General features: G+C 62.4%; 53 protein-coding genes, 4 tRNA genes and 1 pseudogene (2 of these 58 only partly in view). 38 read left to right on the top strand and 20 right to left on the bottom strand.

All coding sequences use genetic code 11. The features are described from left to right. Positions 1–87, top strand: the final stretch of a protein-coding gene (locus tag NY023_RS21095; RefSeq protein WP_041505644.1) for a DUF5666 domain-containing protein. Its footprint begins 1,605 nt before the window's first position; the window shows 87 of its 1,692 coding nt (coding positions 1,606–1,692); its start codon lies beyond the left edge, outside the window; its stop codon occupies positions 85–87. A gap of 55 nt (positions 88–142) precedes the next feature. Then, positions 143–892, top strand: a complete 750-nt coding sequence (locus NY023_RS21090; protein ID WP_024087593.1) for a hypothetical protein — start codon at positions 143–145, stop codon at positions 890–892. A gap of 71 nt (positions 893–963) precedes the next feature. Here the strand turns inward: NY023_RS21090 and rimO are convergent, their stop codons facing one another. Beyond that, entirely contained in the window at positions 964–2,295 is a 1,332-nt protein-coding gene (gene rimO, locus NY023_RS21085; RefSeq protein WP_013973825.1) for a 30S ribosomal protein S12 methylthiotransferase RimO, read from the bottom strand. Between the two features lie 235 nt (positions 2,296–2,530). On the opposite strand from rimO, the gene NY023_RS21080 reads away from it, so the two are divergent. Beyond that, entirely contained in the window at positions 2,531–4,441 is a 1,911-nt protein-coding gene (locus NY023_RS21080; protein ID WP_023661805.1) for a potassium transporter Kup, read from the top strand. Positions 4,442–4,553: 112 nt separating this feature from the next. Here NY023_RS21080 and NY023_RS21075 read toward each other — a convergent pair whose 3' ends face one another. The 4 genes from NY023_RS21075 to NY023_RS21060 all read right to left on the bottom strand — a co-directional run bounded on the left by NY023_RS21075 (position 4,554) and on the right by NY023_RS21060 (position 9,034). Then, a complete protein-coding gene (locus NY023_RS21075) occupies positions 4,554–5,846 on the bottom strand; it encodes a virulence factor family protein (RefSeq protein ID WP_013973823.1) in 1,293 nt (430 codons plus the stop codon). After that, on the bottom strand, positions 5,846–8,488 hold the full coding sequence (gene mprF / locus NY023_RS21070) for a bifunctional lysylphosphatidylglycerol flippase/synthetase MprF (RefSeq protein ID WP_024087592.1): 2,643 nt from the start codon (positions 8,486–8,488) through the stop codon (positions 5,846–5,848). Before mprF ends, NY023_RS21075 begins: the two co-directional genes overlap by 1 nt. A 258-nt stretch (positions 8,489–8,746) precedes the next feature. Continuing rightward, a tRNA-Met gene (locus tag NY023_RS21065) sits at positions 8,747–8,823 on the bottom strand. A 134-nt stretch (positions 8,824–8,957) separates the two neighbouring features. Beyond that, positions 8,958–9,034, bottom strand: a tRNA-Met gene (locus NY023_RS21060). Positions 9,035–9,253: 219 nt separating this feature from the next. Between NY023_RS21060 and dinB the strand changes: the two genes are divergently transcribed. Then, positions 9,254–10,312, top strand: coding sequence for a DNA polymerase IV (dinB, locus tag NY023_RS21055; RefSeq protein WP_162097116.1), 1,059 nt, complete (start codon positions 9,254–9,256; stop codon positions 10,310–10,312). Positions 10,313–10,338: 26 nt separating this feature from the next. Here dinB and NY023_RS21050 read toward each other — a convergent pair whose 3' ends face one another. From NY023_RS21050 to NY023_RS21040, 3 genes are all read right to left on the bottom strand, one after another. After that, positions 10,339–11,292 (bottom strand): hypothetical protein, encoded by a 954-nt coding sequence (locus NY023_RS21050; RefSeq protein ID WP_023661807.1) that lies wholly within the window; start codon positions 11,290–11,292, stop codon positions 10,339–10,341. Between the two features lie 20 nt (positions 11,293–11,312). After that, positions 11,313–13,028, bottom strand: a complete 1,716-nt coding sequence (locus NY023_RS21045) for a proline--tRNA ligase (protein ID WP_013973819.1) — start codon at positions 13,026–13,028, stop codon at positions 11,313–11,315. 159 nt (positions 13,029–13,187) lie between these two features. Next, positions 13,188–14,456, bottom strand: coding sequence for an OprD family porin (locus tag NY023_RS21040; protein ID WP_013973818.1), 1,269 nt, complete (start codon positions 14,454–14,456; stop codon positions 13,188–13,190). 689 nt (positions 14,457–15,145) lie between these two features. On the opposite strand from NY023_RS21040, the gene NY023_RS21035 reads away from it, so the two are divergent. Both NY023_RS21035 and NY023_RS21030 read left to right on the top strand, forming a co-directional pair. Continuing rightward, the gene (locus NY023_RS21035; RefSeq protein WP_013973817.1) at positions 15,146–15,565 is read left to right on the top strand and encodes an HIT family protein; all 420 of its coding nucleotides are present in this window, start codon (positions 15,146–15,148) and stop codon (positions 15,563–15,565) included. A gap of 1 nt (position 15,566) precedes the next feature. Continuing rightward, positions 15,567–15,773 (top strand): SlyX family protein, encoded by a 207-nt coding sequence (locus NY023_RS21030; protein ID WP_023661808.1) that lies wholly within the window; start codon positions 15,567–15,569, stop codon positions 15,771–15,773. Positions 15,774–15,836: 63 nt separating this feature from the next. On the opposite strand, the gene NY023_RS21025 is transcribed toward NY023_RS21030, so the two are convergent. After that, a complete protein-coding gene (locus NY023_RS21025; protein ID WP_013973815.1) occupies positions 15,837–16,430 on the bottom strand; it encodes a cold-shock protein in 594 nt (197 codons plus the stop codon). Between the two features lie 280 nt (positions 16,431–16,710). Between NY023_RS21025 and NY023_RS21020 the strand changes: the two genes are divergently transcribed. The 18 genes from NY023_RS21020 (at position 16,711) to NY023_RS20935 (ending at position 30,425) form a co-directional block, all read left to right on the top strand. Then, on the top strand, positions 16,711–17,184 hold the full coding sequence (locus NY023_RS21020) for a Dps family protein (RefSeq protein WP_013973814.1): 474 nt from the start codon (positions 16,711–16,713) through the stop codon (positions 17,182–17,184). A gap of 238 nt (positions 17,185–17,422) precedes the next feature. Beyond that, a complete protein-coding gene (locus NY023_RS21015) occupies positions 17,423–17,752 on the top strand; it encodes a ribbon-helix-helix domain-containing protein (RefSeq protein ID WP_024087590.1) in 330 nt (109 codons plus the stop codon). Positions 17,753–17,844: 92 nt separating this feature from the next. Then, positions 17,845–18,066, top strand: a complete 222-nt coding sequence (locus tag NY023_RS21010; RefSeq protein ID WP_003254776.1) for an FmdB family zinc ribbon protein — start codon at positions 17,845–17,847, stop codon at positions 18,064–18,066. 95 nt (positions 18,067–18,161) lie between these two features. Next, positions 18,162–19,937 carry an aspartate--tRNA ligase gene (gene aspS / locus NY023_RS21005; RefSeq protein WP_013973811.1) on the top strand — a complete coding sequence of 592 codons (1,776 nt, stop codon included), beginning with the start codon at positions 18,162–18,164 and terminating at the stop codon, positions 19,935–19,937. 114 nt (positions 19,938–20,051) lie between these two features. Next, positions 20,052–20,798 (top strand): YebC/PmpR family DNA-binding transcriptional regulator, encoded by a 747-nt coding sequence (locus tag NY023_RS21000; protein ID WP_013973810.1) that lies wholly within the window; start codon positions 20,052–20,054, stop codon positions 20,796–20,798. A gap of 185 nt (positions 20,799–20,983) precedes the next feature. Beyond that, the gene (gene ruvC / locus NY023_RS20995; protein ID WP_004375291.1) at positions 20,984–21,508 is read left to right on the top strand and encodes a crossover junction endodeoxyribonuclease RuvC; all 525 of its coding nucleotides are present in this window, start codon (positions 20,984–20,986) and stop codon (positions 21,506–21,508) included. Positions 21,509–21,617: 109 nt separating this feature from the next. Continuing rightward, on the top strand, positions 21,618–22,235 hold the full coding sequence (gene ruvA / locus NY023_RS20990) for a Holliday junction branch migration protein RuvA (RefSeq protein ID WP_015271473.1): 618 nt from the start codon (positions 21,618–21,620) through the stop codon (positions 22,233–22,235). Beyond that, positions 22,232–23,278 (top strand): Holliday junction branch migration DNA helicase RuvB, encoded by a 1,047-nt coding sequence (gene ruvB / locus NY023_RS20985; RefSeq protein WP_004375289.1) that lies wholly within the window; start codon positions 22,232–22,234, stop codon positions 23,276–23,278. Before ruvA ends, ruvB begins: the two co-directional genes overlap by 4 nt. 125 nt (positions 23,279–23,403) lie before the next feature. Next, the gene (gene ybgC, locus NY023_RS20980; protein ID WP_023662944.1) at positions 23,404–23,856 is read left to right on the top strand and encodes a tol-pal system-associated acyl-CoA thioesterase; all 453 of its coding nucleotides are present in this window, start codon (positions 23,404–23,406) and stop codon (positions 23,854–23,856) included. 2 nt (positions 23,857–23,858) lie between these two features. Then, positions 23,859–24,554 carry a protein TolQ gene (tolQ, locus tag NY023_RS20975; protein WP_015271471.1) on the top strand — a complete coding sequence of 232 codons (696 nt, stop codon included), beginning with the start codon at positions 23,859–23,861 and terminating at the stop codon, positions 24,552–24,554. A 14-nt stretch (positions 24,555–24,568) separates the two neighbouring features. Beyond that, the gene (gene tolR / locus NY023_RS20970) at positions 24,569–25,021 is read left to right on the top strand and encodes a protein TolR (RefSeq protein ID WP_003254760.1); all 453 of its coding nucleotides are present in this window, start codon (positions 24,569–24,571) and stop codon (positions 25,019–25,021) included. Then, positions 25,021–26,127 carry a cell envelope integrity protein TolA gene (gene tolA / locus NY023_RS20965; RefSeq protein WP_013973804.1) on the top strand — a complete coding sequence of 369 codons (1,107 nt, stop codon included), beginning with the start codon at positions 25,021–25,023 and terminating at the stop codon, positions 26,125–26,127. The genes tolR and tolA overlap by 1 nt, the downstream gene beginning before the upstream one ends. 26 nt (positions 26,128–26,153) lie before the next feature. After that, positions 26,154–27,425: a Tol-Pal system beta propeller repeat protein TolB gene (gene tolB, locus NY023_RS20960; protein WP_013973803.1), complete on the top strand. Its 1,272-nt coding sequence runs from the start codon at positions 26,154–26,156 to the stop codon at positions 27,423–27,425. Between the two features lie 53 nt (positions 27,426–27,478). After that, positions 27,479–27,979 carry a peptidoglycan-associated lipoprotein Pal gene (gene pal, locus NY023_RS20955; RefSeq protein WP_003254755.1) on the top strand — a complete coding sequence of 167 codons (501 nt, stop codon included), beginning with the start codon at positions 27,479–27,481 and terminating at the stop codon, positions 27,977–27,979. Positions 27,980–27,985: 6 nt separating this feature from the next. Further along, positions 27,986–28,789, top strand: coding sequence for a tol-pal system protein YbgF (gene ybgF / locus NY023_RS20950; protein ID WP_038410104.1), 804 nt, complete (start codon positions 27,986–27,988; stop codon positions 28,787–28,789). A gap of 160 nt (positions 28,790–28,949) precedes the next feature. Then, on the top strand, positions 28,950–29,597 hold the full coding sequence (gene queE / locus NY023_RS20945; RefSeq protein ID WP_015271468.1) for a 7-carboxy-7-deazaguanine synthase QueE: 648 nt from the start codon (positions 28,950–28,952) through the stop codon (positions 29,595–29,597). Positions 29,598–29,614: 17 nt separating this feature from the next. Further along, complete coding sequence (gene queC, locus NY023_RS20940) at positions 29,615–30,289, top strand: 7-cyano-7-deazaguanine synthase QueC (RefSeq protein WP_013973801.1); 675 nt, start codon at positions 29,615–29,617, stop codon at positions 30,287–30,289. A gap of 60 nt (positions 30,290–30,349) precedes the next feature. Continuing rightward, positions 30,350–30,425, top strand: a tRNA-Lys gene (locus NY023_RS20935). Positions 30,426–30,602: 177 nt separating this feature from the next. On the opposite strand, the gene NY023_RS20930 is transcribed toward NY023_RS20935, so the two are convergent. From NY023_RS20930 to NY023_RS20920, 3 genes are all read right to left on the bottom strand, one after another. Further along, entirely contained in the window at positions 30,603–31,562 is a 960-nt protein-coding gene (locus tag NY023_RS20930; protein ID WP_013973800.1) for a cation diffusion facilitator family transporter, read from the bottom strand. A gap of 155 nt (positions 31,563–31,717) precedes the next feature. Then, positions 31,718–33,781 carry a methyl-accepting chemotaxis protein gene (locus NY023_RS20925; RefSeq protein WP_013973799.1) on the bottom strand — a complete coding sequence of 688 codons (2,064 nt, stop codon included), beginning with the start codon at positions 33,779–33,781 and terminating at the stop codon, positions 31,718–31,720. A 66-nt stretch (positions 33,782–33,847) separates the two neighbouring features. Beyond that, complete coding sequence (locus tag NY023_RS20920) at positions 33,848–35,200, bottom strand: APC family permease (RefSeq protein ID WP_013973798.1); 1,353 nt, start codon at positions 35,198–35,200, stop codon at positions 33,848–33,850. Positions 35,201–35,646: 446 nt separating this feature from the next. Between NY023_RS20920 and NY023_RS20915 the strand changes: the two genes are divergently transcribed. Together NY023_RS20915 and nadA are read left to right on the top strand one after the other, a co-directional pair. Further along, positions 35,647–37,155 (top strand): YdgA family protein, encoded by a 1,509-nt coding sequence (locus tag NY023_RS20915; protein ID WP_013973797.1) that lies wholly within the window; start codon positions 35,647–35,649, stop codon positions 37,153–37,155. Positions 37,156–37,432: 277 nt separating this feature from the next. Further along, positions 37,433–38,491 carry a quinolinate synthase NadA gene (nadA, locus tag NY023_RS20910; RefSeq protein WP_003254747.1) on the top strand — a complete coding sequence of 353 codons (1,059 nt, stop codon included), beginning with the start codon at positions 37,433–37,435 and terminating at the stop codon, positions 38,489–38,491. 109 nt (positions 38,492–38,600) lie between these two features. On the opposite strand, the gene NY023_RS20905 is transcribed toward nadA, so the two are convergent. Next, the gene (locus NY023_RS20905; protein ID WP_013973796.1) at positions 38,601–40,037 is read right to left on the bottom strand and encodes a M48 family metalloprotease; all 1,437 of its coding nucleotides are present in this window, start codon (positions 40,035–40,037) and stop codon (positions 38,601–38,603) included. Between the two features lie 122 nt (positions 40,038–40,159). On the opposite strand from NY023_RS20905, the gene NY023_RS20900 reads away from it, so the two are divergent. Together NY023_RS20900 and NY023_RS20895 are read left to right on the top strand one after the other, a co-directional pair. Then, positions 40,160–40,399 (top strand): sulfurtransferase TusA family protein, encoded by a 240-nt coding sequence (locus NY023_RS20900; protein WP_004375233.1) that lies wholly within the window; start codon positions 40,160–40,162, stop codon positions 40,397–40,399. Between the two features lie 19 nt (positions 40,400–40,418). After that, positions 40,419–41,489, top strand: coding sequence for an AI-2E family transporter (locus tag NY023_RS20895; protein ID WP_013973795.1), 1,071 nt, complete (start codon positions 40,419–40,421; stop codon positions 41,487–41,489). A 114-nt stretch (positions 41,490–41,603) separates the two neighbouring features. Here NY023_RS20895 and NY023_RS20890 read toward each other — a convergent pair whose 3' ends face one another. Both NY023_RS20890 and NY023_RS20885 read right to left on the bottom strand, forming a co-directional pair. Next, positions 41,604–42,077 (bottom strand): peroxiredoxin, encoded by a 474-nt coding sequence (locus NY023_RS20890; RefSeq protein ID WP_013973794.1) that lies wholly within the window; start codon positions 42,075–42,077, stop codon positions 41,604–41,606. A gap of 11 nt (positions 42,078–42,088) precedes the next feature. Further along, positions 42,089–42,649: a glycine cleavage system protein R gene (locus NY023_RS20885; protein WP_013973793.1), complete on the bottom strand. Its 561-nt coding sequence runs from the start codon at positions 42,647–42,649 to the stop codon at positions 42,089–42,091. A gap of 259 nt (positions 42,650–42,908) precedes the next feature. Here NY023_RS20885 and dapA point away from each other — a divergent pair, with 259 nt between their 5' ends. The 5 genes from dapA to NY023_RS20860 all read left to right on the top strand — a co-directional run bounded on the left by dapA (position 42,909) and on the right by NY023_RS20860 (position 46,614). Continuing rightward, positions 42,909–43,796, top strand: a complete 888-nt coding sequence (gene dapA / locus NY023_RS20880) for a 4-hydroxy-tetrahydrodipicolinate synthase (protein WP_023660687.1) — start codon at positions 42,909–42,911, stop codon at positions 43,794–43,796. A 15-nt stretch (positions 43,797–43,811) separates the two neighbouring features. Next, a complete protein-coding gene (gene bamC / locus NY023_RS20875; protein ID WP_004375223.1) occupies positions 43,812–44,933 on the top strand; it encodes an outer membrane protein assembly factor BamC in 1,122 nt (373 codons plus the stop codon). Further along, a complete protein-coding gene (locus NY023_RS20870; RefSeq protein ID WP_013973791.1) occupies positions 44,934–45,692 on the top strand; it encodes an MBL fold metallo-hydrolase in 759 nt (252 codons plus the stop codon). Positions 45,693–45,722: 30 nt separating this feature from the next. Continuing rightward, positions 45,723–46,433 (top strand): phosphoribosylaminoimidazolesuccinocarboxamide synthase, encoded by a 711-nt coding sequence (purC, locus tag NY023_RS20865; RefSeq protein ID WP_004375217.1) that lies wholly within the window; start codon positions 45,723–45,725, stop codon positions 46,431–46,433. Between the two features lie 91 nt (positions 46,434–46,524). Beyond that, positions 46,525–46,614: transfer RNA gene (locus NY023_RS20860), tRNA-Ser, on the top strand. Positions 46,615–46,781: 167 nt separating this feature from the next. Here NY023_RS20860 and NY023_RS20855 read toward each other — a convergent pair. From NY023_RS20855 to NY023_RS20845, 3 genes and pseudogenes are all read right to left on the bottom strand, one after another. Further along, positions 46,782–46,862, bottom strand: a pseudogene (locus NY023_RS20855) (chloride channel protein); the annotation flags it as partial. A gap of 38 nt (positions 46,863–46,900) precedes the next feature. Beyond that, positions 46,901–48,262, bottom strand: coding sequence for a Na+/H+ antiporter NhaA (nhaA, locus tag NY023_RS20850; protein WP_013973790.1), 1,362 nt, complete (start codon positions 48,260–48,262; stop codon positions 46,901–46,903). A gap of 161 nt (positions 48,263–48,423) precedes the next feature. Continuing rightward, entirely contained in the window at positions 48,424–49,878 is a 1,455-nt protein-coding gene (locus tag NY023_RS20845) for a TrkH family potassium uptake protein (RefSeq protein ID WP_023660685.1), read from the bottom strand. A 220-nt stretch (positions 49,879–50,098) separates the two neighbouring features. On the opposite strand from NY023_RS20845, the gene NY023_RS20840 reads away from it, so the two are divergent. After that, positions 50,099–50,290, top strand: a complete 192-nt coding sequence (locus NY023_RS20840; protein WP_003254720.1) for a YhfL family protein — start codon at positions 50,099–50,101, stop codon at positions 50,288–50,290. A 152-nt stretch (positions 50,291–50,442) separates the two neighbouring features. Here NY023_RS20840 and NY023_RS20835 read toward each other — a convergent pair whose 3' ends face one another. Continuing rightward, positions 50,443–51,495, bottom strand: coding sequence for a proline racemase family protein (locus NY023_RS20835; RefSeq protein WP_013973788.1), 1,053 nt, complete (start codon positions 51,493–51,495; stop codon positions 50,443–50,445). A gap of 405 nt (positions 51,496–51,900) precedes the next feature. Between NY023_RS20835 and mqo the strand changes: the two genes are divergently transcribed. From mqo to NY023_RS20820, 3 genes are all read left to right on the top strand, one after another. Further along, positions 51,901–53,538: a malate dehydrogenase (quinone) gene (gene mqo / locus NY023_RS20830; RefSeq protein ID WP_013973787.1), complete on the top strand. Its 1,638-nt coding sequence runs from the start codon at positions 51,901–51,903 to the stop codon at positions 53,536–53,538. A 260-nt stretch (positions 53,539–53,798) separates the two neighbouring features. Next, positions 53,799–54,443, top strand: a complete 645-nt coding sequence (locus NY023_RS20825) for a hypothetical protein (RefSeq protein WP_013973786.1) — start codon at positions 53,799–53,801, stop codon at positions 54,441–54,443. Next, complete coding sequence (locus tag NY023_RS20820; RefSeq protein ID WP_013973785.1) at positions 54,443–55,060, top strand: helix-turn-helix transcriptional regulator; 618 nt, start codon at positions 54,443–54,445, stop codon at positions 55,058–55,060. Before NY023_RS20825 ends, NY023_RS20820 begins: the two co-directional genes overlap by 1 nt. 119 nt (positions 55,061–55,179) lie before the next feature. Here the strand turns inward: NY023_RS20820 and NY023_RS20815 are convergent, their stop codons facing one another. Further along, positions 55,180–55,515: an ArsR/SmtB family transcription factor gene (locus NY023_RS20815; RefSeq protein WP_003259528.1), complete on the bottom strand. Its 336-nt coding sequence runs from the start codon at positions 55,513–55,515 to the stop codon at positions 55,180–55,182. Positions 55,516–55,565: 50 nt separating this feature from the next. Here NY023_RS20815 and xenA point away from each other — a divergent pair, with 50 nt between their 5' ends. Next, on the top strand, positions 55,566–56,143 hold the 5' portion of the coding sequence (xenA, locus tag NY023_RS20810; protein ID WP_024087583.1) for a xenobiotic reductase XenA. 514 nt of this gene lie beyond the right edge of the window; 578 of the gene's 1,092 nt are visible here — the first part of the coding sequence; it begins with the start codon at positions 55,566–55,568; its stop codon lies off the right edge, out of view.

Below are 56,143 nucleotides of genomic sequence, written 5' to 3'. Positions count from 1 at the left end.
AAAGTAGAGAAGGTCGAAAAGGTCGAAAGACCCGAGACAGTAGAGAAAGCCGAAAAAGTGGAGCATCCAGAGCGATCCGGGCATTAGGCAACTAGGCTGGGTAAGTGCGATCACCTTTCCCGTCCGGGATACCGAGGTGCAGATGAGACCCACGCTCCCTCTTTTCGCCTGCTTGCTGTCATGCGCCAGCGCGTCGGTCCTGGGCGATACCTTCAGCGCCGCCATAGGCATGGACTATTCAAGTGGCGACTATGGCACGGGTACAACCTCGGAAATCTGGTACGTCCCCGTGGTCGGTAAGTATGAAACCGGCCCAATGACCTACAAGGTCACTGTGCCCTGGCTGCGCATCACCAACCCTGAAGTGGGCCCGAATGGTGACCCCTTGCCCGGTGGCTGCCGGGATGTGGAAAGCGGGCTGGGAGACACGGTTGCCAGCGCCGGTTACGCCCTGCTCGACGGCAGTGACGGTGGCCTGATGCTGGACCTGATCGGCAAGGTCAAATTCCCCACTGCCGATGAAGACCAGTGCCTGGGCACCGGTGAATACGACTACACCGGCCAGGTCGATATCGCCAAGGCCTTTGGCCCGGTGACCGGTTTCGCGACCTTGGGCTGGAAGAAGTTCGGCGACCCGCCCGACAGTGATTTCGACGACCCGATATTTGCCAGTCTCGGCTTCGCCATGCCCGTGGCTGCAGGCACTTCGGCGGGTGCCTCCTACGACTGGCGGCAGAAAGTCGTCTCGACGGGCGCGCAGATCAAGGAACTTACCCTGTTCCTGACACACAAGCTCAACCAGCAGTGGAAAGTGCAACTCTATGCAGTCAAAGGCTTCTCGGATGCCAGCCCGGATGCAGAGGGCGGCCTGATGCTTTTTCACGCGTTCTGACGAAAAAGCCCCTGGCCCGGGAGTTCCTTGTGGGGAATGGCGGGGCAGGGGCTTTTCAGTTTGCTGCTGCGTTAGATGGGTTCAGCCCACATGTCGTATTCGTCGGCATCCACCACGCGGCAACGTACCTTGTCACCCGGCTTGAAGCCGTGGTCGCCATCGATGAACACGCTGCCGTCGATTTCCGGGGCATCGAAGAAGCTGCGGCCAACCGAACCTTGCTCTTCCACTTCATCGATCAGCACGTCGATTTCCTTGCCGATGCGCAGTTGCAGGCGGGCGGCGCTGATGGCCTGCTGGTGGGCCATGAAGCGGTCCCAGCGGTCCTGCTTGACGTCGTCCGGCACTTCTTCCAGGCCCAGGTCGTTGGCCGGGGCGCCTTCTACCGGCGAGTACTGGAAGCAGCCCACGCGGTCCAGCTGGGCTTCGGTCAACCAGTCCAGCAGGTACTGGAAGTCTTCCTCGGTCTCGCCCGGGAAGCCGACGATGAAGGTGGAGCGAATCACCAGCTCCGGGCACTGCTCGCGCCAGTTCTTGATACGTGCCAGGGTGCGGTCTTCGAAGGCCGGGCGCTTCATGGCCTTGAGCACTTTCGGGCTGGCGTGCTGGAACGGGATATCCAGGTACGGCAGGATCTTGCCGGCGGCCATCAGCGGGATCACGTCGTCGACGTTCGGGTACGGGTACACGTAGTGCAGACGTACCCAGGCACCCAGGCTGCTCAGGGCTTCGCACAGCTCGAGCATGCGGGTCTTGACCGGGCGGCCGTTCCAGAAGTCGGTCTTGTACTTGACGTCGACGCCGTAGGCGCTGGTGTCCTGGGAAATCACCAGGATCTCCTTGACCCCGGCCTTGACCAGGCGCTCGGCCTCGCTCAGCACTTCGCCGACCGGGCGGCTGACCAGTTTGCCGCGCATCGACGGGATGATGCAGAAACTGCAGCTGTGGTTGCAGCCTTCGGAAATCTTCAGGTACGCATAATGGCGCGGGGTCAGCTTGACGCCCTGCGGCGGCACCAGGTCGATCAGCGGGTTGTGGTCCTGGCGTGGTGGCACCACTTCGTGCACGGCGTTGACCACCTGCTCGTACTGCTGCGGGCCGGTGACCGACAGCACGCTCGGGTGTACGTCGCGGATGCTGCCTTCCTCGACACCCATGCAGCCGGTGACGATGACCTTGCCGTTTTCCTTGATCGCTTCGCCGATCACTTCCAACGACTCGGCCTTGGCGCTGTCGATGAAGCCGCAGGTGTTGACCACCACTACGTCGGCGTCCTCGTAGGTGGGCACGACTTCATAGCCTTCCATGCGCAACTGGGTCAGGATGCGCTCGGAATCGACCAGGGCTTTTGGGCAACCCAGGCTTACGAAACCTACCTTGGGGGTGGCGGGCGTGGTGGACATGACTAACCTCGGTATTGAATGCAGGTCGCCCGGCCGGAATCGGGGGCGATCTTGACGGGCGCTTTTGGCGCCTCTGATCAAAAAGTGCGCAATTCTAGCGAGCGCAGGGTCGCTTGACCAGCAGAAATGCGACGAACGCTGCGCTATGCTTCGCGCCATTGCGCCGGGAGTATCAGTATCACCTGGCGCATCGGGAATTCTACTGGCCTTGCAAGGCCGTCTGCGGGAGTGGTCGATGGTTCAGGCAAGCAGTCACGCCGAGGGCGGGCACGAGGGGAAGCAGGGTGCGACGCGGTCGTTGAGCCTGCTCGTGGCGGCGGTCGGGGTGGTTTATGGCGATATCGGCACCAGCCCGTTGTATACCCTCAAGGAGGTCTTCAGCGGCGGGTACGGAGTGCCGGTCAACCATGACGGCGTGCTGGGGATCCTGTCGCTGATCCTGTGGTCGCTGCTATGGGTAGTGTCGTTCAAGTACGTGATGTTCATCCTGCGCGCCGACAACCAGGGCGAGGGCGGCACCATGGCGCTGACCGCGCTGGCGCGGCGGGCCACGTCGGCCTACCCGAGGTTGCGTACGTTGATGGTGGTGTGCGGGTTGATCGGCGCTTCGCTGTTCTATGGCGACAGCATGATCACGCCGGCGGTGTCGGTGCTGTCGGCGGTGGAAGGCATGGGCCTGGCGTTTGATGGTATCGATCACTGGGTTGTACCGATTTCGCTGGTGATCCTGGTGGCGCTGTTCCTGGTGCAGAAGCACGGCACCGAGAAGATCGGCAAGCTGTTCGGCCCGATCATGGTCACCTGGTTCCTGGCGCTGGGCTCGCTGGGCGTGTACGGCATATCGCAGAGCCCGGAAGTGCTCAAGGCTTTCAACCCGGCCTGGGCGGTCAACTTCTTCGTGGTTCACCCCGGCATGGGCGTTGCCATTCTAGGCGCGGTGGTCCTGGCGCTGACCGGTGCCGAGGCGCTGTACGCCGACATGGGCCACTTTGGCCGCAAGCCGATCGCTCGGGCCTGGTTTGCCCTGGTGCTGCCGGCGCTGGTGCTCAACTACTTTGGCCAAGGCGCGTTGCTGCTGCAGGAGCCGGATGCAGCACGTAACCCGTTCTACCTGCTGGCGCCGGGCTGGGCACTGCTGCCGATGGTCGGCCTGGCTACCATGGCCACGGTGATCGCTTCGCAGGCGGTAATCTCGGGGGCGTTCTCCCTGACCCGCCAGGCCATCCAGCTGGGCTACATCCCACGCATGCAGATCCAGCACACTTCCAGCGATGAACAAGGGCAGATCTATATCGGTGCGATCAACTGGACACTGATGGTCGGCGTGGTACTGCTGGTGCTCGGTTTCGAGTCATCCGGTGCCCTGGCGGCGGCATACGGCGTGGCTGTGACTGGTACCATGCTGATGACCACCATCCTGGTTGCGGCGGTGATGCTGCTGCTATGGAAGTGGCCGCCGGTGCTGGCGGTGCCGATCCTGATGGGTTTCCTGTTGGTGGATGGGCTGTTCTTTGCCGCCAACGTGCCGAAGATCATCCAGGGCGGGGCCTTCCCGGTCCTGGCCGGCGCTGTGCTGTTCCTGTTGATGAGCACCTGGAAGCGCGGCAAGCAGATCCTGATGGAGCGCATCGACGAAGGCGCGCTGCCGCTGCAGCTGTTCATCAGCAGTATCCGCATTCAGCCTCCGCACCGGGTCGAAGGCACGGCGGTGTTCCTCACGGCACGCTCCGATGCGGTGCCCCATGCGCTGTTGCACAACATGCTGCATAACCAGGTGCTGCACAGCCAGGTGGTGCTGTTGACGGTGGTCAGCGAGGACCGGCCACGCGTGCCGGAACAGGAGCGCTTTGAAGTGGAGGCTTATGGCGATGGGTTCTTCCGCGTGTTGCTGCACTTCGGCTTCATGGACGAACCGGACGTGCCGGCGGCGTTGAAGCTGTGCCACCTGGAAGACCTGGACTTCAGCCCGATGCGCACCACCTTCTTCCTCAGCCGCGAGACCGTGATCGCCTCACGGCTGGAGGGGATGTCGCGCTGGCGGGGCAACCTGTTCGCGTTCCTGCTGAAGAATGCCAACGGCAACTTGCGCTTCTTCAACCTGCCGCTGAACCGGGTGATCGAGCTGGGGACCCAGGTCGAGATCTGAAGGGCAACACAGATTTCAAGGCAGTACCCGCTCCCACAGGGAGCGCATAGCTTTCAAAGCTTGCGCTGTACCTGTGGGAGCGGGTTTACCCGCGAATGGGCCGCAAGCCTTATCAGTTCTGCTCAGCCACACTCGACTTGCCCTGGCGCGTCTCGATCTCACCGATCAGGCGCTTGGCCAGTGCCGGGTAGTTTTCGTCAAAGTGATGCCCCCCTGGCAGCTTCAGGCGTTCACCCACCGCAGTCTTGTCGGTGCAACCGCTCTCGTCGGTTTCTTCCACGCCATACACACACACCACCTTGGACGCCGGCAGTTTGGCCATTTCCGGCCCGGTTGGCGCTTCCTGGCCTTCCTTGCCCAGCCAGCCCTCGACTTCGATCTCGAAGCTGCCGCTGCGGGCAAATGCCAGCAGCATCACCGCGTCGATACGCTGCTGGTCCTCGGCCGGCAGGCGGTTGTAGATCGCCGGCAGGACGTCGGCACCGAACGAATAGCCGGTCAGCACGAAGCGCTTGGTGCCCCACTTCTGTCTGTAGTGCTGCATCAGCTCGGACAGGTCGGCGGCGCTTTGTTCCGGGGTCTTGTGTTGCCAGTAGTAGCGCAGCGTGTCGATGCCGACCACCGGGTAACCAAGCTTGGCCATTTCCCCGGCCACGTCGCGGTCCAGGTCTCGCCAGCCGCCATCACCGGAAAGGAACAGGGTGACCGTGTCGGTGGTCTGCCCGGCTGGCACCTCGACTACCGGAATGGCCAGGGCATTGCCGTCGTGGCCGACCAGGGCCTGGGTCAGTTGGGCCTTGAGCACTTGTGGCAGGTGGATGTCGTAGTCACTGATGCTGGTTTCGGCATTGGCCTGGTCGCGCACGAAGGCGGCGCTGGCGTCATCCGGGTTGTCGTTCCAGGCGACGTTCCAGTGGCCGTGGGCGGCCGACTTCGGCAGCGCTGTCTGGCAGCCCGGCTGTTCCAGGCTGAAGCCCACGGAAATCGCCCGCGCCTTGTCGTTGTTCTGGCTGGCCAGCCAGCGCCAGGCCTGGGCGGCGCCAGGGCCGATACCGGCAACCAGGGTCGGCTTCTCCGGTAACTGGCCCAAGGCCTGGTCCAGGGCCTGTTGTTGTTTGCTGCAGTCATTGGGCGGCAGGATCACCTGCACCACTTGCGCTTCGCCAGCCTGAGCCAGGTCCAGCAGCTGCCTGTCGGTCAGCGCCTGGTCCTGGGGTACGCCGATGGCCACCCGGGCCTTGGGGTGCACGGCTGGGGTCACACGGGTAATGTGGGTGTCATTGATGCTCAGTTGTTCCAGGCGTGCCTCGGGAGCCGGGCGCGTCCATAGCCAGAACGCCAGCGCGCCTCCCAGGGCGGCCAACAGCAGGGGAACCAGCAGGTACAGCCAAAAGCGTCGGATCATCAACGTTTCACCAATCCAGTCAGGCCGCCTGCGATCAGGGCGGCGGTGTCAGCCAGTGCCACCAGCGGGTCGAGCCCGGCCGGCACGGCCATGTAACGGGGTTCCCAGTCCGGTTGGAACTTGTCCTTGAAGCGTCGAAGCCCCTGGAAGTTGTACAACTGCTCGCCACGGCGGAACACCATCGAGCCCAGGCGCTGGGTCAAGGGCGCGCCACGCCGCGGCTGCAGACCGGAAAGCGGCACCATGCCCAGGCTGAAGCGGGCGTAGTCATGGCTTTTGTAGTGCAAGATCAGGCCGATCATCATGAATTCCATGGTCAGCTTCGGGGCCTCGGGGTGCGCACGCATCAGGTCAAGGCTGGCCAGTTCCTTGCCATGGGTTTCCAGCAGGTTGGCGAAAGCCACCGGGCGGCCCTGGAAGCGGATCAGGGCAATGCGAAAATGCTGCAGGTATTCAGGGCTGAAGCGCCCCAGCGAGAAGCCTTTCTCGCGCACGTTCTTGCCGCCAAGCCAGGCGTCGGAAATTTCCTTCAGCTCTGCCAGCGGGGCATGACCGGGTTCGTGGATTTCCAGGCTCAGGCCGTCACGGCCGCCACGGTTCCAGGTGTAGCGTAGGTCCTTCATTTCCTTGCCCTTGGCTTCGAGATCGAAACGGCGCAAGTCGACCCGGGCTTCTTCACCCAGCTTCAGCGCGGTCAGGCCGATGTCCATGTAGAACGGCAGGTTCTCGGCGCGCACCTGATAGAACACCGGGCGGGCATGGTGCAGGTCGCACAGGTCGCGGAACTGCCAGATCATCTCGGCGCGCTCCTGGGCCGGGCCGATCGGGTCGTACAGGGCCACCAAGCTGCGACCGCGACGGGCGTACATGAGGAAGGCGTTGTTGCCAGGGTGGAACAGCAGCGCCTTGTCACCGGTCAGCGCCAGGCCGCCATCTGGCTGGTCGGATGCCAGCAGAATGCGGTTGGCACGCAGCAGCTCTTCTTCGTCTGGCAAGTGGATCACCGGCGGTGCGGTACGCAGCAGCCAAGTCAGGGCCACGGCCGCCAGCAGCAAGGCGCTGCCCATGGCGGCGCGCAGGCCACGCGGGGCATCGGCATCGAGGGTGAACTGCCACCACAACTGATGGCTGTAGGGAACATCCTGATAGGCGAACAGCAACAACCAAACCGATGCGCCGACCACACAGGCGCTGGCTACCAGAAACACCGGCGAGAATGGCAATTCGAGCAGGCGGCTGGGGCGGTAGAAGGAACGGCGGAACAGGGCGAGCAGGGCGGCAGTCAGGGTCAGCAAGCAGGCCTCTTCCCAATCGAAGCCCTTGAGCAGCGACAGCAGGGCACCGACCAACAACAGCACGGTGGTCAGTAGCCAGGCGGCGGACAGGCGCCGGCGCAGGCCTTGTGCCAGAAGCAGGCACAGCACGCCGATCAGGCTGGCGCCAAAATGCGAAGCATCGATCAGGCGGTGCGGAACCAGGAAACCCATGTGCTCCAGGCGGGTGTCGATTTCGGGCGTGGCACCGGAGAACAGCAGCACCACCCCGGACAGGAATACCAGGATCGAAAGGATCGGTGCCGCCAGCCCGGAAGCGGCCTTGATAGCCTGTTGCGCGAACAGCAGGCGCCGGGCCTCGTTGGCCAGTAGCAGCGCGCAGGCCAGCAGCAGCGGCAGCACCACGTAGATCAGCCGATACAGCAGCAGTGCCGCTGCCAGCGGCGCCGCGCCAAGTTGGTCGGCAAAAGCCGCCAGTAGTATGGCTTCGAATACCCCGACGCCGCCCGGTACGTGGCTGAGCACACCTGCGGCCAAGGCCAGCAGGTACACCAGGATAAAGGCACCGAATGGCGGTGCTTCGGGCAGTAGCAGATACAGCACGGTGGCGGCAGCGGCGACATCCAGTGCGGTGATCAGCAATTGCAGGGCCGCCAGGCGTGCGCCGGGCAGGCGCAGCGTGCGGCGGCCCAGTTGTACCAGCAGGTTGTTGGCCAATGGTTGTTCAGCCAGACGCCGGCGGTATAGACCGAAAACCAGCACGCTGCACACCAGCAGCACGGCTGTGGCGATACCTGCCAGCAAGCCAGGCGCCAAACCCAGTGCGGCCGAGGCCGCCGGCAGGTCGCTCAAGGTCGCCAAGGCGGCCAGAGGCGGTAGCGCGCAGCCCAGTGACAGGCTGGCAAAAACGGTCATCCGTGCAACTTCACCTGCGCCAACCCCTTGGCGTGCATACAGGCGATAGCGCACCGAACCGCCCGAAAGCATCGACAGGCCGATGGCGTTACCTATGGCAAAGGCGCTGAAGCCGCCCAGCACCAGGCTGCTCGCGGGCAGTTTCACGCCGGCATAGCGGCTGGCCGACCACTCGTAACCGAGCAGGATCACGAAACCGAGCACGGTTGCCAGCAAGGCGCCAAGTAAAGACTGGGTCGGCACGCTGAGCATGGCATCGTGCAAGGCATAGATGTCCAACTCGCTCAACAGGTGGCGACAGGCGACCAAGGCCATGGTGAACAACACCAGGGTCACTACCAGGCCGATGGGCTGGCGGTAACGGCTCATGCGTTCCAGCAAGGGCAGACGTTGTACGGCGCCAGGCAGCTTTGTGGCAAGCGGCACCGGGGATTCGGGATTGTGGGAAGTCATGGATTTCCCCGGGCGTGCAGCGCGAGGTGAGGGAAAGGTATGGCCAAGTGAAAGTCCCTTAGAAAAACGTATCCAATGTTACTCCGGCCTCGAGCGTTTTCAGCGGTCTGGCAGGGTTAAAGATAGTTCATCCTGGGCACGACCTCTCAAGCCTGCGGGTTGGCTGTAGGACGGGAAAATTTGGGGGCGAAAAGCAGGAGGGGAGAAGCAACAAACCCCGCGCTGCTGTTACACAGGCGGGGTTTGTTCTGACGAATATGGTTGCGGGAGCCGGATTTGAACCGACGACCTTCGGGTTATGAGCCCGACGAGCTACCAGGCTGCTCCATCCCGCGTCAGTGGTGCGCATTCTACAGTTTCCAGAAAGGGTGTCAAGCGCTAGTCGTTGATTTTTTTGAAATTTCTATCAGCGCATAATTTGACGCAAAAGAAAAAGGCCACTGTGTTAACAGTGGCCTTTTCTCGAATCTGGTTGCGGGAGCCGGATTTGAACCGACGACCTTCGGGTTATGAGCCCGACGAGCTACCAGGCTGCTCCATCCCGCGCCTGTGAGATCGAATTCTACGGATTTACCCGCGGGTGTCAAGCTTTTTTCTGAAAAAACCTTTCTTGTTCAAACTCTTAGCGCCTGTATATGGCTCGCAGCTCAGGCGCGACGGGGCTTTCAGGCCGATTATCGAGCAATGTTGCGCACAGGCTGCATACCCGAGGGCGCATGCGATACTATCTGTATGAATTTACAGTGCTGACGGTCATCCATGTCCTTGCGCAAGATCATCCACGTCGACTGCGATTGCTTCTATGCCGCGATCGAAATGCGTGACGACCCGCGCCTGGCCGGGCGGCCCATGGCGGTGGGGGGCTCGACCGACCGCCGTGGGGTGATCGCCACCTGCAACTATGAAGCGCGCGCCTACGGCGTGCGTTCGGCCATGTCGTCGCGGCACGCGCTGAAGCTGTGCCCGGACCTGCTGATCGTCAAGCCGCGCTTCGAGGCCTACCGTGAAGCCTCGCGGGAAATCCACACGATCTTCCGTGACTACACCGAGCTGATCGAGCCGCTGTCGCTGGACGAGGCCTACCTGGATGTAAGTGACAGCCAGTGGTACTCGGGCAGCGCCACGCGCATTGCCGAGGATATCCGCCGCCGTGTCGCCCGCACCCTGCATATCACTGTCTCGGCCGGTGTGGCGCCAAACAAGTTCCTGGCCAAGATCGCCAGTGACTGGCGCAAGCCCAATGGCCTGTTCGTGATTACCCCGGGCGAAGTGGAGGCATTCGTCGCCGCCCTGCCGGTGGCTAGGTTGCACGGGGTGGGCAAGGTAACGGCAGACAAGCTGGCGCGGTTGGGTATCGAAACCTGCCTGGAGCTGCGCGAATGGTCGCGTCTGGCGCTGGTGCGCGAGTTCGGCAGCTTTGGCGAGCGTTTGTGGGGGCTGGCACGGGGTGTCGATGAGCGTGCCGTGCACAATGACAGTCGCCGGCAGTCGGTCAGCGTGGAAAACACCTACGACACCGACCTGCCGGACCTGGCCAGTTGCCTGGCACGGCTGCCCGAACTTCTGGAGAGCCTGAACGAGCGTATCGCCCGCATGGACAGCAGTTACCGGCCGGAAAAACCCTTCGTCAAGGTCAAGTTCCATGACTTCAGCCAGACCACCATGGAGCAGGCGGGGGCAGGCAGGGACCTGGAGAGTTATCGCCAATTGCTGGGGCAGGCGTTTGCCCGTGGTGGCAAGCCGGTGCGCTTGCTGGGGGTAGGCGTGAGGTTGCGCGACTTGCGCGGGGCGCATGAGCAGTTGGAGCTGTTCCCGCCGAAATGAAGGGGCTGCATGGCAGCCCCAACGTGTTACTGCGCGCCCGGGTCGGCCACCAACCGGCCAGTGGCCTTGGTCAGCGACTGCAGAAACTCCTGCTGCAACTCCGGATCGTTGCGGGTCAGTTCGATCAGGCTCTGTTCCATTTCACTGGCTTCTTCTTCCAGGCCGAGTTCGGACAAGCGCTTGACCCGGTGAACCCATTGGCCGACATCGTCATCTTCGAGGTCATCGAAGATCAGTTCATGGGCCTCGAGCAGTTTGTTGCGCAGGGTGGCGCTGACGAGCAGGCTGGCATCGCCACGTACCGCGTTGTCCTCGTCCAGCACCTGCAGGTGCAGGGTACCGATGTGGTTGAGGTTCTGCTCGGAGAACGGGCTGTCGAGCAGGTTCAGGCGCAGCACGCCGTTCCTGTCGGTGGTCAGCTCGTGGGTCATCTTGCCGGCCTTGACCTCGACCAGGCGTTCGCTCCAGGGCACGCTGGTAGATTCCTCGCGCTTGCCTTTCTGCACTTCGCTGATCCCGGCCAGGTTCTGCTGGGCACGGCCGTTGGACGGCACGTTCATGAACGGGTTGAGCCCGTCCACGCCGTAGCTGAGCCAGTCGTGGGTGATGCTTTCCGGGAGGTTGCCCAGGGCGAAGACATTGACCACGTTGGCACCCACGCCTGCCACCACGGCCACCGCACCCAGCGGGATCTCGTAGATCTCCCGCCAGGGCTGGTAAGGCGTATAGCGGTCATAGCTGCGGGTGACTTCGAATTCGGTGACTTCGAAGCGCTTCTGCTCATGCACGCGCACACGTCGTTGCGGAAGCTCCATCACCTTCGGCTCGCCGACATCGATCTGCAGGGTGTGCTCGAGCAGTTTGCGCTCGACGCGCTCCTCGTGGTCGCTGCGCTGGGACATCTGGTTGGCGCAGCCGCTGACGAGCAGGGCGCCGCACAGTGCGGCGCCCCCCAGGGGAAAGGTACTTCGCTTGAACATGATCACTCGTGCATTGGTTATCAGCGGCGAACGCGGGCCTGCAAGAAGGTCAGCACTTCATCGAGCGGCAACGACTGGGCGTCCTGCTCGGTGCGGTGCTTGTACTCCAGGTTGCCTTCGGCCAGGCCGCGATCGCTGACGACGATGCGGTGCGGGATGCCGATCAGCTCCATGTCGGCAAACTTGATGCCTGGGCTGGTCTTCTTGTCACGGTCGTCCAGCAGCACTTCGTAGCCGGCAGCGGTCAGCTCGGCATACAGCTTGTCGGTCGCCTCGCGAACCACCTCGGTTTCGTAGCGCAGCGGTACCAGAGCGATCTGGAACGGGGCCAGGGCGTCGTTCCAGATGATGCCCTTTTCGTCGTAGCTCTGCTCGATGGCAGCTGCGACCACGCGGGACACACCGATGCCGTAGCAGCCCATGGACAGGGTTACCGGCTTGCCGTTCTCGCCCAGCACCTGGCACTTCAGCGCCTCGCTGTACTTGGTGCCGAGCTGGAAGATGTGGCCCACTTCGATGCCGCGCTTGATCACCAGGGTACCCTGGCCGTCCGGGCTCGGGTCGCCTTCGACCACGTTACGCAGGTCGGCGACCTGTGGAACCGGCAGGTCGCGCTCCCAGTTCACGCCGAAGTAGTGCTTGTCGTCGATGTTGGCGCCAATGCCGAAGTCGCTCATCAGGGCAACCGAGCGGTCAATGACGATTTCCAGCGGCAGATTCAGCGGGCCGAGCGAGCCGGCGCCGGCACCAATGGCCTCGCGCAGTTCGGCGTCGGTGGCCATGACCAGCGGGTCGGCAACCTGTTCCAGCTTGGCCGCCTTGATTTCGTTGAGCTCATGGTCGCCACGCACGATCAGTGCTACCAGCTTGCCTTCTTCGGCGCCGCGCACGATCAGGGTCTTGACGGTTTTCTCGATCGGCAGGCCGAAGTTTTCCACCAGCTGGGCGATGGTCTTGGCGTTCGGCGTGTCGACCAGGCGCAGCTCCTCGGTAGGGGCGGGGCGCACGGTTTCACGCGGGATGGCCTCTGCCTTCTCGATGTTGGCGGCGTAGTCGGAGCTGTCGCTGAAGATCACGTCGTCTTCGCCGGACTCGGCCAGTACGTGGAACTCGTGCGAATAGCTGCCACCGATGGAGCCGGTGTCGGCCTGAACCGGGCGGAAGTCCAGGCCCAGGCGGGTGAACACGTTGCTATACGCCTGGTGCATGCGGTCGTAGGTTTCCTGCAGGGAAGCCTGGTCGGCATGGAACGAGTAGGCGTCCTTCATGATGAACTCGCGACCGCGCATCAGGCCGAAGCGCGGGCGGATCTCGTCACGGAACTTGGTCTGGATCTGGTACATGTTGAGCGGCAGCTGTTTATAGCTGGACAGCTCGTTGCGGGCCAGGTCGGTGATCACTTCCTCGTGGGTCGGGCCGACGCAGAAGTCGCGCTGGTGGCGATCCTTCAGGCGCAGCAGCTCGGGGCCATACTGTTCCCAGCGGCCGGATTCCTGCCACAGTTCGGCGGGCTGGATGCTGGGCATCAGCACTTCCAGGGCGCCGGCGGCGTTCATTTCCTCACGCACCACGGCCTCGACCTTGCGCATCACCCGCAAGCCCATCGGCAGCCAGGTGTACAGGCCAGAGGCCAGTTTGCGGATCATGCCGGCACGCAGCATGAGCTGATGGCTGATGACCACTGCGTCGGCAGGGGTTTCTTTCTGGGTGGCGAGCAAATATTGACTGGTGCGCATGGTGAGCCGTGTCGATTGCCTAAGACATTGAAATGACCCGCATTGTACGGGGGCGAAACGAAGGCGTACAGGATGCCCCAGGGCGTGACGCTTGTCAGCCAAGAAAAAGCCCGGCGTGATCGCCGGGCTTTTTCAAGTGCGGGGCACTGCAAGCCAGGCTTACAGGATGCTCAGCGGGTACTCCACGATCAGGCGCAGTTCGTCGATCGATGGGGAATCGTAGTAGACGCCATCGGAAGAGCGATAGGTGGCTTGACGCACGCGGAAGCTCAGGTCTTTTGCCGGGCCGCTTTGCAGCACGTACTTGATGTCGACGTCGCGTTCCCATTCCTTGCCGTTGCTGGTGCCGGCGACGTTGGCGTCGGTACCGCGTACATAACGGGTCATGAAGGTCAGGCCCGGGATGCCGTATTCGGCGAAGTTCAGGTCGTAGCGAGCCTGCCAGGACTTCTCGTCTTCGGCGTTGAAGTCGGAACGGGCCACGGAGTTGGCCAGGAAGATGGTGCCGCCACCGTCGATGCCATAGCCGTAGTCGCCGTCGCCGGTGACTTTCTGGTAGGCCAGGGTGAAGGTGTGAGCGCCAATGTTGTAGGCGCCCGACAGGCTGAACGCGCGGTTGTCCAGCTTGTCGCCATCGAATGCGCGGTACTCGGCCGAGCCTTCGCTCTTGGTGTCATAGATGTTGAAGTCGAACACAAGGCCTTGTTTGTCCGAGATCGGCAGCGCCCAGTTGACGTTGGCGTAGTATTTGCGCCAGTAGTCTTCAACCTTCGAGTAGTACAGGCTGGTGCTGAGGTTGTCGGTGAAGGCGTAGGTACCACCTACCACGTTGGCTTCCTTCAGGCCGAAGCTGTCGCGGTTGGTCTGCTCCTGGGCGGTCAGGCTGGTGAAATGACCAGCGTGCAGGGTCAGGCCCTCGATCTCGTTGCTGGTGATCAGGGTGCCTTGGGCAATTTCCGGCAGCAGGCGGCTGTCGTCGGTGGCGAAGACCGGCAGAGCGGTGAACTGGTCACCCACTTTCAGCACGGTGTCGGAGATGCGGAATTTAACCGCGCCGCCGGCTTTGGAGTAGTCATCCTGCGAACGGCCGTCAGAGCCGGTAGGGAACAGGCCGGTACCGGCGCGGCCCTTGCCGCTGTCCAGTTTCAGGCCGAGCATGCCGATGGCATCGACACCCACACCCACGGTGCCCTGGGTGAAGCCGGACTCGAAGGTGCCGAGGAAGCCCAAGCCGGTTTCTTCACGACGGCTCTGGGTGCCGGCTGGGTTGTTACGGAAGTCACGGCTGAAGTACAGCATGCGGGTCTTGACGTTCAGCTTGCTGTCTTCGATGAAACCTTTGGACTCGTCCTGGGAAGAGGCCAATGCCAACTGCGAGGTCCCTGCCGCAACGGCCAGGGCGATCATGCTCCACTTCATCACGCGCATCGTGATTTGCTCCTTTGGTTTTTAGGAAGAGTACCGCTGCGTCCAAGTGTTCTAGTTATATGGGGCAGCTCTTTCTTGTTATGTCGGCGAAAATGTATAGCACGCTGACTGTTCTTGGCGATATGGGTATAAGCATCCTTTTCGGAACTTTTTCACCATGTCGCTTCTAGGTAGTTCCATGTCGCAAATCACGCCCCGGTTTAAGGGCCGTCAACACCAGCGCTGCTTCTTTCACCGTAAAGAATCTGTAACTACCGATTCCGGTTGGGAAACTCCCTGGTAACCACTGTCGCTGTTGTTATTTGTCGCGTTCACCCGCCGATGCAGGTGTCGTGCCGACTTGGCGTGAAAGGAATGCAACAAGCGTGCTCAAAATTCACAACGCTTCATGAAATTTTCACAAAACCTGCTACCGGGGGTCGGAAAGTGCCGTAAACACGGGGCGGGAGGCGCCTGATGCGGTAGCACAGTCAAGAATCGTTAAAATTGAAAAGCTGTCATGAAAGTCAATGTGTTACCGCAACTTGTTCATGCAGCGTCACCCGCGGGGTGACAAGTGTGGTGCGAGGGGTATCGGTGGCCTCATTTTGGTGCGAAAAGTAGCGCTGTGTTACCGGGAACGTGCAGGGTATCCTTGCAGGCCTGTTTTCCGCGTGAAGCGGGTTGGTTCTGCCTGAAGGAGATTTGCCGTGTTCGTCCTCGATTCGCGTTTGCAGCAGGATTCGCTGGTGCTGGGGGAGTTTGCGCTGTGCCAGTTGCTGCTGAGCAAGGATGCCAACTATCCATGGTTCATACTGGTGCCCAAGCGCGCCGGCATCAGCGAGCTGTTCGAGCTCGATGCTGCGGAGCAGCAGCAGTTGTGGCAGGAAACCACCGGCCTGGCCGAAGCGCTGAAAGCCAGCTACAGCGCCGACAAGATGAACGTGGCTACCTTGGGTAATGTGGTCAGCCAGTTGCACATGCACGTGATCGTGCGCCAGCGCGACGACGCCGCCTGGCCGGCACCGGTGTGGGGCAAGTGCCCGGCGGTGGCCTACACCGACGACCAGGTGCAAGCCATTCGCCAGCGCCTGCGCGGGCTGCATCTCGCCGGTTACCAGGAGATCTGACATGTCGCTTGAATCACGAGTGGTCGAACTGGAAACCCGCCAGGCGTTTCAGGATGACACCATTCAGGCGCTGAATGATGTGGTTGTCGAGCAGGGGCGGGTGATCGAGCGGCTGCAGTTGCAGATGGCCGAGCTGATCAAACGTTACGATGAGATGGTTGGCCAGTACGGCAGCGAAGGGGAAGAGGCGCCACCGCCTCATTATTGATACCTGAACCCCTGCAGGAGCGGGCATGCCCGCTCCTGCAGGGGGTGGTTTCTGCAAGTTGGATCAGCGGCGGGTTACCGCGACCACATCCTCGGCCTGCAGGCCCTTGTCGCGGTGCATCACGGAAAACTCCACGCGCTGGCCTTCCACCAGGATGCGGTGGCCTTCGCCACGAATGGCGCGAAAGTGCACGAAGATATCATCGCCCGAGTCGCGGGAGATGAAGCCGAAGCCTTTGGATGTGTTGAACCATTTCACGGTGCCGGTATCACGACTGCCACCATCCTGCGCCGCGTGCTGGTTGGTGCGTGCCTTGCGGGGGCTGCGGGCAAAGCCCACGGCCAGGTGCACGGCCACGGCCAGCGCTGCGCAGACCAGTGCGGCCAGGTTGCCCATTTCCGGGCGGGCCAGCAGTGTCAGGGTCTGCAGCACCACAGCCACCACCAGCAGGGCGCAGGCCAGGTGCTGCAGTTGTTGCCGCGCGCCGCGGTAGTAAAGTGGCACGACGGGGGCCAGGACGAGGTTGAGCAGTCCGAGCAGGGCGAGATAGACCGCGTCGGGTTGTTGCAGGAAGGGTAACGCATCGGTTTTCAGGCTGGGCATGAGCGATAGCAGCAAGGCTGCCACGCCTGTCACCAGATGGACGATCTTGAACATGGGGTTGGCTCACAGTTGATAAGGCCGATCACAGGAAGAGCTGGCAGCACGGTGCGCATGAGGTGTAGAGCGCGAACACGCGGCAGGCCAGCCTATGCACCCGGCAAATGGCAATCCGCACGGGTGGCACCATGCCTATTTAACAGTAAAGCCGCAGGCTACTCAAACCGCTGTCCCCGAGGGGCGATGTGTTGCGCCATGTCACATGCGGCGCAGACCAAGTGTTGCTACAGTGGTCGGCACCCGCTTGGGTCTCACGCCTTATGGAAAGGGGAACTTCATGGCAATTGATATCGGTATCAGTGAAGAAGATCGCAAGTCCATCGTCGATGGGCTGTCCCGCCTGTTGTCGGATACCTACGTGTTGTATCTGAAAACCCATAACTTCCACTGGAACGTCACCGGTCCGTCGTTCCGCACTCTGCACCTGATGTTCGAAGAGCAGTACAACGAACTGGCGCTGGCGGTCGACTCGATTGCCGAGCGCATCCGCGCCCTGGGCTTCCCGGCACCGGGGTCTTATGCATTTTATGCGCGGCATTCCTCGATCAAAGAGGAGGAAGGGGTGCCGCATGCCGACGAGATGATCCGCCAGCTGGTGCAGGGCCAGGAAGCCGTGGTGCGTACCGCGCGCAGCATCTTCCCGGTGGTGGACAAGGTCAGTGACGAGCCTACCGCCGACCTGCTGACCCAGCGCATGCAGGTGCACGAGAAGACCGCCTGGATGCTGCGGGTGCTGCTCGACGGCAAGTAGATACCCAACGCTGTATCGGCCCTTGTAGGAGCGGCCTTGTGTCGCGATGGGCTGCGAAGCAGCCCCAGCAATTTGTGCAATTGCACTCAAACCCTGGGGCTGCTTCGCAGCCCATCGCGACACAAGGCCGCTCCTACAGACCCTGCGCAATTTGTGCAGGAAGATTTTGCCGCTGCTTTAAGCTCGCCCATCAGCGCTTCATAGGCCACCTGGTACCTGTGACGAGGAAGTGTGGCGCATGATGCAAGCAAGCAAACGTGTGGCTGGCCAAGGGCGTTGGCCGGGTAAACAGTGCATCGACCCGTTCAAGGCGGATTTCGACATGTTGCAGACCCAGCCCGTGTCACGCTCGGTGCGGCTCAACGGCTTTTCCACCTGCCTGCGGCTGGAGGCCGTCTACTGGGGTATCCTGGAGCGCATCGCCGCGGCCAACCGCTGCTCGGTCAGTGCGGTCCTGTCCTACGTGGACCGTGAGGTGCACCTGCGACAAGGCGGGGTGCGCAACTTCAGCGGGCTGATCCGGGTGATCTGCGTCGCCTGGCTGCTGGACCCGCCAAGTGTGCGCTGATCGCCTGGCGGGCTGCGCAGTGCTTGTTAACCATATATAATCCCGCTTTTTGCTGCCCCGGCAGCCAGCGTTGTGGTTGACGAGAGACACCCATGCCCCTTTATGACTATCAATGTGCATCCTGCGAGCACCGCATGGAAGTGCTGCAGAAGATCAGCGCCGCGCCGCTGACCGATTGCCCGGCCTGCCAGGCGCCGGCGCTGAAGAAGCTGCTGTCGGTGCCAGGCTTCCGCCTGAGCGGTAACGGTTGGTACGAAACCGACTTCAAGACCGGGGCGAAAAAGAATCTGGCAGGCGGCGACAAGGCCGACTGAGTTGAATGCTGTGACCGGGTCTTGCAGTATTAGCCCTCTCCGGGCGGCCAAGGCCTCCACCGAATACACGAATCACGAGAAGCGAAACCACCATCATGATGCGCAGCCATTATTGCGGCCAACTGAACGAGAGCCTGGACGGCCAGGAAGTCACCCTTTGCGGCTGGGTCCATCGTCGCCGCGACCACGGCGGGGTGATCTTCCTCGACATCCGTGACCGCGAAGGCATGGCCCAGGTCGTGTTCGACCCGGATCGCGCCGAAACCTTCGCCGCTGCCGACCGCGTGCGCAGCGAATACGTCGTGCAGATCACCGGCAAGGTCCGCAAGCGCCCTGAAGGTGCGGTGAATGCCAACATGGCTTCCGGCGCCATCGAGATCCTCGGCTACCAGCTGAACGTGCTCAACGAAGCGGAAACCCCACCGTTCCCGCTGAACGAGTACTCCGACGTCGGCGAGGAAACCCGCCTGCGCTACCGTTTCATCGACCTGCGTCGCCCGGAAATGGCCGACAAGCTGCGCCTGCGTTCGCGTATCACCAGCAGCATCCGTCGCTTCCTCGACGAAAACGGCTTCCTTGACGTCGAGACGCCGATCCTGACCCGTGCCACCCCGGAAGGCGCGCGTGACTACCTGGTGCCTAGCCGTACCCACGCCGGCAGCTTCTTCGCCCTGCCGCAGTCGCCGCAGCTGTTCAAGCAGCTGCTGATGGTCGCCGGCTTCGACCGCTACTACCAGATCGCCAAGTGCTTCCGTGACGAAGACCTGCGTGCCGACCGCCAGCCGGAATTCACCCAGATCGACATCGAGACCAGCTTCCTCGATGAAAGCGAGATCATGGGCCTGACCGAAAGCATGATCCGCAAGCTGTTCAAGGAAGTGCTGGACCTGGAATTCGGCGAATTCCCGCACATGACCTTCGAAGAAGCCATGCGCCGCTACGGCTCCGACAAACCGGACCTGCGTATCCCGCTGGAACTGGTCGACGTTGCCGACCAGCTCAAGGATGTCGACTTCAAGGTGTTCGCCGGCCCGGCCAACGATCCGAAGTGCCGCGTTACCGCCCTGCGCTTGCCTGGCGGCGCCAGCATGCCACGCAGCAAGATCGACGAGTACACCAAGTTCGTCGGTATCTACGGTGCCAAGGGCCTGGCCTACATCAAGGTCAACGAGCGCGCCAAGGGTGTCGAAGGCCTGCAGTCGCCGATTGTCAAGAACATCCCCGAGGCCAACCTCAACACCATCCTCGACCGCGTTGGCGCCGTTGATGGCGACATCGTGTTCTTTGGTGCCGACAAGTTCAAGGTGGTCAGCGAAGCCCTGGGCGCGCTGCGTATCCGCCTGGGCCACGACTTCGAGCTGCTGACCTGCGAGTGGGCACCGATGTGGGTGGTCGACTTCCCGATGTTCGAAGAGAACGAGGACGGCAGCTTCACCGCGCTGCACCACCCGTTCACCGCGCCGAAGTGCACCCCGGACGAGCTCGAGGCCAACCCGGCCGTGGCCCTGTCCCGTGCCTACGACATGGTCCTGAACGGTACCGAGCTGGGTGGCGGTTCGATCCGTATCCACCGTAAAGAGATGCAACAGGCCGTGTTCCGCCTGCTGGGCATCGAAGCGGCAGAACAGGAAGAGAAGTTCGGCTTCCTGCTCGACGCCCTGAAGTTCGGTGCACCGCCTCACGGTGGCCTGGCCTTCGGCCTGGACCGCCTGGTCATGCTGATGACCGGAGCCCAGTCGATTCGTGAAGTGATCGCCTTCCCGAAAACCCAGAGCGCCGCGTGCGTCATGACCCAGGCCCCTGGCCTGGTCGACGCCAAGGCCCTGCGCGAGCTGCACATCCGACTGCGCGAACAGACCAAGGTCGAGTAAGCAGTCCCCGGGCGCATCCACATGGATGCGCCTTTGCGTTCCGGCGCAGGCAATTTCCCGTCCCGCCCCCTACAGGGGCGGGGCTGTTTGTGATTCAAAGGATTCGGAGTCGTTATGGCTGGTCATTCCAAGTGGGCGAACATCAAGCACCGCAAAGAGCGCCAGGATGCCAAGAGAGGCAAGATTTTCACCAAGTGGATCCGCGAACTGACAGTCGCTGCCAAGCAGGGTGGTGCTGACCCGGCATCCAACCCGCGCCTGCGTTTGGCGCTGGACAAGGCCTTGGGTGCCAACATGAGCCGCGACATCATCGATCGTGCCGTGGCCCGTGGTGCCGGCACCAACGAAAGCGACAACGTCGAAGAGCTCAGTTACGAAGGTTACGGCCCGGGTGGCGTGGCGATCATGGTCGAGGCCATGACCGACAACCGCAACCGTACTGCCGCCGCCGTGCGTCATGCCTTCACCAAGTGTGGTGGCAACCTGGGCACCGACGGTTCGGTGGCCTACCTGTTCGAGCGCAAGGGGCAGATCAGCTTTGCTCCGGGCGTGGAAGAAGACGCGCTGATGGAAGCGGCGATGGAAGCCGATGCCGACGACGTGGTGGCCAACGACGACGGCTCGTTCGACGTGTTCACCTCGTTCAACAGCTTCTACGCCGTGCGCAATGCCCTGGAAGAGGCGGGCTTCAAGGCCGCTGACGCTGAAATCGTCATGCAGCCGACCACCAGCGCCGAACTCGACCAGGACGGTGCCGAGAAAGTACTCAAGCTGATCGACATGCTCGAAGACCTGGATGACGTGCAGAACGTCTACTCCAATGCCCAGATTTCCGATGAGATCATGGAAAACCTCGGCTAAGGTGTCCTGGCGATCCATGCCAGTTCTTCAAGTTTGTCAGCGCCTGTACCGGCCCTTTCGCGGGTAAACCCGCTCCCACAGGTACTGCACCACATTCAGAGTCGGTGCAGTACCTGTGGGAGCGGGTTTACCCGCGAAAGGGCCGGTACAGTTTGCAGAGATGCATCAATTTTTCGACAGGCTCTATGACTCTGATTCTTGGTATCGACCCCGGCTCGCGCATCACCGGCTATGGCGTGGTACGCCAGACCGCCCGTGGTTGCGAGTACGTGGCGTCGGGCTGCATCCGCACCGGCAGCGGCGAGCTGCACGAGCGGTTGCAGATCGTTTTTCGTGGCGTGGGTGAAATCATCGCCCAGCACGGCCCGGTAACCATGGGCATCGAGCGGGTGTTCATGGCCCGTAACGCCGACTCGGCGCTCAAGCTCGGCCAGGCCCGTGGCGCAGCCATCGTCGCCGCCGCCGAAGCCGGCCTGGAAATCGCCGAATACAGCGCCACCCAGGTCAAGCAGGCGGTAGCCGGTACCGGTGGGGCGAACAAGGAGCAGGTGATGATGATGGTCATGCACCTGCTGAAACTGACGCAGAAGCCGCAGATCGACGCCTCCGACGCCCTGGCCATCGCCCTGTGCCACGCCCACACCCGTTCCAGCCTGGTGCCGCATGGCCTGGCCACGGCACGGCGGCGCGGTGGGCGCTTGCGTCTGTAGGCGCTTCATGCGCTGATACATATTTTGTTCGGGTGATGCGTTCACCCGCTGCATTTGCTGATAGGGTTGAGCGGTCTTTGACCGGCTCCCCGAGAGGAAGGATCGGAACGTGATTGGACGTTTGCGCGGCACCCTGGCGGAAAAACAGCCGCCGCACCTGATTATCGACGTCAACGGCGTAGGTTACGAACTGGAAGTTCCCATGACCACGCTGTACCGTCTGCCCAAGGTGGGCGAACCCGTAACCGTGCACACCCACCTGGTGGTGCGCGAGGATGCTCACCTGCTCTACGGTTTTGCCGAAAAGCGTGAGCGCGAGCTGTTCCGCGAACTCATCCGTTTGAATGGGGTAGGGCCGAAGCTGGCCCTGGCGCTGATGTCCGGGCTGGAAGTGGACGAGCTGGTGCGCTGCGTGCAGGCTCAGGACACCTCGGCCCTGGTGCGCGTGCCCGGTGTTGGCAAGAAAACCGCCGAACGCCTGCTGGTCGAGCTCAAGGACCGTTTCAAGGCTTGGGAAACGTCCCCGGCCATGTTCACCCTGGTCTCCGACGGGCCGCTGCCGGTCGCCAGCGCATCCACGGCCGAAGCCGATGCCGTCAGCGCCCTGGTTTCCCTGGGCTACAAGCCGCAGGAAGCCAGCAAGGCGATTGCCGCGATCAAGGACAAGGCCGGCCTGAGCAGTGAGGAGCTGATCCGCCGCAGCCTGAAAGGGATGATTACCAAGTGATCGAAGCCGACCGCCTGATCGCCGCCAGTGGCCGCGACCGTGAAGAAGTCCAGGACCGTGCGATCCGCCCGCTGCGGCTGGACGAGTACATCGGCCAGCCGGTGGTGCGCGAGCAGATGGCGCTGTTCATCCAGGCCGCCCGTGGCCGCAGCGAGTCGCTCGACCATACGCTGATCTTCGGTCCGCCCGGCCTGGGCAAGACCACCTTGGCCAACATCATTGCCCAGGAAATGGGCGTGTCGGTCAAGAGTACCTCGGGGCCTATCCTCGAGCGCCCGGGCGACCTCGCGGCCATGCTGACCAACCTCGAACCGCACGACGTGCTGTTCATCGACGAGATCCACCGGTTGTCACCGGTCGTCGAAGAGGTGCTGTACCCGGCGATGGAGGACTTCCAGCTCGACATCATGATCGGCGAAGGGCCTGCGGCCCGTTCGATCAAGCTTGACCTGCCGCCGTTCACCCTGGTCGGTGCCACCACCCGTGCCGGCATGCTCACCAACCCGCTGCGGGACCGTTTCGGTATCGTCCAGCGTCTGGAGTTCTACAGCGACAAGGACCTGGCCACCATCGTCAGCCGTTCCGCCGGCATCCTCGGCCTGGCCATCGAAGACCAGGGTGCCTACGAGATCGCCCGTCGCGCCCGCGGCACGCCACGTATCGCCAACCGCCTGCTGCGCCGCGTGCGCGACTACGCCGAAGTGCGCGGCAAGGGCCAGATCACCAAGGCCGTGGCCGACATGGCGCTGAACCTGCTGGACGTCGACGAGCGCGGTTTTGACCACTCCGACCGCCGCCTGCTGCTGACCATGATCGAGAAGTTCGACGGTGGCCCGGTCGGCGTGGACAACCTGGCGGCAGCCATCAGTGAAGAGCGCCACACCATCGAGGACGTGCTCGAGCCGTACCTGATCCAGCAAGGCTACATCATGCGCACGCCGCGCGGCCGCGTGGTCACCCGACATGCCTACCTGCACTTCGGCCTGAACGTGCCCGGGCGCCTGGGGGAGGGTGGGGATTTTTCCGAAACGGGCGATGAGTGACAGATCGAAAACGGCTTTCCGTGGTCCTACCGCTGGCATGCCGAGGGTGCGCTGGCAATAAGACATTAATGAAGAAAAAACAGTTGCCACAGCGGATTGGCAAGCTGAGGAGTAAGCACTAGAGTATGCGCGCGCAAAATGGCCTGGAACCGTTCGCACACCGTTGTCGAGTCTATTACGAAGATACCGATGCCGGTGGCGTGGTGTATTACGTCAATTACCTGAAATTCATGGAGCGCGCGCGTACCGAGCGGCTGCGGCACCTGGGCTTTTCCCAGGCGCAGTTGGCCAAAGACAACCTGCTGTTCGTGGTCCACTCCAGCGAAGCGCGCTATCACGCGCCGGCGCGCCTGGACGACGAGCTGCGGGTGACCGCGCAAGTACTTGAACTCAATCGCGCCAGCCTGCGCTTCGTGCAGCAGGTCTGGCGGGAAAAGGATGAAACGCTGCTCTGCGAAGGGCAGTTCCTGGTGGCCGCCGTGCGCGCCGACACTTTCAAACCCCGAGCCATACCCCCGGAGCTGCGTGACGCCTTTGTGGCGGACGGCTCGGGTACTCAATCGAATGCAGGAGAATAAGCGTGGAAGCTAACGTCGTCGACCATACCTCCATGTGGAGTCTGGTCAGCAATGCCAGTGTGCTGGTACAGCTGGTAATGCTGACCCTGGTGGCCGCCTCGGTCACCTCATGGGTCATGATCTTCCAGCGCAGCACCATGCTGCGCGCCGGTCGTCGTGCGCTGGATGCCTTCGAGGAGCGCTTCTGGTCGGGCATCGACCTGTCCAAGCTGTACCGTCAGGCAGGCAGCAACCCAGACCCGGATTCCGGTGTCGAGCAGGTCTTCCGTGCCGGCTTCAAGGAATTCTCGCGCCTGCGCCAGCAGCCGGGCGTTGACCCGGACGCGGTCATGGAGGGCGTTGCCCGTGCCATGCGCGTAGCCATCTCGCGCGAGGAAGAAAAACTCGAGCAGAGCCTGCCGTTCCTGGCCACCGTCGGTTCTACCAGCCCGTACATCGGCCTGTTCGGTACCGTATGGGGCATCATGAACTCCTTCCGCGGCCTGGCCAGTGCCCAGCAGGCCACCCTGGCCACGGTTGCCCCGGGTATCGCCGAAGCGCTGATCGCCACCGCCATCGGCCTGTTCGCGGCAATTCCGGCGGTCATCGCCTATAACCGCTTCTCGGCGCGCAGCGAAGTGCTGATCGGCCGTTACTACACCTTCGCCGACGAGTTCCAGGCGATCCTGCACCGCAAAGTGCACACCAGCGAAGAGTAATCAGGTAGAAGCCCATGGCCCGAGTTCGCCACAAACGCAAGCCCGTCGCCGAGATGAACGTGGTGCCCTACATCGACGTGATGCTGGTACTGCTGGTCATCTTCATGGTGACGGCGCCCATGCTCAACCAGGGCGTCAAGGTAGACCTGCCCAAGGTTTCCAGTGAAGCCTTGCCGCAGGACAACAACGTCCAGATCCTCACCATCTCCATCAAGGCCGACAAGACCTACTACTGGAACCTCGGCAGCGAAGTCGATACCGACAAGCAGATGGACAAGGCCATGACCTTGCCAGCCATGACCGACGCGGTGACCAAGATCATTGCCGCCGGCCGTGACCAGGGCAAGCAGACCCAGGTGTTCATTCGTGGCGACAAGGCTGTCGACTATGGCGCGGTCATGGGTGCCATGGGCGGGTTGCAGAAGGCCGGTGTCGGTAACGTTGGCCTGATTACCGAGGCGCCCTGATGCAACAGCGAGAGCCATCCGCCTCGGAAAGCTACTTCTGGCCCAGTATCTGGGCCATCGGCCTGCATGTGCTGGTGTTCGCCCTGCTGTTCGTCAGTTTTGCCATGACGCCTGAGCTGCCGCCATCCAAGCCGATCGTCCAGGCTACCCTGTACCAGCTCAAGTCCAAGAGCCAGGCGACCACCCAGACCAATCAGAAGATTGCCGGGGAAGCGAAGAAAACCGCTTCGCGCCAGACCGAAGTCGAGCAGCTGGAACAGAAGAAGGTCGAGCAGGAGGCCGTGAAGGCCGCGGAACAAAAGAAAGCCGACGCTGCTCAAAAGGCCGAGGAGGCCCGCGAGGCCGCCGAAGCCAAGAAAGCCGAGGCAGCTGCCGAGGCCGCCAAGGCCGCCGAGGCCAAGAAAGCCGCCGAAGCCAAGAAGGCCGAAGAGGCGAAGAAGGCTGCCGAGAAGCAGCAGGCCGACATCGCCAAGAAGAAGGCCGAGGAAGAAAAGAAAAAAGCCGAAGAAGAGGCCAAGAAAGAGGCCGCTGAAGAGGCGAAGAAACAAGCCGCCGAGGACGCCAAGAAAAAGGCGGCCGAAGAGGCCAAGAAGAAAGCAGCCGAGGACGCCAAGAAGAAAGCGGTAGCCGAGGAAGCGAAGAAGAAGGCAGCTGAAGAGGCCAAGAAAAAGGCCGCTGCAGATGCCCAGAAGAAAAAGGCACAGGAAGCGGCCCGCAAGGCGGCGGAAGACAAGAAAGCCCAGGCCCTGGCCGAGCTGTTGTCCGACACCACCGAACGGCAGCAGGCGCTGGCCGACGAGCAGGGTGACCAGGTGGCCGGCGACTTCGACGACCTGATCCGCATGCGCGCGGCCGAGGGCTGGGCTCGTCCGCCTTCCGCGCGCAAGGGCATGACGGTGGTCCTGCAGATCAACATGTTGCCGGACGGTACCATCACCAGCGTCAGCGTGGCCCGGTCCAGTGGTGACGGCCCGTACGACAGCTCGGCGGTGGCAGCAGTGAAGAACATCGGTCGTCTGACCGAGATGCAGGGTATGAAGCCGAGCGATTTCAACCAATATCGTTCGTTCAAGATGACATTTACACCTGAGGATCTAGCGTTGTGATTAAACGTCTGAGAGGACTGCTGGTCATGCTGTGCTGCGTGGCAGGCATGGCCGTGGCAGAGGAAAAGAACATCCTGGTCACCAGCGGCAGCGACCGGGCCACGCCCATCGCGGTAGTGCCGTTCGGTCTGCAGGGCGGCAGCGTGCTGCCGGAAGACATGGCCGACATCATCGGCAACGACCTGCGCAACTCCGGCTACTACTCGCCGATTCCGCGGCAGAACATGATCAGCCAGCCGTCGCAGGCCGGCGAAGTGATCTTCCGTGACTGGAAAGCGCTGGGTGCGCAGTACGTGATGGTTGGCAGCATCGTGCCGTCGGGCGGTCGCCTGCAGGTGCAGTACGCGCTGTTCAACGTCGCCACCGAGCAGCAAGTGCTGACCGGTAGCGTGGCGGGCAGCGTCGACCAGCTGCGCGACATGGCCCACTACATTGCCGACCAGTCGTTCGAGAAGCTCACCGGCATCAAGGGTGCTTTCTCCACCCGCATGCTGTACGTGACGGCCGAGCGCTTCTCCACCAACAACACCCGCTATACCCTGCAGCGTTCGGACTACGACGGTGCACGCGCGGTCACCCTGCTGCAATCGCGCGAGCCGATCCTGTCGCCACGCTTTGCACCGGATGGCAAGCGCATCGCCTATGTCTCGTTCGAGCAGAAGCGTCCGCGCATCTTCGTCCAGCACATCGATACCGGTCGCCGCGAGCAGGTCACCAACTTCGAAGGCCTGAACGGTGCGCCAGCCTGGTCGCCGGATGGCACGCGCCTGGCGTTCGTGCTGTCGAAGGACGGCAACCCGGACATCTACGTGATGAACGTGGCTTCGCGCCAGATCAGCCGTGTCACCGCTGGCCCGGGCATCAACACCGAGCCGTTCTGGGGCAAGGATGGCAACACCCTGTACTTCACCTCCGACCGTGGCGGCAAGCCGCAGATCTACAAGCAGTCGGTCGGTGGCGGTGGTGCCGAGCGTGTAACTTTCGTGGGTAACTACAACGCCAACCCGAAACTGTCGGCGGACGAAAAGACCCTGGTGATGATCCATCGCCAGCAGGGCTTCACCAACTTCAAAGTTGCGGCCCAGGATTTGCAACGCGGAAGTGTAAAGATTCTCTCTGAAACGAGTCTTGATGAGTCTCCCACTGTTGCGCCAAACGGCACCATGCTAATCTACGCCACCCGCCAGCAGGGCCGGGGAGTCTTGATGCTCGTGTCGCTTAATGGCCGCGTGAGGCTCCCACTTCCTACCGCTCAAGGCGAAGTCAGAGAACCGTCCTGGTCCCCTTACCTGAACTGATTGCGGCGTAATACTTTTGCTTAACACACTGGGGTTTCATTAGGAGTTTCACGATGGAAATGCTGAAGTTTGGTAAATTTGCTGCGCTGGCTCTGGCCATGGCCGTAGCTGTAGGTTGCTCCTCGAAGGGCGGTGACAACGCAGGCGAAGGCGCTGCTGTAGATCCGAACGCTGGCTACGGTGCCAACACTGGCGCTGTTGACGGCTCCCTGAGCGAAGAAGCTGCCCTGCGCGCAATCACCACCTTCTACTTCGAATACGACAGCTCGGACCTGAAGCCAGAAGCCATGCGCGCCCTGGACGTTCACGCCAAGGACCTGAAAGCCAACGGCAACCGCGTTGTCCTGGAAGGCAACACCGACGAGCGCGGCACCCGCGAGTACAACATGGCTCTGGGTGAGCGTCGTGCCAAGGCCGTTCAGCGTTACCTGGTTCTGCAGGGCGTTTCCCCTGCTCAGCTGGAACTGGTCTCCTACGGTGAAGAGCGTCCGGTTGCCACTGGCAACGACGAGCAGTCCTGGGCTCAGAACCGTCGCGTAGAACTGCGTAAGTAAGTTCTTATGCGTATGGGCCGCCGTGTAGTAACCGTCCTCGCACTCAGCCTGCCGCTTGCGGCCTGGGCTGAGGTCCCTGTAGTTGATGACAACGCAGGCAGCTATCCGCCTGCGGGTTATGGCACGAGCGGCGCCTATGCCGGGTCAGGGGCTTCGGCCCCTGCCTCTGCACAGGGCCAGCTGTTCATGCAGCTGCAACAGATGCAGGATCAGCTTTCCCGCCAGCAAGGCATCATCGAAGAGCTGCAGAACGATGTGTCGCGCATGAAGCAGGAAAACCTGGAGCGTTACCAGGACCTGGACCGTCGCATCAACAGTGGCGCCGCGCCTGCCGCGACCCCTGACAATTCCTCCGGTGGTGGTGCATCCAATGCCGCCCCCGATGCAGCAGGTGCTGCTGCGCAACAACCGGCCGCCAGTAGCGAGCCCGGTGATCCGGCGAAAGAAAAGCTCTACTACGATGCCGCTTTCGACCTGATCAAGCAGAAAGACTTCAACAAGGCCAGCCAGGCGTTCAACGCCTTCCTGCGCAAGTACCCCAACAGCCAGTACGCCGGCAATGCCCAGTACTGGCTGGGTGAAGTGAACCTGGCCAAGGGCGACCTGCCGGCTGCCAGCCAGGCCTTCGCCCAGGTCAGCCAGAAGTATCCGAAGCACAGCAAGGTGCCGGATTCGCTGTACAAGCTGGCCGACGTCGAGCGCCGCATGGGCCACACCGACAAGGTCAAGGGTATCCTGCAGCAGGTCATCACCCAGTACCCCGGCACCTCGGCCGCGCAACTGGCCCAGCGTGACCTGCAGAAGCTCTAAACAGTACCGCTTGAAAGAAACCCGCGCTTGTCGCGGGTTTTTTCGTTAGAATCAATGCCCTTTTTTCGTAAACACGCTGCTGCGGATAACGCTATGTCGAGTCCGCGACAGTGCCTGACGGAGGCGGGCAGCCTGTTTAGCTGTCACGCCCGTGGCGAGCATGCAAGACACATTACGCATCACCGAAGTCTTTTACTCTTTGCAGGGTGAAACGCGAACGGCTGGGTTGCCCACGGTATTCGTGCGCCTCACCGGTTGCCCCCTGCGCTGCCAGTACTGTGACAGTGCCTATGCCTTCAGTGGCGGCACCGTTCGCACCCTCGATTCGATCCTTGAGCAGGTCGCCGGCTTCAAGCCGCGCTACGTTTGCGTCACCGGCGGCGAGCCATTGGCCCAGCCCAACGCCTTGCCGCTGTTGCAGCGCCTGTGTGACGCCGGTTACGAGGTGTCGCTGGAAACCAGCGGCGCGCTGGATATTGCCGGCACCGACACCCGCGTCAGCCGCGTGGTCGACCTGAAGACCCCAGGCTCCGAAGAGTCGCACCGTAACCGCTACGAGAACATCGAGCAGCTGACCCGCAACGACCAGGTCAAGTTCGTCATCTGTTCCCGTGAGGACTATGACTGGGCGGTCTCCAAGCTGATCCAGTACAACCTGGCCGAGCGTGCCGGCGAGGTGTTGTTCTCGCCCAGCCACCACCAGGTGAACGCCAGCGAGCTGGCGGACTGGATCGTCGCCGACAACCTGCCCGTACGCTTCCAGCTGCAGCTGCACAAGCTGCTGTGGAACGACGAACCCGGACGTTGATTGAGGAGCAAGCACACATGACCGACAAACGCGCAGTAATCCTGTTGTCCGGCGGCCTGGACTCGGCCACCGTGGTCGCCATGGCCAAGGCCGAAGGCTACAGCTGCTACACCATGAGTTTCGACTACGGCCAGCGCCACCGCGCCGAACTGAACGCCGCCGCCCGCGTTGCCCGCGACCTGGGCGTGGTCGAGCACAAGGTTATTGGCCTGAACCTGGATGGCATCGGTGGCTCGGCATTGACCGACAGCAGCATCGACGTGCCGGAAACCCCGGGTGAAGGCATCCCGGTCACCTACGTGCCAGCGCGCAACACCGTGTTCCTGTCCCTGGCCCTGGGCTGGGCAGAGGTGCTGGAAGCCCGTGACATCTTCATTGGTGTGAATGCCGTGGATTACTCCGGCTACCCCGATTGCCGCCCCGAGTTCGTCGAAGCCTTCGAGCGCATGGCCAACCTGGCGACCAAGGCTGGCGTCGAAGGGCAGGGCTTCCGCATTCAGGCGCCGCTGCAGAACATGAGCAAGGCGCAGATCGTGCAGGCCGGTATGGCCCGCGGCGTGGACTACAGCCTGACCGTTTCCTGCTACCAGGCCGACGATGACGGCCGTGCCTGCGGCAAATGCGACAGCTGCCGCCTGCGTGCCGACGGCTTCAAGGCAGCTGGTGTCGAAGACCCGACGCGGTACTTTTGAAAAAAGTTTGATGGGGTGTTGATTTCCCGTTAGAAATCAGTATTATACGCGCCATCCAACGGGTCGTTAGCTCAGTTGGTAGAGCAGTTGGCTTTTAACCAATTGGTCGTAGGTTCGAATCCTACACGACCCACCATATGCAGTACGTCAAAGCCCGCTACCGGCAACGGTGGCGGGCTTTTTCGTTTTCGGCTGCTTGTACTGGCCTCATCGCAGGCAAGGCAGCTCCCACAGGGCTTGCGCATGACTTGAGGCTAATGCGGTCGAGGTGGGAGCTGGCTTGCCGGCGAAAGGGGCGCAAAGCGCCCCCAGCTTACTCAGCCCACTCCGGATCCCCGGTAAACACCACCGTCAGCCAGCGGTCTGGCCCTTCACCACCCACGGCATCACCGATCTCGTTGCGCCACGCATCCCATTCATCGATGGTCTTCGCGGCCATGGCCTTCGGCACGATGAAATACAGTTCGATCTCCCGCGAGCGCCCGACCTTGGCCACATAGGCGCGGTACGACTGCAACCCATGGCGTGCGACGAAGGCCTTGGCGACTTCATCCACGTGCAGCTTGAGGTCGCCAGGGGTCACCAGGAAAATTTCCGACAGGGCCTGGCGCACCACCGACATCGGCAACGGCACGATCACCAGGCAGACCAGCGCCAGCACCGCCGGGTCGATATACGGCGACACCCACTCCAGCGATGTGCCTTGCACCGCATAGCCAAAGCAGAAGGCGATCAGCAGCGCGGCGGTGATGCTGGCCGACATCACCCAGCCCTTGACGTCCATGCGCACGAAGTCCGAGCCCAGCTTGCGGTTGGCGCGGGCCTCGACAACAGCGATGGTCACGCAGGCGATCACGGTCAGCACCGCGTAGACCATGGCGATGCCGAACTCCAGGTGGCGCCCTCCTTGCAGCAGGCTGCTGACGGCGTTGATCAGCGCATAGATGGCCACGCCGCTGAGCAGGATGCCGTTGAGCGCCAGCACCATCGGCTCCAGGTGCCAGAAGCCCATGGTGAAGCGCTCGCGCAACTTGCGTGACATCTGCACGCTGGTGGTATGCGCGGTAATCAGCCTGACCACCACCAGCGACAGCCCGCTCATGCTGGCATCGACCAGCGAATAAACGCCGTCGAACACGATGGAGAACGAGCCGGAGGCCAGGCCGAAGGCGATGCCGATGACGGCGATGAACAGGGTGACGGCGATCGAGGTGCGTAACAGGCCCTGTTCGCTGCTGATGTCGAAGAAGGTGGATCTGGTTGCGGTTTGCATAAGATGTGCTCTAGAAGAAACGGTGATGCTGTGTTGCCTGCCTGGGCCTCTTCGCGGGTAAACCCGCTCCCACAACTTGGTACCGCCTTCGAGATTGGCGCAAAACCCTGTGGGAGCGGGTTCACCCGCGAAGAAGGCGCACTGGTCCTGACAGGTTAGACGCGGAACTGCTCCATCAGCGCCTGCTGCTGGTTGGCCAGCCGGTTCAGGGCCTGGCTGATCCGCGCTGACTCATCGGCCTGGCCTGCCAGCGATTCGGTCACATCGCGAATGCCAGCCACATTGCGGTTCACCTCTTCGGCTACGGCGCTCTGCTCTTCAGCCGCCGAGGCAATCTGCAGGTTCATGTCGCTGATCACTGCCACTGCCTCGCCAATACGTTGTAGCGCCGGCAGCGCCTGTTCCATCCGCGCGGCGCTGTCCTGGGCCTGGCGCTGGCCTTGCTGCATCGCGCCCACCACATCCTGGGTGCCTTGCTGCAAGCCTTCGATGACCTGGCGAATTTCCTCCACCGACAACTGGGTACGCTGGGCCAGACCACGCACTTCATCTGCCACCACGGCAAAACCACGCCCGGCTTCGCCTGCACGGGCGGCTTCGATGGCGGCGTTGAGCGCCAGCAGGTTGGTTTGCTCGGCAATGGTGCGGATCACTTCCAGCACCGATCCGATCTGCCCGCTGCGGCCTTCCAGCGCGCGCGCCTCGTCCATGGCGGTGTTCATGCCAGCGGCCAGGCGGTCGATGCCCTCTCGGGTGCTGTCGATCAACTGCAGGCCCTCGCGGCTGGCTTGGTCGGCAGCGCGTGCGGCCTGGGCCGCCTGCGAGGCGTTATGGGCGACATCCAGGGCGGTGGCGCTCATTTCATTGGCGGCGGTGGCCACCTGTTCGATTTCGCGGTGCTGTTGCTGCATGCCGCTGCTGGTCTGGCTGGCGATGGCTGCCGACTGGTCAGCGGTTCCGCGGGCTTCCTGCAGTGAGCCTTTGACCTGGGCTATGACTGGCTGCAGCTTGTCGAGAAAGCGGTTGAACCAACCGGTAAGCTGGCCCAGTTCGTCCTGGCGGGCATACTCCAGGCGGCGGGTAAGGTCGCCTTCGCCGCTGGCGATGTCTTCCAGGCGCGCGGCCACGGCCAGGATTGGCCGGGTCACCCCGCGTGCAGTCAGCCACACCAGCAGCAAACCGACTACCGCAGCGCCCAGGCCAACCAGCAGGCTGGTTAGGTTGGCGCTGTGGTTATGCGCATCCAGGCGCTGGTTGAGGGCGACGGCAGGCGCCTGCAGCACGCTTTCCGGCAGTTCCAGCAATACCTGCCAAGGGGCTGCATCAGGGATTGGCGTGAACGGGTGGGCAACACGTAGCAGGCCGTCGGCTACCGCCTTGTCCATCGGCTCGCCGAGCTTGCTGTCGTCGCGGCTGTTGCCGGCCAGCAAACCGGCCGCGCTGGCGATACTGACCTGGCCCTGGCCGTCGAACAGCTCCCGGCGGCCGTCCACGCTCAACTGCTGCAGGTTGGCCAGGCCGATGTCCAGACCGACCACGCCGACCACCTTGCCGTGCTCCAGCAGCGGCAGGGCGATGCTGGTCATCAGTACCTGGCGGCCATTCACCTCGTCGAGATATGGCTCGAGCATGCAGGTTCTGGCGGTGTCCAGCGGGCAGGTCAGCCAGCGGTTCTTCGCTACCCCGTTGCTGCCGATGCTGGCGTCTCCGAGCATCGATTCCGGCATGGCTTCAAGCTCCAGGGTGCCGGGGCTGGGTTGTGACCAGTACAGCGAGAAGCGCCCGCTCTCATTGCTGCCCATTGCATCCTGGCCGAGGTACTGGCTGTCCGGGTCCAGGGCGTTGGGCTGGAACACCAGGTACAGGCCGATCACATCCGGGTTGCCGGCCAGGCTGGCGCGGGCCTGGCGCGTCAGTTCGGCGCGCAGGTCGTTGCCGCCACGGGCCTTGAGCACCTGCACCAGGCGGGCAAAGCCATTGCCGTACTGGTAGGCGTCCATGAAATAGCGCTGGATGCGCAGTGCCTGGGTTTCGGCATGGGCCTGCAGGCGCAGGCGTGCGCTGCTGTCGAGCATTTCGGTATTGGCCTGGTTGACCAATGCCGCGCTGCGCCGCGCCTGGGCCAGCGATGTGGTTACCAGCAGGGCGACGATGGCCAGCAGGCACAGGCCGGTGAGCAGGGTGATCTTCCACTGGATGGAGAGGCGACGCAGCGGCATGAGGGCTTTCCTTTTCGAGCAAATGCAACGCCCGCGATCAGGCGCGGGCGTTGTCGGCAGCATGGGTCATTCAGCGATGTAGTTGGGTGGGGAGTCCCTGAAGGCTTTGGTCAGCCAGGCCAGGTACAGCAGGCCGAGCAGTGCCCAGACGCCACCGAACAGCAGCGAATGTGCGTTCAGGTCCAGCCACAGCGAGACGATGATGCAAAAGCCGATGGTCGGGGCCACCAGGTACGTCAGCTGGTTGGCAAGTCCCTGGCGCCTGCCTTCACGCAGATAGCAGTGGTTGATCACCGACAGGTTGACGAAGCTGAACGCGACCAGTGCACCGAAGTTGATGATCGAGGTGGCGGTAACCAGGTCGAAGAAGATCGCCGACAGCGAAATCAGCCCCACCACCGCAATATTCAGCACTGGCGTCTTGTAACGCGAGTGCAGGCGGGCGAACAGGCTGGCCGGGATCACATTGTCGCGGCCCATCACGTACAGCAGGCGCGACACGCTGGTCTGCGAGGCCAGGCCCGAGGCGATGGTGTTGATCACGGTGCAGGCGATGAAGATCGACTGGAACAGCTTGCCGCCGACGTACAGGGCGATTTCCGGCAGTGCCGCTTCCTGGTCGTGGAAGCGGGACATGGTCGGGAAGTAGGCCTGGATGAAGTACGACACGGTGATGAACACCAGGCCGCCAATCAGGGCGGTGAGGAAGATCGCGCGAGGGATGGTCTTGCCCGGGTCGCGGGTTTCTTCGGACAGGCAGGTCACCGCGTCGAAGCCGAGGAACGAGAAGCACAGGATAGTCGCACCGGCGGCCAGGGCGCTGAGCTGGGTCTGATTGTCGGCGAACGGCAGCAGGCTCCAGGCGGTACCTAGCCCTTCACCCTGGTCCAGGCCGCGCACGCACAGGTAGATGAACACGGCGATGATCGCCACCTGCACGGCCACGAACAGCAGGTTGAAGTGCGCCACCAGGTTCACGCTGCGCATGTTGATCAGGCTGATCAGGGTGACGAAGCCAGCCACCCACATCCACTCCGGTACTTCCGGGAACATGGCTGAAAGGTACAGCTTGGCCAGCAAGGCGTTGACCATTGGCAGCAGCAGGTAGTCCAGCAACGACGACCAGCCGACCAGGAAGCCGACGTGCGGGTTGATCGCGCGCTGGGTGTAGGTATAGGCCGAGCCCGACTGCGGGAAGCGCCTTACCAAGGTGCCGTAGCTCACGGCGGTGAACAGGATCCCGGCCAGTGCCAGGATGTAGGCGCTGGGTACGTGGCCGGCAGTAATCCCGGAAACGATACCGAAGGTGTCGAACACGGTCATCGGGGTCAGGTAGGCCAGACCGATGATGATCACGTGCCAGAGACGCAGGGTTTTACGGAGTTGGCCGTTGCCGGAAGCGCTGTGGTCAGGCTGCATGCTGGCATGGCTCCTGCGGCTGGGCGTAAACGGCGGGCACGGTGTACTGCGCATGCGGCAAGGGCGAGCGGGTGGGCTCCATGTTGTTCACCTTTATTGTTGGAGCAGCGGGGGGGCGCGGGGAGCGCGCAAAGTGGTGAAAATAAAAAACGATGGGTAGCTTAGTGTCAAGTTAAACATGACAAGATGTTGCTGGATTGAAATATTTATCGATTAAAGTGGGGTTTTGTTCGGTTTTTGCGCGTTTTTTTGCGGTTATGATCAATTCTGGTGTTCGCAAAAATTAACGTGTGCCGGTCTCCCTTGGCAGGTCTGTCAGGCGTTTCCCAAAAACCGGATTTCTCGAGCCTGGCCAGCGCCAGGGCTGGGCGGCAGTGGTACTCTTGGCGTCCTGTGTGGCCCTTGGCCGCCTACGAAGCCCATATGGACAGCAATCGGTTCTATTCATGAAGAAATCAGTTGGCATCCTTTCCGGCCTGGCTATCGCCATCGCCGTCGCAACCACCGCTGGCGCCTGGTACACCGGCAAGCAGCTGCCTGCGGAGCTGGACAACGCCCTGGTCCGCAGCAACGCGGAACTCAAGAAGGCCCTGGTGAGCACCGGTGGCAGCATGAGCATCGAACGGGTGTCGCTGGAGCAGCATTTCTTCAGCAGTACCGCCCAGTACCGGCTCAAGGCCCGCGATATCAACCTGGGCGAAGGCGAAGTGGTGAATTTCGACGTTGGCGTGACCGACCAGATCGAGCACGGCCCGTTCCCCTGGTCGCGGGTAAAGGCACTGAAGCTGATGCCGGTGCTGGCAGTCAGCAACAGCACGCTGCAGAAGGACGACGCCACCGCGCCGTGGTTCGCCGCAGCGGGCGAGCAGGCCCCGGTCAGCGCACAGACCAGCCTGGGCTATGACGGCAATGTGGTCAGCCAGGTGCAGCTGGCCCCGGTCAAGCTCGACGAAGCGGATGGTAACAGCCTCGACTTCTCGGGCATGCAATTGCAAGTCAGTGGTGACCAGAAAGGCAAGGCCTCGAGCTTCCACGGCCAGGCCGATCGGTTCGTGATGAAACTGGTACGCGATGACCAGCCGCCTGCCACCTTCGAGCTCAATGGTCTGAAGGTCGGCGGCCAGCTGGCGGCCACCGCGCACGAGGCCATCTACGTTGGCAACGTCGACCTGGCACTGGCCGAAACCAAGGTCACCCTGGGGCCGAAACAGCAGGTGCTGGTGGTCAAGGGGCTGGAGCAGAACGCCCTGCAAACCCTTGAGGGCCCGGATACCGTGGGTGGCCGCGTGGAGTACAAGGTCGGGGATATCACCTGGGATGGCCGTGCGGTGGGCAAGGCGCAGATGGCGGTGAGCATCACGTCGGTCAACGCGCCGGCGCTACAGGCGTTGTCGACGTGGTACCAGGCGCACCTGCCGGAATTCGAGGCCGCAGCTGCCGCTGGCCAGCCGGTGCCGGAAATCCAGATGGACGATGAGGAGAAGGCCAGGTTCCAGGGCGAGCTGCAGAAACTGCTGGCTGCCAAGCCCCGGGTGGCGGTGGAAAACCTGTCGTTCAGGACTGCCAATGGTGAAAGCCGCTTCGACCTGTCGATGGGCTTCGCCGCCCCGGCCAGCTTCGACCTGCCGCCTGACCAGTTGAGCAAGCAACTGATCACCGAGGTGAAGAGCAAGCTGTCGTTGTCCAAGCCGATGATCGGTGACCTGGCAACCTTGCAGGCACTGCTGGATGGCCAGACCGACGCCCAGGCCATTGCCATGCAATCGAGCCAGGCCGGGGAAATGGTCGGCATGATGGCGCTGCAGAGCGGCATGGCCACGGTGCAGGGCAATGATGTGGTGAGCAGCCTGCACTATGCCGACGGCATGGTCGACTTCAACGGCAAGAAGATGACCGTGGAAGAGTTCGCGATGCTCATGGCCTCGCACCTGGCGGCCCTGTCGCCGCAGGGCTGATCGAAAGCCTGTACCGGCCTCTTCGCGGGTAAACACGCTCCCACAGGAGTTTGGCAGACTCTGTGGGAGCGGGTTCACCCGCGAAAGGGCCAGTGCAGGCAACACAAAAACCACTTTAGAATTCGCTGGATTGTCTGTAGCCTTCGGCCTCCGATAATAATCCGCGCCCGCAGAGGGCCGTGGCGGCCTTTGTGCCGTCCGGCACCCTTAGCCGATCTGTCAGGGCCGGGTGATACACTCGATTTGACGCGCGCACGCGCCTGCAGGTCCAGCGATCATGACCCAGATTTCCGAACGCCTGTTGGTTCAGGCCCACCTCGACGCCAAGCAGCCAAACCCGCTGACAGCCGAGCAGGAGGCCGAATACCGTGCGGCCATCGCTGCCGAGCTCAAGGCCCAGAACGCCGTGCTGGTCGCCCACTATTACTGCGACCCGGTCATCCAGGCGCTGGCCGAAGAAACCGGCGGCTGCGTGTCCGACTCGCTGGAAATGGCCCGCTTCGGCAAGAACCACCCGGCCGAAACCGTAATCGTTGCCGGCGTGCGCTTCATGGGCGAGACGGCGAAAATCCTCACTCCCGAAAAACGCGTGCTGATGCCTACCCTGGAGGCCACCTGCTCGCTCGACCTGGGCTGCCCGGTAGAAGAGTTCTCAGCCTTCTGCGACCAGCACCCCGAGCGCACCGTGGTGGTCTACGCCAACACTTCTGCAGCGGTGAAGGCCCGTGCCGACTGGGTGGTGACCTCGAGCTGCGCGCTGGAAATCGTCGAAAGCCTGATGGACAACGGCGAAACCATCATCTGGGGCCCGGACCAGCACCTGGGGCGCTACATCCAGAAGCAAACCGGTGCCGACATGCTGCTGTGGGACGGTGCCTGCATCGTTCACGAAGAGTTCAAGTCACGCCAGTTGGCCGACATGAAGGCGCTGTACCCGGATGCGGCGATTCTGGTGCACCCCGAGTCGCCTGAAGCGGTGATCGAGCTGGCCGACGCGGTGGGCTCCACCAGCCAGCTGATCAAGGCTGCCCAGACCCTGCCGAACAAGACCTTCATCGTCGCTACCGACCGCGGCATCTTCTACAAGATGCAGCAGCTGTGCCCGGACAAGGAGTTCGTCGAAGCCCCCACCGCCGGTAACGGCGCGGCATGCCGCAGTTGCGCGCACTGCCCGTGGATGGCGATGAACACCCTGGAGCGTGTGCTGGATTGCCTGCGTAATGGCACGAACGAGATCTTTGTCGACCCGGCGCTGGTACCGAAGGCGATCAAGCCGTTGAACCGGATGCTGGACTTTACCCAGGCAGCGCGCCTGAAGTTGTCCGGTAACGCCTGACGCCAGACCGCGTCGCTTTCTTCGCGGGTAAACCCGCTCCCACAGGTACAGCGCAGCGCTCACGGGCGGTGCGGTCCCTGTGGGAGCGGGTTTACCCGCGAAAGGGCTCTCAACGCCCCATCATTTCCTGAACCATGCGCTTCTGCTCCATGATCTCGCGCTGGCGCTGGTCAATCTGTGCTGCCAGCGGGAAGTTCCCGCCCGACCGGCGCTTGGCGTAATCCAGCTGCTGGATGGCCTGGTCGAAATCGCCCACCAGGGTGAAGTACTCGGCCCGTGCCCGGTGCAAGCCAATGGTATTGCCCGAAAGGCCCCGCACTTCGGCCATGTCGTACCACACGTCCGGGTCATCCGGCCGGCTCTTCACCAGTTCGTTCAGCACCTTTTCCGCCTCGGCGGGCTTGTTCAGTTTCACCAGCAGATCGGCACGCACCTGCTTCAGCGGGTAGTTGCCTGGGTACAGCCCCTGCATGCGTTCAGCACGCTGCTGCGCATCCGCCAGGCGGTTGTTGGTGATGTCCAGGTCGATCTGCGCCAGGTTGTAGGTAATGTCGTTGGGGGCCTTGGCCAGCAGCGGCTTGAGCAGCTCGCGCGCCTCGTTCAGCTGGCCGCCCTTGATCTGCGCCAGGGCCAGGCCGTAACGCGCGGCGTCCAGCTTGGGGTCTTCGTCCAGTTGGGCGCGGAAGCGTTTGGCCGCCAGCCCCGGGGTGCCTTCGTAGGTAAGCGCCACCCGGGCACGGATCAACTGGTAGCGCATGCTGTCCTCGACGCCGCCCTTGGGGGCCTGCTCGGCACGGTTGCGGGTGTCGGCGATACGCGACTCGGTTACCGGGTGGGTCAGCAGGAATTCCGGCGGCTTGGCGTCGTAGCGGTACTGCCGGGCCAGGCGCTCGAACATGGTCGGCATGTTGCGCGGGTCGTAGCCGGCCTTTTCCAGGTTCTGGATGCCGATCCGGTCGGCTTCCTGTTCGTTCTGCCGCGAGAAGCGCCGCTGTTCCTGGATCGCCGCCGCCTGGGTGCCGGCGATCACACCGATACCGGCATCACCGCCGCCACCGGCCGCCAGCACGATACCGGCCAGCAGCGCCGCCATCATCGGCAGTTGCATGCGCTGCTGGGCCTCGACGCCGCGGGCGAAGTGGCGCTGCGACAAGTGCGCCAGTTCGTGGGCCAGTACCGAGGCGTACTCGCCTTCGGTCTGGGCGTTGAGGAACAGCCCGCCGTTGACCCCGACGATGCCGCCGGGGGCGGCAAAGGCGTTGAGCTCACGGCTATCGATGAGGATGAATTCCAGGCGGCGGTCCTGCAACTGGCTGGTTTCGGCCAGGCGGTACACGCTGGTCTCGACGTAGTCCTTCAGCTGCGGGTCGTTGAGCTGGTTGACCTGGCCGCGCAGCAGGCTCAGCCAGGCACGGCCGAGCTGGTGCTCCTGTTGCGGCGAGACGATCGCGGAACTGGCATCACCCAGTGATGGCAGGTCGTCAGCATGGCCGGGAAGGGCCAACAGGCAGGCCAGCGTCAGCAGGGTAGGGCGCAGTAGATTCATGCATGAAGCTCGCGTCGGTCAAAGATACCTACTGTAGCGGGCTCACACGTTGGCGACCAGTGGCGCTATCCTAGCCGGCCAAATCCAGATACAGCCTGGCAATGCCTTTGGAGAGTTCCGCAATGAGTGAAACCCTGACCTGTGACGCCGAACTGGACGCCAGCGGGCTGAATTGCCCTTTGCCGCTGCTGAAGGCCAAGATGGAGCTCAACCGCCTGGCCAGCGGCGCGGTGCTCAAGGTAATCGCCACCGACGCCGGCTCCCAGCGCGACTTCCGCACTTTCGCCCAGTTGGCCGGTCATACCCTGCTGCGGGAAACGGCCGAGGCCGGTACCTACACTTACTGGCTACGCAAGGCCTGAGTCTTTCCAAGGATCGTCAATGTTCAAAGTGCTTCGCAACTGGATGCAGCGCTACTTCTCCGATGAGGAAGCGGTGGTGCTGGCGGTCCTGTTGTTCCTGGCTTTTACTGCGGTACTCACCCTGGGTGGCATGCTTGCGCCGGTGCTGGCGGGCATGGTGCTGGCGTTTCTGATGCAGGGGCTGGTCAATGCCCTGGAGCGCTTGCGGGTACCCACCCGGTTGGCGGTGATGCTGGTGTTCGCCCTGTTCATGGGCGCGCTGGCGGTGTTCATGCTGGTGCTGGTGCCACTGCTTTGGCACCAGTTGATCACCCTGTTCAACGAGCTGCCGGGCATGCTCGGCAAGTGGCAGTCGCTGCTGTTGCTGTTGCCCGAGCGCTATCCGCACCTGGTGTCGGACGAGCAGGTGCTGCATGCCATCGAGTCGGTGCGCGGAGAAATCGGCAAATTCGGCCAGTGGGCACTGACCTTCTCGCTATCGAGCCTGCCGCTTCTGGTCAACGCCATGATCTATCTGGTGCTGGTGCCGATCCTGGTGTTTTTCTTTCTCAAGGACCGCGAACTGATCGGCCGTTGGGTCAGCGGCTACCTGCCACGTCAGCGCAGCCTGCTGAACCGGGTGGGCAGCGAGATGAACCGGCAGATCGCAAACTACATCCGCGGCAAGGGCATCGAGATCCTGATCTGCGGCATTGCCACCTACATCGCCTTCATCAGCCTGGGGCTCAACTACGCCGCGTTGCTGGCGCTGCTGGTGGGGCTGTCGGTGGTGGTGCCTTACGTGGGCGCGGTTGTGGTGACCGTGCCGGTGACGTTGATCGCACTGTTCCAGTGGGGCTGGGGTGACCAGTTCATCTACCTGATGACGGTGTACGCGATCATCCAGGCGCTGGACGGCAACGTGCTGGTGCCGCTGCTGTTCTCCGAGGCGGTGAGCCTGCACCCGGTGGCGATCATTTGCGCGGTGTTGCTGTTTGGCGGGTTGTGGGGGTTCTGGGGGATCTTCTTTGCCATCCCGCTGGCGACCTTGATCAAGGCCGTGCTGGATGCCTGGCCACGGCAGGAGCCTAGTGTGTCACCGATGCTGTAATTTTGGGGCTGCTTTGCAGCCCATCGCGACACAAGGCCGCTCCTACAGGGATACGCGATTTCCTGTAGGAGCGGCCTTGTGTCGCGAAAGGGGCGCAAAGCGCCCCCAACGATCTCAAGCCTTGTTCAGGGCCTGGGCGGCAGCCAGTACTGCATCCACATGCCCGGGCACCTTCACCCCGCGCCATTCCTGGCGCAGCACACCGTCCTTGTCGATCAGGAAGGTGCTGCGGTCAACGCCCATGTATTCCTTGCCATACAGCTTCTTCAGCTTGATCACATCGAACAGCTGGCACAGGGCTTCGTCCTTGTCGCTGATCAGTTCGAACGGGAAGCCTTGCTTGGCCTTGAAGTTCTCGTGCGACTTGATGCCATCGCGCGACACGCCGAACACCACGGTGTTGGCTGCGGCAAAGGCATCGTGCTGGTCACGGAAACCCTGGCCCTCGGTGGTGCAGCCCGGGGTGCTGTCCTTCGGGTAGAAGTACACCACCACCTGTCGGCCCTTGAGCTCGGCCAGGCTGACGGTTTGCCCGCTGGTGGCCTGGGCCTGGAAGTCGGCAACGGGTTGGTCGAGTGCTACGGCCATGGTCGGTTTCCTTACATTGGGTTCTGTGGACGCCATGGCTCGATCAGCGCATCGAGGTTCAGGGCATCGGCAAAGTCCAGGAACTGGTCACGCAGCCAGCTGATCTGGGTGCCGGCCGGCAGAATCACGGTGAACTGGGCGTTGAGCATGCTGCTGCCGGTCTGCGGTGCCAGGTAGGTATCGCAGGTCATGGCTTCCAGCTCGACGCGGTGGTCGAGGAAGAACTGGCACAGCTCGTTGATGATGTCCGGCCGGTAGGCGGCGCTGACGTAGGCCACGTAGGGCAGGGCCTGCGGGCGCACTTCCTGGTCGGCGCTGCGCACCACGTCCAGGGTCAGGCCGTGCTTCTTGCCCAGGCCCGGCAGCATGGCTTCGAGGCGCGCCAGGGCGTCCCAGCTGCCACCTACCTGCAGTACCAGGGCGCTGGTCTCGCCGTGGCGGCTCAGGCGCGAGGTGACCACCGCGCAGCGGTTCTCGAACGCAGCGCGGCTGAGGACGTTGGCCAGCTCCATGGGGTTCGGGCCCAAGGCACTGATGACAAGGAATTGTTCGCGGACGGTGGGGGTGGACATGCAGCATTCCTAAAGCGATGAGCGGTCGGCACAGGACGGGCGAAAGCCTCCTGTCGGCAGGGCCCGGGGCTCGCATGCGAGGTCGTGGACGCTGGCGGGGAGCAAGGTCGACGGCCCGGCGGGCCGCGCTGCACCGATCAAAGCATCAAGGGTAGCGAAATAAGGCGCCGAGGGGAATGCTCCGCCCGCCTGCTTCGCTTGTGCAAGGCCGATGCCCCCAGTACCATTACCGCTCTCTTTTTCCGGCAGGAGCAGTTACATGATTGCGGGCAGTATGGTGGCATTGGTCACTCCCATGGATGCACAAGGGCGTCTTGACTGGGACAGCCTCGACAAACTTGTAGACTTCCACCTGGAAAACGGCACCCATGCGATCGTCGCTGTCGGCACCACCGGTGAGTCCGCCACGCTGGATGTCGAAGAACACATCCTGGTCATCAAGCACGTGGTTGAGCGCGTCAAGCGCAGCAGCCGCCGCATCCCGGTCATCGCCGGCACCGGTGCCAACTCCACTGCCGAAGCCGTGCACCTGACCCAGAACGCCAAGAATGCCGGCGCCGACGCCTGCCTGCTGGTGGTACCGTACTACAACAAGCCGACGCAAGAAGGCCTGTACCAGCACTTCAAGCACATCGCCGAAGCCGTCGACATCCCGCAGATTCTCTACAACGTACCCGGCCGCACCTCCTGCGACATGCAGGCCGATACCGTGATCCGCCTGTCGAAGGTCAAGAACATCATCGGCATCAAGGAAGCCACCGGCGACCTCGTACGCGCCAAGGCCATCCTTGATGGCGTCGACAAAGACTTCATCGTCATGTCCGGCGACGACCCGACCGCCGTCGAGCTGATCCTGATGGGCGGCAAAGGCAACATCTCCGTCACCGCCAACGTCGCCCCTCGCGAAATGGCCGACCTGTGCGAGGCCGCCCTTGAGGGCAATGCCGAGAAGGCCCGCGCAATCAACGAAAAACTCATGCCGCTGCACAAAGACCTGTTCTGCGAGTCCAACCCGATCCCGGTGAAATGGGCACTCGTCGAAATGGGCCTGATGCACAAAGGCATTCGCCTGCCGCTGACCTGGCTGAGCGAAGGCTGCCACGAAAAAGTCCGTACTGCCTTGCGCCAGTCCGGCGTACTGGTTTAAGAGGAAGTACACCGCATGAAGCGACTGGCTGGTCTTTCCGCCCTTGCCCTGATCATTTCCAGCACCAGTGGGTGTGGCTGGCTGTGGGGCGAGGATGGCTATTTCCGCGACCGCGGCAGCGATTACCTGCAGGCGCGCCCGACTGCGCCGATGCAGCTGCCGCCGGACGCCAGCAACGTCAAGCGCCTTGACCCGCTGCTGCCGATCCCACGCAACGTCGCCGACGACAGCGCCACCGGCGAATTCGAGGTGCCTCGCCCGCAACCGATGACCGGTGGCGCCGCCCAGGTTACCGACTACAGCCTGCAGCGCAGCGGCAGCAGCCGTTGGGTGCTGGCTCAGCATTCGCCGGCCGAAGTATGGCCGGTGGCTCGCCAGTTCTTCGAGGACAACGGCTTCCGCATCGCCGAAGAGCGTCCGCAGACCGGCGAATTCAACACCACCTGGCAGCGTTTCGACGAACTGTCGGCATCGCTCGGCCAGCGCCTGGCCAGCACTGCCAGCAGCGCTGACAGTGAAGTGCGCGTGCGTGTGCGCATGGAGCCTGGCGTGCAGCGCAACACCTCCGAGGTGTATGTGGTCAGCGTCGAGCGCCCGGCTGGCAGCACTGCCGAGCCCGATTTCCCGTCCACCTCCAGCAACACCGGTGCCGATGCCCTGCTGGTCGACGAAATGCTTGCCAGCATGAACCGCAGCGCCGAGAAGGGCGGTTCGGTATCGCTGCTGGCCGCGCGCGATTTCGACGCGCCAAGCCGGGTCAGCCTGAGCGAAGACGGCAGCGGCAACCCGGTGCTGTACCTGGGCGCCGACCTGGATCGCGCCTGGTCCAGCGTGGGCCGTGCCCTGGAGCAAGGTGGCGAGTGGCGTGTCGAGGACATCAACCGCAGCCTGGGCCTGTACTACATCAACCTGTCTGAAAAGCCTGAAGACAAGCAGAACCAGCCTGGCTTCTTCGGCCGCATGTTCGGCAGCGAGCCGACCAAGGAAGAGCGTGAAGCCCGTGCCGAGCGCTACCAGGTTCGCTTGAGCAAGGTGGGTGAGAGCGTGCAGGTCACGGTCGAGAAGAACATCAACACCGTGGCCCCGGCCGATGTCGCCCGCCGCGTGCTGAGCGCCATTCAGGACCACCTGGGCTAAGTGCGCTTCGCGGTACTCGGAAGCGGCAGCCAGGGAAACGGCACGCTGATCGCCAGTGGTGGCACGTTCATCCTGGTCGATTGCGGGTTCTCCCTGCGCGAGACCGAGCGGCGCCTGGCGCTGCTCGGCGTGTCGGCGGCACAGCTCAGTGCGGTACTGGTCACCCACGAACATGCCGACCACGTGCATGGGGTCGGCTTGCTGTCACGGCGCTACAATGTACCGGTCTACCTCAGCCAGGGGACCTTGCGCGGCATGCGCAAGCCGGTGGAGGTGGCCGGTTTTCTCGCTTGTGGCCAAAGCCTGCGTATCGGCAGCCTGGAAGTGACCGCGGCGCGGGTCGAGCACGACGCCTACGAGCCGCTGCAGTACGTGGTCAGCGACGGCCAGCGGCGCTTCGGCATGCTGACCGACCTGGGCTCGTACGACGCGCTGCTGTTGGAGCGTTACCAGGGCCTGGATGCGCTGCTGATCGAGGCCAACCACTGCCGCGACCTGCTGGCACGCGGTCACTACCCGGCCTTCCTGAAGCAGCGGGTGGGTGGCATGCAAGGACATTTGAACAATCACCAGGCCGCGCGCCTGGTGCACGAGTTGGGCTGGAGCAACCTGCAACACCTGGTGCTGGCCCACCTCAGCAGCAAGAACAACCTGCCACACTTGGCTCGCCAGTGCTTCGTCGACACCCTTGGGTGCGACCCGGACTGGCTCCAGGTGGCGAATCAGGAACACGGGCTCGACTGGCGTGAAATCGCCTAGCCCAACACCTCAAGCAAGCGGAGCCCAATCATGGAAAAACGCGACGAACTCTACCGCGGCAAGGCCAAATCGGTTTACAAGACCGACGACGCCGACCGCTTGATCCTGCTGTTCCGTAACGACACTTCGGCGTTCGACGGCAAGCGCATCGAACAGCTCGACCGCAAAGGCATGGTGAACAACAAGTTCAACGCCTTCATCATGCAGAAACTGGAAGAAGCCGGTGTGCCGACCCAGTTCGACAAGCTGCTGGGCGACAACGAGTGCCTGGTGAAGAAGCTGGACATGATTCCGGTCGAGTGCGTGGTGCGCAACTACGCCGCCGGCAGCCTGGTCAAGCGCCTGGGCGTGGAGGAGGGCATCAAGCTGGAGCCGTCCACCTTCGAGCTGTTCCTGAAGAACGACGAGAAGGGCGACCCCTTCATCAACGAATCCCACGTTGTCGCGTTCGGCTGGGGCACTGCCGAGCAGCTGGCCGAAATGAAAAAGCTGTCGTTGAAAGTCAACGAAGTGCTGAGCAAGCTGTTCGATGACGCCGGCCTGCTGCTGGTCGACTTCAAGCTGGAATTCGGCGTATTCCATGGCCAGATCGTGCTGGGCGACGAGTTCAGCCCGGACGGCTGCCGCCTGTGGGACAAAGAGACCCGCAAGAAGATGGACAAGGACCGCTTCCGTCAGGGGCTGGGCGACGTTATCGAAGCCTACGAAGAAGTTGCCAAGCGCCTGGGCGTGCCGCTGTAAGCGGTGCGTTCACGCAAGCGCCTGATACCACGCGATTTTTTTTAAAAAAAGGTTTGCGTTTTAAAAGAACGCTGGTATGATGCGCGGCATTGGAGAGATGCCGGAGTGGTCGAACGGGACGGATTCGAAATCCGTTGTACTGGCAACAGTACCTAGGGTTCAAATCCCTATCTCTCCGCCATACGCGAAGTAAGCGAAGCCCCCGAAAACGTTAAAGTTTTCGGGGGCTTCGTCGTTTCTGGCCATTGGGTTAGGGCAAATTCAGGCCAGAAATTGAACATGCGAGGCCGTGTCCGGCACAGCTTTCGGCAAAGAGCACCGGCGTTGCTCGAACGTGCGGCTTGGTTACTCGATGGCAAACACCATACCGGCCAGAGGCGCGTTTAAGGCCGCCGCAATGCCCACTGCGCCCCCGGCAAGTATCGAACCCCACTTGCGTGATAGAAGTGGGTCACCAGTCAGGTTTTCTAGGTCATCGAACTTGCTTTGGTCATGGCAGATGCTTTACGGATGCTGTATGCACCCCAGGCCAGGCCAAGCAATGCTGCAATCACCGATGCCGAAAGCACGCCAAGTTTCGCCGCCCCCAGCGCGCCAGGATCGACGAAGGCGAGATTGGCAATGAAGATCGACATGGTGAAACCGATGCCGGCCAGCAGCCCGACCAAGGTGATGCTGCGCCAGCTCACCTCGGCGGGAAGCGCGCACCAGCCCAAGCGGACCATCAGCCAACTGACGCTGACGATGCCCAAGGGTTTGCCAACTACCAGAGCGACAGCGACGGCGATCATCACCCACTGCGGGGCCTCGGCTGACAAATCGACACCCGAAAGATTTACCCCGGCATTGGCCAAGGCAAACACCGGCATGATGCCGAAGGCTACCCAAGGGTGCAGGGTGCCTTGCATGCGCACCACTGGCGGCACCAGTTCGCGCTGGGCCAGGCGCAGGCGCTTCAACGGGTCCATGAGGTCGCTGGCATCGCGCTCGGGCGCCCTGGCGCGTCCCAGCAGCTCTCCGGTGAATCGGCTGATTGCATCCAGTGGTCGCTCGCGCATCGGCATTGCGGCCACTGGCGTCATCAGGCCCAGCACAACGCCTGCGAGGGTGGGGTGGGCTCCGGTCAGCAAGATGCCCAGCCAGGTGACAAAGCCGGGAATGATATACGCGTAGGCCGAACCCACTCCGATCTTCTGCAGCCCGATCACCATCAGCAGGCCGATCAGCGCAACCCCGAAACCGCTGTAATCGAGGCCGCCCGAATAGAAGAACGCGATGATCAGCACCGCGATGATGTCATCGATGATGGCCAGGGCCAGCAGAAACACGCGGACGTTGGACGGGATCGACTTGCCGAGCAGCGCCAGGACACCTACCGCAAAGGCGATATCCGTAGCCGTCGGTACGGCCCAGCCTTGTTGTTCCGCCGCAGCGTGACCAAAACCCAAATAGAAGAGCGCGGGTACGGCTACACCGCCAATGGCGGCCGCCATGGGCAGCATGGCCTGCCGAAGGCTGGACAGTGCGCCCTCGTGGATCTCGCGACGGATCTCCATGCCCACGACAAGGAAGAAGATGGTCATCAAGCCATCATTGATCCAGAAATGCAGCGACTGTGAATAGATCAGCGAACCCACGCCGATCGTCAACGGTGTGTGCCAAAGGGCGTCGTAGCTTTCGGCGGCCGGGGAGTTGGCCCAGATCAGCGCAGCAATAGCTGCAACCAGTAGAACGATGCCGCTGACCGCTTCAATGTGCAGAAAGCGTTCAAGGTTGGCGAAGGCACGCTCGGCCAATTCCTGGGCGCGAGACAATTCCTTTTTTTGCATAGGCGCAAGTACTCCCGCATGGCGGCCCGACCTGCGCTGTTCTTTAACCTGCCCCACTGCACCGTGCAGCTGGCACCCGTGCAGTAGTCTACCGAACAACCGCTACTCACGGCTATGACGTGACCGTGAATGAGCGTGAAGATGGGCGGGTAACCTCTGGCCTAGAATCGCCAGAAAGCTGGAGAGACGAGTACCAGTACGGTCAGGATTTCGAGCCGTCCAAGCAGCATGCCGACAGTCAGCAGCCATTTGGCAGCGTCCGATAACGAGGCGAAATTACCTGCAGGACCGATAAGCGTTCCCAGCCCCGGGCCGACGTTGCACACGGCGGTAGCGGCCCCGCTCAATGCCGTTGTCCAGTCGAGCCCTAGCAGCGAGAGGCCAAGGGCGATGACCGCGATGGTGACTGAGAAGAAGAACGAAAACGTCAGCAGTGAGCGCACGATCTCTTCATCGATCGGGTGCCCATTGTATTTCTTCGAGATCGTTGCCCTTGGATGGATCAACTGTTTCAGGCTGCTGACAAGCAAGGCCGCGGCCACCTGGAAACGGAATATCTTCAGGCCTCCAGCGGTAGACCCCGAGCAGCCACCGACGAACGTCAGGTAAAAGAACAGCATGATGGCGAAGCTGCCCCAGAGCGTGTAGTCGCCCACGGCAATACCCGTGGTGGTCACCACGGAGGTGACGTTGACAGCCACGATACGGAACGCATCCCACCATGACAGATCGCTGTGCAAGCAGAGCCAGGTTCCGACCGTGAGCCAGATGAAGACGAGAAAGCCAATGAAACCGCGGACTTGATGGTCATCGAACAGGATGCGCCGATGGCCACGCAGCGTGGCCACATACAGGGTGAAGGGGAGGCTGCCGAGGATCATGATGACAACGGCTACCCAATGCACCGCAGGCTGCCCCCAGTGGCCCAGCGAGGCATCGGAGGTAGAGAAACCACCGGTTGAAATCAGTGCCATCGAATGATTGATGGCTTCGAACGGGGTCATGCCGGCAGCCCACAACGCCCATGTTCCCAAGACTGTCAGGCCCACATAGATGATCAGGATCATCTTGGCCGCAACATGCGAGCGGGGTGTCACTTTGTCTGACCAATCCGAAGATTCGGTCTGGAACAGGCGCATGCCACCTACGCGCAGCAGGGGCAGGATCGCGACAGCCATGCCGATAAAGCCGATGCCTCCCAGCCAGTGCAGCAAAGACCGCCAGATAAGCAACCCGGGCGATGCATTGTCCAGCCCGGTCAGTACCGTCGAGCCGGTGGTGGTGATCCCTGACATGGTTTCGAAGAACGCGTCCGTGTAACTGATGTGCCGGATGAACACCATCGGCAAGGCCGCAAATGCGCAAACGATGACCCAGCTTGCCGTTGTGAGCAGGTACATGTCCCTGGCGCGCAGTTGCGGTGCGCCGGGAGCGCCTCGGGCCACCATGACCAGGCCTGCGCAGAGGACGATAAGGCTTGACCAGACGAAAGCGCCGAGATCATCGCTGCGGTCGTACAGCAGCAGTGTCAGCATCGGGATTACCATGCTGACGGCCAAGGTGATCAGGAATACACCAATAATGAAGGCTATGAAGCGCAACGCTGGAAGCGGCATTAGTTGAGCTCGTGCGGACAATGCCGGCAGTATTGCCTGCCGTACAGCAATGTCGAGTAAAAAAGCCGTAATGTCTTAGGACAGTTCATACAGAGCCACTCGATTGTTGCACAGGTGCAACTAGCCAGTGCACCTTGCGGCTTGGATCCGATGCCTGGGTTCTGTATCATCCCGGCGCCATCAGACGATGGCCGAAGATGATTCATTTAAAGGACTTAGTATGAAAAAGCTGTTCAAGGCTACTGTAGCCGTTGCTGTCGTTTCGGGTGTTGCCCTGCTGTCGGGTTGCACTGGTCAGGTTTACAACCAGCCAAAAAACTGCACCTACGACTACCTGTTCCACCCTTCGGTTTCCATCTCCAAGATCATCGGTGGCTGCGGCCCGATCGATAAACTGCCTCAGCAGCAGTAATCTTGGCGGTACCCTGATCGCGACGCTTGCGGCGTGATCCAAGGCCCCCGGTCATGTACATGGTCGGGGGTTTTTGTTTGTGGGCTCTTCAGATGAAGGTCTTGCCAGAAGGCCCGGCTCGCGGATACCAGTGCATTGAACGCTGCCTGGGCTCAGGCCCAGATATCACCGATGGTAAAGCCTTCGGGGAACGGGTCGTCGTGGTCGAGCACGAAGGTGTTCAGGCCGTAGATCCAGCTTTTGCCGGTGATGGTTGGTACCACGGCCTCGTTGCCGCCGATGCTGGTTTCATTGATCAGGCGGCCGGTGTAGATGTTGCCGAGCAGGCCCTGATGGCGGAAGTCCTGGTGCAATGGCAGCTCGCCCTTGGCGTGCAGGGTGGCCATCTTCGCCGAGGTGCCGGTACCGCACGGGGAGCGGTCCAGCGCCCCGGTCCAGGTGGCCGGGTCGTCCCACGAGAACTCGCCGCAGGTCATGGTCACCGCGTTCTTCCAGTCGGCGTTGGGGTCTTCGCTGGGGCCGGATAGCTGCGAGATGGTAATGCCGATGCCCGGGTAGTCGGGGTGTGCCACCGGCAGTTGCTCGATAGCCGCCTGGCGGATCATCGACGATACCCGGGCGATTTCGGCGCCGTGCTGCGGGATCAGTTGCAGGCCTTTGAACTGGCGCACATCGGCGATCACATAGAACATGCCGCCCCAGCCCACGTCCACGCGCACCTTGCCCAGGTGCGGTACGTCGATTTCGGTATCCAAGTGTGCGGCGAACGCCGGTACGTTCTGGAAGGTGACGGCCTTGACCTTGCCGCCCTCGCATCGGGCCTTGATGCGGATCAGCCCGGCCGGGGCCTCCAGCACCAGCTCGGTGAGCGGCTCCTGCATCGGCAGCATGCCCATCTCCAAAAGCACGGTGGCCACCGAGATGGTATTGCTGCCGGACATCACCGGGTACTCGATCTGCTCCATGATGATGTAGCCGGCGTCGGCCTTGGGGTGGCTTGGCGGGACGATGATGTTGCAGCAGTGCGCCGGATAGCCGCGCGGTTCACGCAGCATCAGCTTGCGCAACTGATCGTCGTTGGTTTCGAGCCATTTCATCTTGGCGTGTACGCTGTCACCGGGGATGTGCGGTACACCGCCTGTGATGACGCGCATGGGGATGCCGGCGTGGGTGTCGACGGCGTGGATGGTTCGTTTGAATGACATATGGGCGGCCCTGTTCTGATCGGATTGAGGCGGGGTCTGGAGCGCAGGATAAAAGCGGTAGGGCGGGGCTGTAAGTCGAATAATTCCGATCGGGTGACCGGTTTTTTGAATGGCATTTGCGCAGGCCTGTGCCGGCCCTTTCGCGGGCAAGCCCGCTCCCACACGGGCGCACAGGCCTGAGACAACCCGCCACCTTGACTCCCGGGCCGGCAATTTGTTTGTGCTGGCATTTAAGTTACAATCGGAAAAACGATTCAGCCTTGTCGGTCAATTCGACAAAAGGCCGAGTCGTTTTCTGGTTCTCTGGCTGCTGAACAATGATCAACAACAAGCCTGCGCTGCAGAACATGCTTTACCTGGGCCAGCCACAGGCCCGCCCTCTGTTCTCCTGACTGGAATCGATCAATGTTCAAGAAAGCTGGCAAGACCTTGCTGGGTCTGGCTGTCGCTGCAAGCGTCATGCAAGCGCACGCCGCAGAAACCAAGAAAGTAGATGTGCTGCTGGTCGGCGGCGGCATCATGAGCTCGACCCTGGCCGTGTGGCTGCACGAGCTGGAGCCAAGCTGGTCGATGGAAATGGTCGAACGCCTGGATGGCGTGGCCGAAGAAAGCTCCAACGGCTGGAACAACGCCGGTACCGGCCACTCCGCGCTGGCCGAGCTGAACTACACCCCGGAAGACAAGGACGGCAACGTCAACATCGCCAAGGCCATCGAAATCAACGAGGCCTTCCAGATCTCCCGCCAGTTCTGGTCGTGGCAGGTCCGCCAGGGCGTGCTGAAGAACCCGCACTCGTTCATCAACACCACGCCGCACATGAGCTTCGTGTGGGGCGATGACAACATCAAGTTCCTGAAGAAGCGTTACGACGCGCTGCAGGCCAGCCCGCTGTTCCGCCCGATGCAGTACTCCGAGGACCACGCGCAGATCGCCAAGTGGGTCCCGCTGATGATGGAAGGCCGCGACCCGAACCAGAAGCTGGCCGTGACCTGGACGCCAATCGGCACCGACGTCAACTTCGGCGAGATCACCCGCCAGTTCGTCGGCCACCTGAAAACCCAGGAAAACTTCGACCTGAAGCTGTCCAGCGAAGTGCAGGACATCACCCGCAACAAGGACGGCTCGTGGCACGTTGAGTACAAGAACCTGAAGGACGGTAGCGAATCGGCTACCGACGCCAAGTTCCTGTTCATCGGTGCTGGTGGCGGCGCGCTGAAGCTGCTGCAGAAGTCGGGCATTCCTGAAGCCAAGGAGTACGCAGGCTTCCCGGTAGGCGGCTCGTTCCTGGTGACCGAGAACCCGACCGTGGCCATGCAGCACATGGCCAAGGCCTACGGCATCGCCTCCACCGGTGCGCCACCCATGTCGGTTCCGCACCTGGACACCCGCGTGCTGGATGGCAAGCGCGTGATCCTGTTCGGCCCATTCGCCACCTTCTCGACCAAGTTCCTGAAGAACGGCTCGTACCTGGACCTGCTGAGCAGCACCACCACCCACAACGTGTGGCCGATGACCAAGGTCGGCATCGAGCAGTACCCGCTGGTGGAATACCTCGCTGGCCAGCTGATGCTGTCTGACGACGACCGCTTCGAAGCCCTGCGTACCTACTTCCCGAACGCCAAGAAGGAAGACTGGCGCCTGTGGCAGGCCGGCCAGCGCGTGCAGATCATCAAGCGTGATGCCGAGAAGGGCGGCGTGCTGAAGCTGGGCACCGAAGTGGTCGCTTCCGAAGACCGCACCATCGCCGGCCTGCTGGGTGCATCGCCAGGTGCTTCGACTGCGGCCCCGATCATGCTGAACGTGCTGGAAACCGTGTTCAAGGAGAAGGTCGCTACCCCAGAGTGGCAGGCCAAGATCAAGCAGATCGTGCCAAGCTACGGCACCAAGCTGAACGACTCGGCGGCAGCCACCCAGAAAGAGTGGAACTACACCGCTGAAGTGCTGCAGCTGGAGAAACCACCGGTAATCGACGAGAGCGTCGGCACTACGGTTGCACCTAGCCAGCCGGTTGAAAGCAAGCCTGAGAATGACATGGCACTGTAAACGGCCATTGTTGTGACAGAAGCCACGGGGGAGACCTCGTGGCTTTTTTGTTGCCTGTTCCGGCCCTTTCGCGGGTAAACCCGCTCCCACAGGGACCGCGCTGGCCACAGGCTTGGCGCTATCCCTGTGGGAGCGGGTTTACCCGCGAAGAGGCCAGCTCAGGAAACCACTGATCGGAAACCCAGCTCAGCCCCAATAAAAACATATTTTGATGCTTAAATTAATCTTGTCAGTCGATCCCCCTCCAGGAGGGTGCCGTCATGAACATCAAGATTGCCGCCTTACTGCTGCTCGCCCTGTGCGCCCAGCCGGCATGGAGCCAAAGCTACTCCTACTCCAGCGAAACCCCTGCCGCCAAACCTGCCGAATCTGCTGCAATGACCACGCGCATGGCCCTGCGCGACCTGTGGGTCGAGCACATCTTCTGGGTGCGCAACTATGCCGTGGCCAATCAAGCCGGCAATGCCAAGGAGGCCGAAGTCGCTGCCAAGGAAGTGGTCACCGACGCCACCAGGATCGCCAACAGTATTGCCCCGCTGTACGGCCAGCCTGCCGCCGATCAGTTGCTGAAGCTGCTGGCCGGCCACTGGGGCGCCATAAAGCACTACAGCGACGCCACCGTGGCCAAGGACAAAAAAGGCCAGCAAGCCGCGGTCAACGAGCTGACCAGCAATGCCAAGGCCATCGCCGCGTTTCTGGCCAAGGCCAACCCGAACCTGCCCGAGCCGACCCTGCTGACGCTGCTCAGCGCCCACGGCGGGCACCACGTGGCCCAGATCGACCAGTTGGCGGCCGCTGACTACGTAGGCGAGGCGCGCACCTGGGCGATGATGCGCGAGCATATTCTGACCCTGTCCGACGCCCTGGCTGCGGCGTTGGTCAAACAGTTCCCGGACAAATTCTGATGCTCGAAGGCCTGGGCCGTACCCAACAGGACCTGCTCCATGCGTTGCTGCTCCAGCCGGCCGGCATGAGCATCGACGACCTGGCGCAGGCCCTGGCAATCACCCGCACGGCGGTGCGCCAGCACCTGGCAGCGCTGGAGCGCGACGGCCTGGTCAAGCGTGGCGCTACCCGGCCCACCGGGCGCCGCCCGGAGCAGTTGCACGAGCTGACCGAACAGGCCCGCGAATTGTTCCCGCGGCAGTACCCGTTGCTGGCCAACCTGCTGATTGCGGAAGTGGCCGGCTTGCTGGGGCAGGAGGCGTTGCTGGCGCTGATGCGCCAGCTGGGGCGCAAGCTGGCGGCGGACCTGGAGCATCAAGTCGTGGATGAAGCACGCATCGTCGAGCACATGAACAATGCCGGGTACGAGGCGCAGGTGTTCTTCCGCTCGGGGGGCGAGCCGCAGATCGTTGCGCACAATTGCGTGTTCCATCACCTGGCCAAGGCGCACCCGGTGGTGTGCGAGCTGGACCTGGCGCTGATCGGGGCCTTGGGTGGGGCCGAGGTGAGCCATGAGGAGTGCATGCTCAGGGGAGGGCAGGTATGCCGGTTTGCCCTGGGCAAGAAAGAAGATTGATTTTGCCTGTTCTGGCCCTTTCGCGGGTAAACCCGCTCCCACAGAGATCGCACAGGTCTTGAAGACAGTGATTACCCTGTAGGAGCGGGTTTACCCGCGAAGAGGCCGGCACAGGAAAATCACTGCTGCCGCAGAATGCAGTCCAGCAGCCCGGGAAACCGCTCCCCCAGCATCTCGCTACGCAACGAATTCATATGGGTAGTCCCCACATTGCGGGTATGCACCAACCCCGCATCACGCAGCACGCGAAAATGGTGGGACATGCTCGACTTCGGCCGGCCACCGTCCAGCTCGCCGCAGCTGGCTTCGGCCACGCCCGCCAGGTGGCGCACGATACCCAGGCGCACCGGGTCGCTCAGGGCATAGAGCAGGCGTTCCAGGGTGAGGTCTTCAGAATTGGGATGTTGATAGGCTCGCATGGTCGTCATGATAACGGGGCTATCATTAATTGCCATAGTTCGATTATGATCGAACTATCGTAATCAGATAGCCCGGGAGCTTGCCCATGTCCGCTTTGTTCGAACCGTATACCCTCAAGGACGTCACCCTGCGCAACCGCATTGCCATTCCGCCGATGTGCCAGTACATGGCCGAGGACGGCATGATCAACGACTGGCACCACGTGCACCTGGCCGGCCTGGCCCGTGGCGGTGCAGGCCTGTTGGTGGTCGAGGCCACTGCCGTGGCACCGGAAGGGCGCATCACCCCCGGTTGCGCCGGCATCTGGAGCGATGCCCACGCCCAGGCTTTCGTGCCGGTGGTGCAGGCAATCAAGGCCGCCGGTTCCGTGCCGGGTATCCAGATTGCCCACGCCGGGCGCAAGGCCAGCGCCAACCGCCCGTGGGAGGGTGACGACCACATTGCCGCCGACGACGCTCGCGGCTGGGAAACCATTGCCCCGTCCGCCATCGCCTTCGGCGCGCACCTGCCACGAGTGCCGCGCGAGATGACCCTGGACGACATTGCCCGGGTCAAACAGGACTTCGTCGATGCCGCCCGCCGTGCGCGCGATGCCGGTTTCGAGTGGATCGAGTTGCACTTTGCCCATGGTTACCTGGGCCAGAGCTTCTTCTCCGAACACTC

This window comes from Pseudomonas sp. NBB, from assembly GCF_032701105.1.
GTDB classification, from domain to species: domain Bacteria; phylum Pseudomonadota; class Gammaproteobacteria; order Pseudomonadales; family Pseudomonadaceae; genus Aquipseudomonas; species Aquipseudomonas asiatica.
The sequence above is the reverse complement of the archived record's forward strand: the minus strand, read 5'-3'. Positions and strand labels throughout refer to the sequence as shown.

Excerpts from the sequence above, each read along its gene's own strand:
- NY023_RS21090 (WP_024087593.1), top strand. The coding sequence starts at position 143 with ATGAGACCCACGCTCCCTCTTTTCGCCTGCTTGCTGTCATGCGCCAGC.
- rimO (WP_013973825.1), bottom strand. The coding sequence starts at position 2,295 with ATGTCCACCACGCCCGCCACCCCCAAGGTAGGTTTCGTAAGCCTGGGT.
- NY023_RS21080 (WP_023661805.1), top strand. The coding sequence starts at position 2,531 with ATGGTTCAGGCAAGCAGTCACGCCGAGGGCGGGCACGAGGGGAAGCAG.
- NY023_RS21075 (WP_013973823.1), bottom strand. The coding sequence starts at position 5,846 with ATGATCCGACGCTTTTGGCTGTACCTGCTGGTTCCCCTGCTGTTGGCC.
- mprF (WP_024087592.1), bottom strand. The coding sequence starts at position 8,488 with ATGACTTCCCACAATCCCGAATCCCCGGTGCCGCTTGCCACAAAGCTG.
- NY023_RS21050 (WP_023661807.1), bottom strand. The coding sequence starts at position 11,292 with ATGTTCAAGCGAAGTACCTTTCCCCTGGGGGGCGCCGCACTGTGCGGC.
- NY023_RS21045 (WP_013973819.1), bottom strand. The coding sequence starts at position 13,028 with ATGCGCACCAGTCAATATTTGCTCGCCACCCAGAAAGAAACCCCTGCC.
- NY023_RS21040 (WP_013973818.1), bottom strand. The coding sequence starts at position 14,456 with ATGCGCGTGATGAAGTGGAGCATGATCGCCCTGGCCGTTGCGGCAGGG.
- NY023_RS21030 (WP_023661808.1), top strand. The coding sequence starts at position 15,567 with ATGTCGCTTGAATCACGAGTGGTCGAACTGGAAACCCGCCAGGCGTTT.
- NY023_RS21025 (WP_013973815.1), bottom strand. The coding sequence starts at position 16,430 with ATGTTCAAGATCGTCCATCTGGTGACAGGCGTGGCAGCCTTGCTGCTA.
- NY023_RS21020 (WP_013973814.1), top strand. The coding sequence starts at position 16,711 with ATGGCAATTGATATCGGTATCAGTGAAGAAGATCGCAAGTCCATCGTC.
- NY023_RS21015 (WP_024087590.1), top strand. The coding sequence starts at position 17,423 with ATGATGCAAGCAAGCAAACGTGTGGCTGGCCAAGGGCGTTGGCCGGGT.
- NY023_RS21010 (WP_003254776.1), top strand. The coding sequence starts at position 17,845 with ATGCCCCTTTATGACTATCAATGTGCATCCTGCGAGCACCGCATGGAA.
- aspS (WP_013973811.1), top strand. The coding sequence starts at position 18,162 with ATGATGCGCAGCCATTATTGCGGCCAACTGAACGAGAGCCTGGACGGC.
- NY023_RS21000 (WP_013973810.1), top strand. The coding sequence starts at position 20,052 with ATGGCTGGTCATTCCAAGTGGGCGAACATCAAGCACCGCAAAGAGCGC.
- ruvC (WP_004375291.1), top strand. The coding sequence starts at position 20,984 with ATGACTCTGATTCTTGGTATCGACCCCGGCTCGCGCATCACCGGCTAT.
- ybgC (WP_023662944.1), top strand. The coding sequence starts at position 23,404 with ATGCGCGCGCAAAATGGCCTGGAACCGTTCGCACACCGTTGTCGAGTC.
- tolR (WP_003254760.1), top strand. The coding sequence starts at position 24,569 with ATGGCCCGAGTTCGCCACAAACGCAAGCCCGTCGCCGAGATGAACGTG.
- tolA (WP_013973804.1), top strand. The coding sequence starts at position 25,021 with ATGCAACAGCGAGAGCCATCCGCCTCGGAAAGCTACTTCTGGCCCAGT.
- tolB (WP_013973803.1), top strand. The coding sequence starts at position 26,154 with ATGCTGTGCTGCGTGGCAGGCATGGCCGTGGCAGAGGAAAAGAACATC.
- pal (WP_003254755.1), top strand. The coding sequence starts at position 27,479 with ATGGAAATGCTGAAGTTTGGTAAATTTGCTGCGCTGGCTCTGGCCATG.
- ybgF (WP_038410104.1), top strand. The coding sequence starts at position 27,986 with ATGCGTATGGGCCGCCGTGTAGTAACCGTCCTCGCACTCAGCCTGCCG.
- queE (WP_015271468.1), top strand. The coding sequence starts at position 28,950 with ATGCAAGACACATTACGCATCACCGAAGTCTTTTACTCTTTGCAGGGT.
- queC (WP_013973801.1), top strand. The coding sequence starts at position 29,615 with ATGACCGACAAACGCGCAGTAATCCTGTTGTCCGGCGGCCTGGACTCG.
- NY023_RS20930 (WP_013973800.1), bottom strand. The coding sequence starts at position 31,562 with ATGCAAACCGCAACCAGATCCACCTTCTTCGACATCAGCAGCGAACAG.
- NY023_RS20925 (WP_013973799.1), bottom strand. The coding sequence starts at position 33,781 with ATGCCGCTGCGTCGCCTCTCCATCCAGTGGAAGATCACCCTGCTCACC.
- NY023_RS20920 (WP_013973798.1), bottom strand. The coding sequence starts at position 35,200 with ATGCAGCCTGACCACAGCGCTTCCGGCAACGGCCAACTCCGTAAAACC.
- NY023_RS20915 (WP_013973797.1), top strand. The coding sequence starts at position 35,647 with ATGAAGAAATCAGTTGGCATCCTTTCCGGCCTGGCTATCGCCATCGCC.
- nadA (WP_003254747.1), top strand. The coding sequence starts at position 37,433 with ATGACCCAGATTTCCGAACGCCTGTTGGTTCAGGCCCACCTCGACGCC.
- NY023_RS20905 (WP_013973796.1), bottom strand. The coding sequence starts at position 40,037 with ATGAATCTACTGCGCCCTACCCTGCTGACGCTGGCCTGCCTGTTGGCC.
- NY023_RS20900 (WP_004375233.1), top strand. The coding sequence starts at position 40,160 with ATGAGTGAAACCCTGACCTGTGACGCCGAACTGGACGCCAGCGGGCTG.
- NY023_RS20895 (WP_013973795.1), top strand. The coding sequence starts at position 40,419 with ATGTTCAAAGTGCTTCGCAACTGGATGCAGCGCTACTTCTCCGATGAG.
- NY023_RS20890 (WP_013973794.1), bottom strand. The coding sequence starts at position 42,077 with ATGGCCGTAGCACTCGACCAACCCGTTGCCGACTTCCAGGCCCAGGCC.
- NY023_RS20885 (WP_013973793.1), bottom strand. The coding sequence starts at position 42,649 with ATGTCCACCCCCACCGTCCGCGAACAATTCCTTGTCATCAGTGCCTTG.
- dapA (WP_023660687.1), top strand. The coding sequence starts at position 42,909 with ATGATTGCGGGCAGTATGGTGGCATTGGTCACTCCCATGGATGCACAA.
- bamC (WP_004375223.1), top strand. The coding sequence starts at position 43,812 with ATGAAGCGACTGGCTGGTCTTTCCGCCCTTGCCCTGATCATTTCCAGC.
- purC (WP_004375217.1), top strand. The coding sequence starts at position 45,723 with ATGGAAAAACGCGACGAACTCTACCGCGGCAAGGCCAAATCGGTTTAC.
- nhaA (WP_013973790.1), bottom strand. The coding sequence starts at position 48,262 with ATGCAAAAAAAGGAATTGTCTCGCGCCCAGGAATTGGCCGAGCGTGCC.
- NY023_RS20845 (WP_023660685.1), bottom strand. The coding sequence starts at position 49,878 with ATGCCGCTTCCAGCGTTGCGCTTCATAGCCTTCATTATTGGTGTATTC.
- NY023_RS20840 (WP_003254720.1), top strand. The coding sequence starts at position 50,099 with ATGAAAAAGCTGTTCAAGGCTACTGTAGCCGTTGCTGTCGTTTCGGGT.
- NY023_RS20835 (WP_013973788.1), bottom strand. The coding sequence starts at position 51,495 with ATGTCATTCAAACGAACCATCCACGCCGTCGACACCCACGCCGGCATC.
- mqo (WP_013973787.1), top strand. The coding sequence starts at position 51,901 with ATGTTCAAGAAAGCTGGCAAGACCTTGCTGGGTCTGGCTGTCGCTGCA.
- NY023_RS20825 (WP_013973786.1), top strand. The coding sequence starts at position 53,799 with ATGAACATCAAGATTGCCGCCTTACTGCTGCTCGCCCTGTGCGCCCAG.
- NY023_RS20820 (WP_013973785.1), top strand. The coding sequence starts at position 54,443 with ATGCTCGAAGGCCTGGGCCGTACCCAACAGGACCTGCTCCATGCGTTG.
- NY023_RS20815 (WP_003259528.1), bottom strand. The coding sequence starts at position 55,515 with ATGGCAATTAATGATAGCCCCGTTATCATGACGACCATGCGAGCCTAT.